We start from the raw sequence: 52661 nt of genomic DNA on the forward strand, positions 1-52661 counted from the left end.
ATTTTTTCCTGTGCCCCATCTGTCGTCGCACTATCCGCTCCCTTTTTCCTCGCCAATCCGAACCCAACCGCTATGCAGATTCCAAGCAGAAGGATAATGAATAATATAATAATGCATTTTTTCGTTTTCTTCATCATTACACTCCTCTTTTCCCTTTACTAAGTGAAGGCATTACCGCCTTCAAAAGCCAGTAATGCCTTCGCAATTTCGCAGAATTTCAAAAACCGAGGATTATGAATCCCAACCGTCTCCAGAGGATTCCCAATCCCCATCTCCACCTTCATCATAATCATCCGTACCCGAAGTAAGTATAATATCTTCTACCTCAAACCGAATTACTTCCATTTTCGGATCAGCATAAAACTCTTTCACTTTAGCCATTTTATCACTCCTTACTTATTTTACAATTGCCTGACAACTTGTAACATCGCTATAAACGGTATGCTCTTCTCCATTTTTATCAAGATAAATTAAAAATGCCTTTCCATACCAAGTGTCTGTTGCTGTGCATGTTCTGCTTGCTACATAAGTACCCTGCAGTCCTGTTGTCTTAGCTGTTGCTTTCATCGTCCTGCTTGCGCCAATCACAAACAGCTCTTTTTCATTGCTTTCAAAAGCACTCCAGCCTTTACTATCTGTAATAATCACACCATGGCTTACTACTTTATATCCCGCCGGAAGTGAACGCTTTGCTGTAAAGGACATTTTATTAGTATTTTTGTTATATGTAGATGTACATAAAAGCGTAACCTGTTCTTCTACTTCTGTTTCTGCCTCTGCATAAACCGGAATCAATGTTACATCTTCCATTACATAGAAACTATAGTTTGCTGCATAACAAACAATTTTATCCTTGTCCGTCTTCCAATATACAAATTTCTGACCTTCCGGTGCTTCCGGCGCTGTTACCTTCACAAGATCCAGAGCTTCATATCTTCCGATTTCTTCAATGGTACCAGCATTATTAATGCTGACTGTATATTTCTTAGCCTCAACTGTAATCGTAATCTTTGCAGTAATGTTGTTATCAGAATCAGCATTTTCTTTCACACTTGCAGTTATTACTGCCTCTCCAACACTATTAGCGGTAATTTTTCCATCCTGAGCAACGGATACAATAGAATCATCGCTTGAAGACCAGTTAACTGTCTTATCTGCCTTTTCACCGGCTTCAACTACAGCCGTAAGTACAGCGTCAGCTCCTTCTTCCAATGCCATCTCAGAACCTTCATTAATCGTAACCTTTGTCACAGTCAACTCTTCTGCTGTCGGAAGTGCATCAATCTGTGCTTTGACACTGGCAATATATTGATTAATTTCTTCTGCACTGCTCATGCCTTCAATTGCTTCATATGCATCACTGATTATAGCATCATACTCCTGCTGCTGTTCGGTTAGATATATAACATCAGCTTTATAACTTTCCAAGACAGTATAAGCATTTTCCATTGCCTCGTTAAACTCTTTCTCTGCCAGGGCTGCATCTGTTGGAATACCATCAATGACCTCTTTCGCATCTGTAAGAGCCTTAGTTACTTCTTCTGCTGTCGTTGCAGCCTGAATTGCCTTTGTCCCGCCTGCAATTGCTACTTGAAGTGTTGCTTTCTCATCCTCGCGATAATCATCTGCATTTGCATAGCTGTTCAATTCTTCAATCGCTGCTGCTTTAATTGACTCAAGTTCCGCTTCTTTAGTTACCAGCGCTTCTGTTGCCTGTCCAAGTGCCGCTACCGCTGCATCCACATTTTCCTGCGTTGCATCTGCATCTGCAAGTATAGCTTTTGCATCTGCAAGCGCCGCAGTATATACCGCCCAACTTGCTTCTGTGTACTTGTCCGCATCTGTATCTGCAATTGCGCTGTCAACTGCTGCCTGAAGGGCTGTCTTGTCAGCCTCCTCTTTACCTGCAAATTCATCCGCAACTTCCTCAGCTGTCAGAGCGTAATTGTAGATTTTAAAGTTATCCAAATATCCTTTAAAATACTCACCATCGCCCCAATCTGATCTACCAATCCAGAGTTTACTGTCCTCCTTTAATATGCCAGTCAAACTCTCTGTTTTATTAGGATACTCATTCACCAACACACTGTCAGCATAAATCCGTATTCCATCTTCCGCAAAAACGACATCAACATGATGCCATCCCGTTCCTCCATAAGCATTAGAAGCCACGTTCGGTCCCCGGAATGTATCTATCCAGCCATTTATAAAATCTTTTATTCCGACATATGATGTAGTGCCTTCTGATGTGGCGTAAAGCACCCAATTATGACCATCCGTCACATTATTTCTATCATAAGAGACTGTTAACTCCTCACAACCAGTCAAAAGGCTGCTGCCATCCTCTTTTTTAACGTCCAGATATACATTACCACTTCGCATATCTAAAACTGTTCCGCCATTCTCATCTGCAAACGCCACATCTCCAACTGGAGTTGCAACAGCGCCTGCACCTTTAAGACCCTCATCAGCATCATCAAAAGTAAAATCTGCAATTAATTGTCCCTTTTCCTGAAGAACATTTACAGCAATACTGTCACTTGCTACAACCCGACCTTCTCTTATCCAATTTGCGGTAATCGTCGCAGTTCCTTTGCTCTTACCTGTCACTATGCCATCTTCAACCGTTGCGATATCAGAATTATCAGATACCCAGTTCACTGTACAGTCAGAAAGTGCCGCCACATTAACCGTATCCAGTTCAATTGTTTTTCCAATTCTTATATACTGTGTCTCTGTTGTAATCGCACTGCCACCCTTATATAAAAGCTCAGCCTGCGTTGCATCTACCGCTACATCGTAAATCTTTACTTCATCAAATTGACAATTGGCATTAGTATCCCAAGCATTGATACCCAGACACATTGTACTATCCAAATTTGTAAAAGCGGTTTCACTTACCGTCTGTGTACAATCAAGCATTCCATTTCTGTAAATAGAAGCTGTATTTCCCTGAACAGATATGATATACTGCTGCCATTCATTATTTACTCTGGTATAGCCAACCATATTATTATTCTGATTGTTGATAGCGCTCCATATACCATTGCCTGCAAGAGAAATCCAGTTGTCATTATTTCCAGTAGCTCGTACTCCCCAGTTAATCAATGAATCTGCCCATCCCATATCTGCCTGTGGGTTAGCCCAAAAAGAAATCGTATAATCGGCAGTTCTTCCTTCGGATGGCAAATTCAAATCCAGTCCATAGCTTCCATCCAGATATACAGCCTGCCCTGCGCCATCTCTTCCAGTAACATATTGGATCTCTCCCGTATAATCAGAACTCAGATGATCCTGCTTCGCTGTTGCCTCTATTTCACTATCAGTTTCCTCAAGATTACCTTCGAAATCATATTGCCACTTCGGTATCAATTCATCGACTACCGTATTCGCCGCGTCCACTGTCTTTACCGCACCCGGAGCAACCATGCCGATCGCCATTGCTGCTGTCAGAAGCCCTGCGCAGCCTTTTTTCCACTTCCTCATAATAATCTCCTTTTCTACAATATTGTTTTGCTTTGCTACATAAATATCATTTTCTCTTCGCTACCCTCCTTTTCATATTTACGCAATAATACTCGTAGAGTAAGCAGCTCTACGAAACATTTGGTGGTTCAGCAAAAAATGTAATAATATTGGAATAAAAGAGACAGAAAAAAGAAGGGAAAATGAATTTGAAATATTTCATCTTCCCTTCCTTTAAGATTGTTAATTTGTTTTAATTCCATTTTCAAGAAGCAATTGAACGAGACGTTGATTTTCTTCCGATAATTGCTGTTTTTCAGAAGTTAATTGCTGCTTCTCGGCAGCTAATTTCTCTTTTTCCTCCAACGCTTCTTTCAGCATTCTCTCCCGGCCAGCTGTGCGGCGTCGGTAGTCTTCCCTTGCCTCACACTGCTGGCGGATCTTTTCGTCCTGTGTCAGGACATAAACGGAGTCAACAGCGTCCTGTAAATATTTATCCGATTTTGCAAGCATTTTTAATTCCTCCCATGTGGTAGCTTTGAAGAGGCTTGCCCAGTGATCGATTCCATACTGCATGTCCTCTTCCGTTGCCAGATTGATACAACTTAAGTCTAGCACAGAAAGACGCAGTTTGTCACTATAAATACGTCTGGTTTTTTCGTTCATTATCCGATAAGTAGCGTAGAATTCGGGAGAATCCTCAAAAAGTGTAAAATCCAGGATGCCGATATGGATTGCGGGTTTGACGGCAGTATAATCATCCCCGCTGTTTAGGTTATCAAAGGCACGGCAGAGGTAGCAAAGCGAACGCTCAGGCCAGTTTCCTTCGTTGGCGACCTGCATCTCAAGGTTGATGACAGTATTCCGGTTCAGTTCAATCCGAATATCCAAAATAAATTCCTTGTCGGTAATCGTTTTACCTAATTCGATGGGATTGGTGATAGTGACCGAATGGACATCGGAAATATTCAGATGCAGAAGGGAGCAAAGCAGTGATTTCAGAACCTGGTTGTTCCTTTGGAGCAGCGCACGGAACAGATAATCATTCGTCAGAGGAATGCCAATAGGTCCGCTTACTTCGTCCCAGTTAATTTCATCATGTAGCAGTAGTTGATAATTAGTATCAGGCATAGAGTCAGTCCTTTCTTTCATTTGTAAATATTTAAGAAATTAAGTAACTATATTTGGACAATGCGGCGAAACGCCTAAGACCAAATAGAAAATAAAGAATGCAACGAGAATAGATTACATATTTTGTTGCAAGTTAGATACATTGTATCAGCTGTTACCGTAAATGTAAATAGCAAAAACGAAAAAAGGAGGAGACATAAATAAACGCTGCTTTTTCTAAGAAATGATAGAAATATATCATAAATTGACTAATTTGTAGTAAATAATTGCTTTTTTTTGAGCATTTATTGACAAGCATTTTGTTTTAAACTTAAACTAATTGTTCTTGCAAAAAAAATCGTAGAGCTGCTTACTCTACGATTTTTTATTCGATGTTCCAACCCCTTTACACAATTTCATTCAGATAAATAGGTGAAAGCGGCACAATTTTCTCAAGTTCCCCCTTTAACCTTTCTGTCATGGATACTCCCTCTTCTGCGGCAATTTCTTCCACTGTCTTACTTCCGAATATCAGGCTGCCCAATGCCTCTACCGTCAATACGCCTTCGCTGTTTTCGGGTTTTCCCTCCATCAGCATGACTCCGGAAAATTCTGTGCCTGTCAGCAAGAAACATTTGTTATTTTCCTCTATAAGCGGGTCTGTCACGTGGAAACATGCCGCCATCAGGCAACGCAGCTCAAGAATCTGCAGCAACCGTTTTAAATACACAATCCGAACCATAATTTTAGGCTTTTCATTTTCCGCTTCTGTTACTATCGGACGCAGATCACATATCTTTCCATCTTCTTCTATAATTGCCAAGTTTCCGCCGTCACTTCTGTATTCTTTCAAAAGCCTTCTATAATATGCGGGCGTCCGCTCTGCATAGACCTTCGCGCGCCCCGCCAATGCATGTTCTGCAAATGCTGCAAGAGCCTCACAATCTTTTTCCTCCGCAAGCCTTATTCCATCGCCGCTGCATTCTGTTTTTGTCAAATACCTGTGCTCCTGTTCATACACCGTCCGAAATCCATAAGGTGTATAAATGCTTTCGCTTGCAGGCATCAAGAACGTAAAAGGTTCACCTTCTTTATACATAGAACGCAAGGATTCTTTCAGAAGCCCTGCCATATATCCTCTCTTCCGGTACTTTTCTCTGGTTGCAACTGCCACAATGTAGTGGGATGGTTCCTTTCTTCCATTTACCATCAATGTATAGGGATTGAGATGAAGCATTGCCTGGATACCTCCGTCCTCCTCCACAACAAATATCGTGTTATCCTTCGTCTTTTCAGAATAATAATAATCAATGAAAGACGAACTGTCTTCTGAAAATACCTCTTCATACAGAGAGCGAGTTTTCCCGTGTTCCATTTCCGCCAACTTTCTGATATGCATATTACTCTGCCTCCCCATCTGTATGCGGGCAGCCGCAGCAGCCTGCGCACTTGCTCTGCTCATCCACTCCGACTGCATAACTGTAATTTGCAATCGTCTCAAGGCATACCACCGCCTGAGCCGAAATCCCTTCTCCTGTCCCGGTAAATCCAAGCCCTTCCTCTGTCGTCGCCTTAATATTTATCTGATTCTTTTCGATATGAAGCGCCGTTGCCACATTTTCCCGCATTTTCTCAATATACGGCGCCATTTTCGGGCGCTGGGCAATAATCGTCGCATCTATATTTCCAATCACATATAACTCATTGTCAATCAATCTTCCTACATGTTCCAAAAGCTTCATACTGGAAATCCCTTTATACTGTGGATCCGTATCCGGAAAATGCTTCCCGATATCGCCAAGCGCCGCCGCCCCCAGCAGTGCATCCATAATTGCATGCAGCAGCACATCCGCATCGGAATGTCCCAGAAGTCCTTTCTCATAAGGAATTTTCACCCCACCCAAAATCAAATCTCTGTCTTCAGTCAATCTATGAACATCATATCCCATGCCAACACGCATCACCTGTCCTCCTTTTCCGCCTGGTTTTCTTTTATTATTATTTATTTAGTATAAGATATACAAAAAACAAACGCAACACCCAATCCTTTTTCACCGCACGTCTTGCCCTCCACAGCATATGCTAAAAGAAAAAAGGAAATATTTCATGTATAATAATCAAAATAATTGTAATAAACAAAAACATGTCCACGAATTAACAGGCAGCACCGGGATTTTTGAAGAATGTAATGACTGCCACAATCACAGATTCTGTACCGTAACCGGTGAAGCTATCTATATACCGGGGAAAAACGACCATTTTCACGAAGTAAAGTTCCGCACCGACTTCACAGATGAACACTTCCACGAATTTTGCGGAAAAACCTCCGGTGCAATTGATGTAGGCGGCGGCAAGCATGTGCATTTCATCAAAGACTGTACCGAGAAAGAAGATAATCACAAACACGAATTTCAGGCAGCAACATTGATTGACAGCCCGATTGATTTTAAATGCAAATAACGGAATCGTTAGATTTTTCGTTATACTAAAAATGAGAGACAGTTATCTGTCTCTCATTCTCAAGTAGCGGGAACTGGATTTGAACCAGCGACACCACGGGTATGAACCGTGTGCTCTAGCCAACTGAGCTATCCCGCCATATTCGGTTTTCCATCACATTCTGTAATTTGAAACCATTGTAACAGCAAATCTGTTACAAAATGGGACCTACAGGGCTCGAACCTGTGACCCTCTGCTTGTAAGGCAGATGCTCTCCCAGCTGAGCTAAGATCCCAGTCTTGTGGGTTGCTTTTCCGCAACCCACTCGTCTATCATACTACCAACCTGAACAAATGTCAATAGTTTTTTTGCTTTTTTTCACCACTTTTTTTCACGCTTATACAATTCCCTGTGCAGTCATTGCATCTACTACCTTCTCAAATCCTGCGATATTTGCGCCTACAACATAATTGCCTTCTGCGCCATATCTCTTAGCAGCGTCTGTCATATTGTGGCAGATATTTACCATGATATCCTTCAGCTTGCCATCCACTTCCTCGAATGTCCAGCTGAGACGTTCGCTATTCTGGGACATTTCCAAAGCAGATGTAGCAACACCGCCTGCATTCGCAGCTTTGCCAGGTGCAAATAATACACCGTTCTGCTGCAGGTATTCGGTAGCTTCCATGGTGGTAGGCATGTTAGCTCCTTCTGCAACAGCAATACATCCGTTAGCAACCAGCGCCTTTGCATCATCTAATAACAGTTCATTCTGTGTAGCACATGGAAGAGCAATGTCAACTTTTACAGACCAAACTCCTCTTCCTTCATGATATTCTGAATTCGGGCGATAATTCTTATACTCTGTCAGTCTTGCACGTTTTACTTCTTTGATTTCCTTTAACGCTGCAACATCAATTCCTTCCGGATCATATACCCAGCCGTTAGAATCGCTGACCGTCACAACCTTAGCTCCCATCTGCTGTGCTTTCTGTGTCGCATAAATCGCAACATTACCAGAACCGGATACTGCTACAGTCTTACCTGCAATATCAATTCCATTCAGCTTCAGCATTTCCTGTGTCAGATAAAGAAGACCGTAACCGGTAGCCTCTGTTCTTGCCAGAGATCCGCCATAGCTTAATCCCTTTCCGGTCAGCACGCCTTCATAGACTCCGCGGATTCTCTTATACTGTCCGAACATATAGCCGATCTCTCTTGCACCTGTTCCAATATCACCAGCCGGTACATCAGTATCCGCACCAATATATTTGCACAACTCTGTCATAAAGCTCTGGCAGAATGCCATAACCTCTCTGTCAGATTTACCCTTCGGGTCAAAGTCAGAACCACCCTTGCCGCCGCCGATTGGCAGACCTGTTAAGGAATTCTTGAAAATCTGTTCAAAACCGAGGAATTTAATAATACCAAGGTTTACAGATGGGTGAAGACGTAATCCTCCCTTGTATGGTCCGATTGCACTGTTAAACTGTACACGGTAACCGGTATTTACCTGTACCTGTCCTTTATCATCTACCCACGGTACACGGAACTTAATCTGTCTTTCCGGCTCAACCAGTCTCTCAAGCAATGCTTCTTTTCTGAATTTTTCTTCATTTGCTTCTACAACTACCCGCAGTGATTCCAGTACTTCCTTTACTGCCTGATGGAATTCCGGTTCTGCCGGATTCTTTTCAACAACCCTCTGAATGACCTCATCAACATATGACATAGTTTTTTCCTCCTTGATACAAAAAATTAAAAACAGAGCAGACTCTGGAGCCCACTCTGTTTTGACGCCTTTGTCCTTTACCATATTAAAGTAATATGGCATAAAACACAAGACATTTTTTTAATTTTTTGCAACTTTTTTTCGTTTTCCTGCATTCATATCTATTTTGTTCTATTTTCTTGACTTTTTTTATTTAAAATATGCAACGCCTGACTCAAATATTTTCATATCCTGTTCGCCATAAATGTTAATTGCCACAGAACGCCCTCTTCTCTCAGAATGCGCCATCTTACCAAGTACACGGCCATCCGGGCTTGTAATACCTTCGATTGCATAATAGGATCCGTTGACATTCCACTCTTCATCCATACTGATGTTTCCTTCCGGATCACAATATTGGGTAGCAACCTGTCCATTTGCAAACAATCTGCCAATCCACTCATTGCTCGCAACAAACCGCCCTTCTCCATGAGACGCCGGATTCGTATATACGCCGCCAAGCTCTGCCATCTGGAGCCATGGAGATTTATTTGTAACAACCTTTGTATATACCATCTTGGAAATATGGCGTCCGATGGTATTGTACGTCAATGTCGGCGAATCTGCTGTCTGTCCCGTGATTGCTCCATTCGGCACCAGCCCAAGCTTCACAAGCGCCTGGAATCCATTACAGATACCCAGTGCCAGTCCGTCGCGTTCATTCAAAAGCTTCTGTACCGCCTCCTTAATCTTTGCATTCTGGAAAGCAGTTGCAAAGAACTTAGCAGAACCGTCCGGCTCATCGCCAGCACTGAATCCGCCCGGGAACATAATAATCTGAGACTCGTTAATAGCCTTCTCAAATACACCGACAGAATCAACAATATCTGCTGCGTCCATATTCTTAAACACTTTCGTAATTACCTTCGCACCGGCGCGCTCAAATGCCTTCTTACTGTCATATTCGCAGTTTGTTCCCGGGAATACCGGAATAAAGACGGTCGGCTGTGCAATCTTATGGCTGCAGATATGAACCTTCTTTGCATGGAAGCATCCATCTTCTTCCAATCCGCCCTCTTCTGTCTCTTTTCCCGCAACAAAAAACGCTGTCGGTCCGTCCTGGGCACCGGAATTCGTCTTAAACACCTTCTCAAGAGTTTCTTTCCATGCATCCACCGCTTCATCAAGAGCAATCACTGTATTACCATATGCAAATACACCATTATCGGTCACTTCTCCGATTACCGTATAGGTGATACGAAGCTCGCCCACCTTATCCGCCGGGACTTCCGCAATCAAATCACCAAACGCCGGAGCAAACAACTCTCTCGGATCCATATTATGTTCAATCTTTACACCCATGCCATTTCCAAATGCCATCTTGCTTACAGCAGCAATCACGCCGTGGCGATCCGGTACATATGCTGATACGATCCTGCCGCTGTGAATATCATCTGAAAACTTGCCGTACTGCTCCATAACCTTCCCGTAATCCGGCAAATCATTCTCATCTGTATCAATTCTAAGCCATACCAGTTTATTCCCTGCTTTTTTAAGCTCCGGTGTAATAATATCTTTTTCTTTCGCCACATCAACGGCAAAGGATACCAAGGTAGGCGGAACGTCAATATCTTCAAAAGTTCCCGACATACTGTCCTTACCGCCAATAGACGGCAGACCAAATCCAAGCTGTGCACTGTAAGCTCCCAAAAGTGCAGTAACCGGATGGCTCCATCTGTGCGGGTCTTCTGTCATGCGCCGGAAATATTCCTGGAAGGTAAAGCGAATCTTCTTATAATCGCCGCCGGCAGCTACAATCTTTGCCACAGATTCTGTCACTGCATACACAGCTCCATGGTATGGACTCCAGCTTGACAAATACGGATCGAATCCGTAACTCATCATCGTCACCGTATCGCAATCCCCTGTAAGCACCGGAAGCTTCGCAACCATCGCCTGCGTCTCTGTCATCTGGTACTTTCCGCCATGCGGCATGAATACAGAACCTGCTCCGATGGAACCATCGAACATCTCAACAAGTCCTTTCTGCGAGCACACATTCAGATCACGCAGCGTATCCAGCCATTTCTCTTTTACGTCATCTACTTCCACTTTATCCGTCAGAATACTGTCAGCCTTATTCGGAATATCTACCGCAACGGCAGTTTCCTGATGGGCGCCATTGGTATCCAGAAATGCACGGGACAGATTCACGATTTCTTTGCCCCTCCAGGAAAGAACCAGCCTTGGACTTTCTGTTACAACCGCAACCTCTACCGCCTCCAGATTCTCTTCCTTGGCATATCCCATAAACTCTTCCACATCTTTGGGGTCAACAACAACTGCCATACGCTCCTGAGACTCAGAAATGGCAATCTCTGTTCCGTCAAGACCTGCATACTTCTTCGGCACCTTATCCAGATCAACTTTCAGCCCGGCTGCCAGCTCACCGATTGCAACGGACACGCCGCCTGCGCCGAAGTCATTACATTTCTTAATCAAACGGCTTACTTCTTCTCTGCGGAAAAGCCGTTGTATCTTACGCTCTGTAGGCGGATTTCCCTTCTGAACCTCTGCTCCGCAGGTCTCAATGGATTCTTCTGTATGCACCTTAGAAGAACCTGTAGCGCCGCCGCAGCCGTCACGCCCGGTACGTCCGCCAAGGAGAATAATAATATCCCCCGGATCAGACGTCTCACGGATAACCGCTCTTCTCGGGGCAGCACCCATAACCGCACCAATCTCCATACGTTTCGCAACATAATTGGGATGATAAATTTCCTTTACAGCCCCGGTTGCAAGCCCGATCTGATTTCCATAGGAGCTGTAGCCATGGGCAGCTTCCCGGACAAGCTTCTTCTGCGGAAGCTTTCCCTTCATCGTATCTTTTACTGACACGGTCGGGTCTGCAGCGCCGGTCACACGCATTGCCTGGTATACATAAGTACGTCCTGACAGCGGATCACGGATTGCGCCTCCAAGACAGGTAGCAGCGCCGCCGAAAGGTTCAATCTCCGTCGGGTGGTTATGCGTCTCATTTTTAAAGTTCACAAGCCACTCTTCTTCCACGCCATCCACCGTTACCGGTACGACAATACTGCAGGCATTGATTTCATCAGACTCTTCCTGGTCATCAAGCTTTCCTTCCTTTTTTAACTTTCTCATTGCCATCAAAGCCAGATCCATCAGGCAGACGAACTTATCCTCCCTGCCTTTAAAAATCTCACTGTGATCTGCCAGATACTGCTGATAGGTTCCTTCAATCACAGCTCTATAATCTCCCTCACCAAACGTCACTTCCTTAAGCTCCGTTGAAAAAGTGGTGTGGCGACAATGATCTGACCAGTAAGTATCCAATACCCGGATCTCTGTCATAGACGGATCTCTGTCTTCCTCTTCCTTAAAATACTTCTGAATATGAAGGAAGTCTTTAAATGTCATAGCAAGGCCAAGGGAATCATACAGTTCCTTCAGCACATCTTCAGCCATATCCTTAAATCCATCGAAAATCATAACATCCGCAGGCTCGTCAAATACCGTTACCAAAGTCTCCGGTTTCTCCATTCCTGTCTCACGGGAATCTACCGGATTAATGCAATGATTCTTAATCGCCTCAAATTCTTCATCCGTAATCTCTCCTTCCACAACGTAGGTTGTAGCTGTCTTGATTACCGGCTTTTCGTCCTCTTTAATAAACTGCACACACTGTACAGCCGAATCAGCACGCTGGTCAAACTGTCCCGGAAGAAATTCTACAGAAAACACCCTGTTTCCTTCCTCTATCGGGAACTCCTCTTTATATAATACATCAACAGGAGGCTCACTGAAAATTCCATTACATGCTTTCTCAAAAGTATCATCAGAAAGATTCTCCACATCATAACGAATCAAAATACGGACATTATCCAGTGTCTTAATTCCCAGATATCCTCTGATTTCATGCCTCAGATCCTTCGCCTGTACTGCAAACTCCGGTTTTTTCTCAACATATACTCGTTTTACACCGTTCATAAAACTTCCTCCACTTATTTTTTTAATCTTTATCTCATAATAGCACGCCCGTGCCATTAGTGAAAGCAATATCTTGCAATTCTTTTATGCGTTATGCCTATTTTTTGTCTTTTTCCCCCATAGGAAAAAGACGGCAGCCAGTAGGATAAGCCCTCCCACAAAACATGCTCCTATCCGCATAACCATATCATAAAAGAAGCCTTCCGGCAACATTCGGATCATATAATCCGTCTCCGGGTCAAACAGCCATAAATCATTTGTAAAAAAGATTTCATGGAAAATCGTAAAATACTTATTAAAATCTGATGCAAATAAAACTCCCATCACTACCGTCAGACCCCCGCAAATGCCCAGCGCCTGGAAATAGGCTCTTGGAAGCGCCTCTCCTAAATTCACTTTCCGAAATGCAAGAATCAGAAAAAGAAGTACAGAACCACCAAGCAGTATCCACCGCAATTTCAGACCGCCAAGGAACAGATTCTTCACATCTGCCATATGCAGCCTGTCCTGTTCATTAAAAAAATCCTGTTCTTTTCCTTCCACCGTTGTTATCACAGACAATTCTTCCCTCTGGCCAATCAGATATGCCATCATCTTGTCCGTAACATCCATCACGTCAGACATCTCCATCCCTAACGCTTCCGTCACTCCATATTTTTCATATTCTCTCTCATAGAATCTATATTCAGAATCTCCATAAATTGCCACCTGGAAACTGGTAAGCAAAAGTGCAATAATCAGAAAAATCATTGCTGCCGCCGCCATTACCTTTTCAAACTTCTTCATCCTACAACATTCACCTCTGCTAATATTTATCCGATTATTATTTTAACACAGGAGTTTGTGATAATCACTCTTTTTTATAAATAATACCTAAAGATTGCCTTCCCAAAATTCCCGGAGCATCGCTCCCACACTGGAAATCGTACATTGTCGGATGTCCTTCCACTCCCGCGGAAAGGTCTCCTGATACCCGGGTTCTCTGAATCTTTCATCTAAAAGCAGGATAATCCCTCTGTCTTCCTCAGTCCGGATTACCCGTCCCGCAGACTGCTGCACCTTGTTCATTCCCGGATATACATAAGCATAATCAAATCCTCTTACGCCCCTTGCGTCAAAATAATCCTTCAAAAGTTCCCTCTCCCTGCATACCTGGGGAAGACCGGTTCCCACAATTGCCGCACCAATCAGCTTATCCTCTGACAAGTCAATTCCTTCTGAAAAAATACCGCCCATTACGCAAAACCCCATCAGGCTCCCTTCCCTCGCTTCTTCAAAGCTCTCCAGAAAGATTTCTCTTGCTTCCTCTGACATATAAGGAGCCTGTATCAGGCAATCCACACACGCTCCCCTGTCTTCTACCATCTCTGCAAACACGGTATAGACCTCTTCCATGAATCTGTAAGAAGGAAAAAATGCCATATAATTTCCCTTCTTCGCCAAGGCCGCCGTAAGCAAGTATTCTGCATAGCGCCGATACATCTTTTCTCCCCGCAGTGTATATTTGGTGCTGACATCTGTCCCCAATACCAGGAGCCTGTTATCCGGTGGAAATACCGACTCCGCATATACGGCATAATCATCTTTCTCGGTACTGAGAAGTTGTTTATAATAATGAATCGGCAGCAAGGTGGCAGAAAAGAATATCGTACTGTTTCCTTTTTCCAGGTACTCTTTCAGGTTCACAGCCGGATTTACGCAAAACAGACGGATCTGAAATCTTCCGTCTTTTTCCAACTCACAATAAATAAGATAATTCTCATCCAAATGTTCGTATACACTCACAAAATTCCTTACCGTAAAGTACAGATTCAGCACTTCCTCTCTTACCGCCTCATCCTTGTACTCTTCCAGGAAGCGTTCCAGCTCTGCTATAACCTGCAAAAGCTTCAGATAAATATGTGTCGCGCTGTTTAGCACCTGAATCCCATCGCACTCCCGCTTAAGCTCCAGAAGCTGCTTATTACACTCGTCCAATCTTCCCGCAAGCCTGCCATCCATGTGCTTCACCAGCCTTCTCACATGCAGGACATCCTCTTTATACAGGCTTGCGCTATACATCTTGCGCCCGCGCTCCACCAGATTATGAGCCTCATCAATTAAAAACAAATACTCCCCTTTCACACCTTCTCCAAAAAAGCGCTTCAAATGGGCATTCGGATCGAATACATAATTATAATCACAGATAACAGCATCCACCCATTGCGCCGTATCAAGTCCCAATTCAAAAGGGCAGACTTTCCACTTCTCAGCCTGTGCCTCCAGCACAGGACGGCTGATTTTCTTCTGTGTTGTAATCAATTCAAACACCGCATCATTCACTCTGTCAAAATGTCCTTTTGCATAGGGGCAATAGTCCGGGTTACAATCTGTCTTTTCACAAAAACAGATTTTCTCCTTCGCCGTCAACGTAATGACTTTATACTCTAACCCTCTCTCGGCAAGAATCCCAAACGCCTGCTCTGCCACCGTCCTGGTTATTGTCTTAGCCGTAAGATAAAAGAGTTTCTCTCCCAATCCTTCTCCAACTGCTTTCACGGAAGGAAAGACGGCAGCCATCGTCTTCCCCACACCGGTCGGTGCCTGGATAAAGAGCTTTTTTCTTCGCATAATTGTACGATACACAGAAGCCGCCAGTTTCTTCTGACCTTCTCTGTATTCATAGGGAAACACAATCTTTTTTATAGAAACATCCCGAATCTTCTTCCATTCCGCCTGAAAATGCGCCCACTTCTCATATCTCGCCACCAATTCCAAAAACCATTCTTCCAGCTCGTGAGTCTGGTACTCTTCCCGGAAACGGCGCACTTCTTCTGTCTCCATATTACAGTACGTCATCTGCACTCCAATCTGTGCAAGCCCCTGCTTCTCAGCGTAAATGCAAGCGTAACACTTCGCCTGAGCCAAATGAACGGCTATCGGCTCCTTCAGGCTGTCAAGCTCCTTAAAAACCCCTTTAATCTCGTCAATCCAGACACCGTCCTCACCATCGATCACGCCGTCTGCCCGGCCTTCCACCTGTATATCGAACTCTTCAAAAGGAATCACCCGCTTCAATGTCACTTCCGCATGGTAGTCCGCCCCCATCTGCCTCTGAATCTTACGGTGCAGTTTCGCTCCAAGCTGCATGGCATCTTTATCCATCGTCGCTACCCGGTTGTCTATATCTCCGCTCCGCAATATAAATTCTACCAAATTGCGGACGGAAATCCTAATCAGCTGCTTCTCCATCTTCCTCCCTCCGTCAGGATGCATCAAATTCTGTCATATTCACTCTATACCAAAGTGGCAGATGCTGCCTCTGACACCTGGGATTCGATCTTTCTTCTATGGAAATCGTCCGGCAAAAGCCCTTCCAAAGCTCTGAAAAATGCCGCTCCGCCTCTGATATATTCCTCGTCTTCTCAAAATCTAACGTATCATCAGACGCCAGAACCCACCTTTTGCCTGCTTCATGAAGCGCTATCTCCCGGTGGTTTTTGTCATATATCATCCAATTCTCTGTAGGCAGCCGGTCCGAAAAATGAGGAGCAAGGCAGGTAAGAACCCGGTTCTTTGGCGTAATCTCTGCAAACAGGATTCCTCCCTCCAATTCCCGAAAGCGTAGAAATCCCTTTAACTGGTGTGCCTCTCCGTCCACGCTTCTGCTCATCTCAAATACCTTCTCCACCATTGGATGGCTCAGATGATCCATAATCTTCGTACTGTCGGGAATCCTTCTTGCTTCCAGCATCGCCCCTAATATAGCATTTCCTTTCTCTTCACGCTCCGAAAGAGCCGCATGATAGATATCCCAATAGGCTCTCTCTCCCAAATGCCGGAGAATCATCTTCTCCACAGCCAGTGCTTTTCTTTCGCTTTCTTCTATCTCGCAGTACTCGCAAAACAATTCCTGCTCTACCTTTCCACGAAAGACAATCCCGCAGGTATCCGAATCTCTTCCCGACTTCCATGCCTCATAGACTGCCGAGAAAATTCCGGTAACACTATCCGTGCAGATATACATCTTTCTCATGCAGCCCACCTCCAAACTTTACATCATCGAACAAAGATAACTGCCTGTATGTCATTCCCGCCACGCCTTGCGGCAGCCGTTCCTTTGTATTCAGAAGATTACGCGTAATATAATCTTCCTCCATCTTTACAGGATACAGCATTCTCCCATTACAGGTCAGAAAATACATGGCGCGCTTCAATACCACGCCCATCTTCTTAAGATCCGGAAAATCCAGCGTTCCCAGCCGTCTTGCCTTCACAATCCGCATAGCAGACTTATATCCCAGCCCCGGAACGCGAAGCAGCATCTCATAACTGGCACGGTTCACTTCCACCGGAAATACTTCAAGATTCCGAAGCGCCCAATTGCACTTGGGATCCAGCAAGATATTAAAATTAGGATTCTCTTCCGAAAGAAGCTCCTTCGCCTCAAAATGATAATAACGGAGCAGCCAGTCCGCCTGATAGAGCCTGTGCTCTCTGAGAAGCGGCGGTCCCTCGTCCGTCCTTGCCGGAAGATTCTTATCCTCATTCACATGGATAAAAGCAGAATAAAATACCCTCTTAAGTCCAAACTTCTGATAGAGCGCCTCCGCCACATTGATAATCTGATAATCTGTCTCTGGTGTAGCTCCAATAATCATCTGCGTACTCTGTCCTGCCGGAACAAATCTGGGTGCATTCCGGTACAGAGCTATCTCTTGCTTATTCTCTTCCATCCTATTCTGTACCAGACGCATCGGTTCCAGAATCGTCTTCCGGGTCTTGTGGGGCGCCAGAAGCTTAAGTCCCTCTGCCGTAGGAAGCTCTAAGTTCACGCTCATCCTGTCTGCCAGAAGCCCCAGCCTGTAAACCAGCTCTCTGCTGGCTCCCGGAATTGCCTTCACATGAATGTACCCCTGGAAATGATACTCTACACGTAATTTGTACAAGGCCGCATACAAAAGCTCCATCGTATAATCCGGGCTCTTCAGAACCCCTGAGCTAAGAAAAAGCCCCTCTATATAATTTCTGCGATAAAATTCCATGGTAAGATTACAGATCTCATCCGGCGTAAAGGATGCCCTTTTCACATCATTACTCCGGCGGTTAATACAATACTTACAGTCATAGACACATTCATTCGTAAACAGAATCTTAAGCAAAGAGATGCATCTTCCATCCGCCGAGAAACTGTGACAGATTCCCGACTGCTGACAGCTCCCGATACCGGTTCCGTCACTCTTACGTTCCGTACCGCTGGAAGTACAAGCCACATCATACTTCGCTGCATCTGTTAAAATATTCAGCTTTTCATAGACTGTCATTGATTCCTGTAATCTCATAAGGCACCTCCGTCGCATGAACATTTGTTCTTTTTTACATTATACAAACACATGTTCTTCCTGTCAATACCTTATCGGAACAAAGCGGACAAGTCCGCCTCGAACTCCCTCTATTCCTATATCATAAAAATACCGGCAGACCCACAGCCACGCTCCAGGAACTGAGCATCTATTTACAGGCTGCCGATCTGCATCTCTCCGCATCTTGCCTTCCGGCCATTCCTACCGGATTCTGGAAACAAGATGGGAAGCTCTGGCAACATCTTCCCGTTTCACATAAAAAATATATTCATATTCCATTGCAAGGTTCTCTCCGAAAGTCCCCGTATGTGCGCGCGATCCTGCCGCCATCGGCGACGGACTCTTACGGTTCACCACTCTTATCTTATAATCAATTCCATTTTCTGTAAGGATGTCCCGCATCTTAGCCTGAGACTGCATACTATATACAGTAATCAGTTCCTTACGGTTAAAAATTGTAATCATAATCTCACCTCCGTGCCGCCGCCTCATTTTCCGGGATACCGGATCAAAGCTTGTTCACCGCATCCCGTAGATATGGATTATCCAGCTCATAAGCCTTCTCCTCTTCTACAACTCCTGCAAGTTTCGGATCGATAGGCATCTTGCCAAGTACTGGGATATTCAATCTGGCAGCGATCTCATCGATGTGGCTTTCTCCAAATACGGAAATCTTCTTTCCACAATCCGGACATTCCAGATAACTGTAATTCTCCACAATACCAAGCACCGGAATGTTCATTTTTTCTGCCATGTTATATGCTTTCTCTACAATCATCTGCACCAAATCCTGCGGAGAAGTGACAATCACCACCCCATCCACCGGAAGAGACTGGAATACAGTAAGCGGTACATCTCCGGTTCCCGGAGGCATATCAACAAAAAGGTAGTCCAGTTCTCCCCACATAACATCTGTCCAGAACTGCTTCACAACCCCCGCTATAACCGGTCCTCTCCAGATGACCGGATCAGATTCATGCTCCAGCAGAAGATTGACAGACATAATCCTGGTTCCGTCTTTCGCCTCGCAGGGAAAGATACCTCCCTCGCTTCCTTTCGCACTCTCATGTAATCCATACATCTTTGGAATAGACGGTCCTGTAATATCCGCATCCAGAATCCCCACTGCTAATCCCTGCTCCCGCATCATCCGCGCAAACGACGCAGTCACCATAGATTTCCCTACGCCGCCTTTCCCGCTGACAACGGCAATCACCTTATTAATATGAGAAAATGGATTTGCCGGTTCCTTCATATCTTCCGGCTTACTCCCACATGAATCTGCATGCGCACATCCGGCGCAGTCAGATGGGGAACATCCCTGCTGCTGTTCTTCCATAATTATACAACCTCTTTTCCATCCTGATTAAAAAATGTTCTTCTTATTCAACAACTGCAATCAATTCTACTTCGCAAAGCACGTTCTTTGGCAATGTCTTGACTGCGACACAGCTTCTGGCCGGTTTGGAAGTAAAGTACTTCGCATACACTTCATTAAATGCCGCAAAATCCCCCATATCAGCCACAAAACAAGTGGTTTTCAGTACGTGTTCAAAATCTGTCCCTGCCGCCTTCAGGATCTCTCCTAAGTTCTTGCATACTTGCTCCGTCTGTCCCTCAATAGTATCTGCTTCAATGGCATCCGTTGCCGGATTAATGGCAATCTGTCCTGCTGAATATAAAATCCCATTGTGGATATACCCCTGTGAATATGGTCCCAATGCCTTTGGTGCTTTCTCTGTTGCTACTACCTTCATACTTCTATCTCTCCTTTGCCTTTTCTAATAATTTCTGTGCAACACACACATCAAAGAGTCCCATCCCTACCGATTTAAAATAGGTGGTTTTCTTTGTAATCTCTTCTTCATCCGCCCCGGAACTTAAAAACTGATCCATTAAAACGATCCGATCCTGTGTCAGCCTTCCCGCAGCAATCGGCTGACTCAAATCCCCGCTCTCCTCACATGCATAGGGAAGTTCTATGTACACATTATCAACCAGATCCCAGACAGCATCGGGGATCTCCCGCATCTGGGGAGTATAAGAACCGATAGCAATGATACATTTGCCCGTAAGAAGCTCTCTGTCATCAGGAAGTACCGGCTCTGCGGAAGGTGTTGCTGTGCAGATAATGTCACTTGCCTTCACAAGCTCCTCTATCTTCTTACATTGTACTACTTCCACCTTCGGGTCTGCAATCGCTTCTTTTAACCGCTTCAGATAATCGGTAAGATCTCTGTCACTGTGATTAAACACATACACGGTATGAATCTCTCTCGCCGCGCAGGCATAAACCGCCTGATAGAAGCCCTGTACCCCTGCTCCCACGATTCCAACCGTATGGCAGTCCTTCCGTGACAGGTGACGGATTCCCACACCGCCTACTGCTCCGGTTCTCCATGCTGTAACTGCCTGTCCGTCCAGAACCGCCACCGGAGCACCTGTAGCATAATCATTCAAAAGGACGACTCCATCAATAGATGGAAGCCCTAATTTAGAATTTTCAGGGAAAATGCTCAAAATCTTCGTTCCAATTATGTTTTTCGTGTAACACGGCATATACATCAGAGTCTTGTTCTCATGTTCCACCACCGGTCTTGGCGGCATAAAATATGCCCCGGCCCCGAAAATCCGATAGGCTTCTTCAATCACATCCATCATCTCGTCCGGCTCTGCCAAAGCCGCAATCTCTTCTTTACTTAAAACAATCATTCCGGACGCCTCCTTTTCCTCCTTATGCATGGTTCGCCGCCTTATAAATCTCATACATATCCTGTGCATTCATTTTCTTAAAAGAACCCAGGCGAACCGTATCTCCCTTCGTGGCGCTGTCAGCAAGCTCACGCAGTACGGAATCCGGCTGTACCCCTATCTTCATCTGTCCAAGGCAGACCGGCATTCCCAGGGACCTGAAGAACTCTTCTGTCCGGGCAATAGCCTGAAGCGCCGCCGCTTCTTTTTCTTCTTCTCGAATTCCCCATACTTTCTCTCCGTAACGGGCAAATCTCTCCACATCCAGCTTATAGACGTAGCGCGCCCAGCTTCCCCACACAGCGGAAAGGGTCGCCCCATGAGCTTCGTCAAATCTCGCGCCAAGCTCATGTCCCAACTTATGATTCAGGAAATCCTTCGGTCTGCCAAGTCCTGTAATTCCATTGTGGGATAAGCTTCCGCACCACATAATCTCACTCATGGCATCATAATCTGCAGGATTCTCATAAGCTTTCGGTCCATTGGCAATTACCGTCCTTAAAAGCCCTTCCGCAATCTCATCCGTCATCTGATTTCCCTGGGATATCGGCGTAAAATACCGCTCCAGCGTGTGCATCATAATATCCACAAGACCACATGCTACCTGATATTTTGGAAGAGTAGCCGCCAGCTCCGGATTCATAATTGCAAATTTGGGCCTGTTAAAATCTGTACTAATCCCCTGCTTCCTGCCCGTCTCCTCATTAGTAAGAACCGCAGAATCACTGGTCTCACTTCCTGCAGCCGCAATCGTAAGAACCACTCCTACCGGAAGGGACTTTGTCACCGGTTCTTTCTGCATCCAGAATACGTCCCAGATATCCTTGTCCGGATTCGCCGCGCCATGCGCGACTGCCTTTGCCGTGTCAATAACACTTCCTCCGCCCACTGCTAATATCATGTCAGCCTGAAATGCAATTGCCTTCTTAACGCCTTCCCGCGCAAGTGAAAGCCTGGGATTCGGCTTCACGCCCGCAAGCTCCGTATAGGAAACCTGCTGCCCTTCCAGTTCCTTCTTTATTGTATCAAGAAGACCGCTCCTTACCACACTGCCTCCGCCATATACCAGCAGCACACGGTTTCCGCCCCACTTCTTCACAAGCTTCCCGGCTTCCTTCTGTGTATCTCTTCCAAACACAATCTCTGTCGGAGAATACTGCGTAAAATTATACATAAAACAAACCTCCTTATATCCAACACTTATCAAGTATTGTAACATAAGGAGGTGTCAAATTCAATTATTCCTGCTCTTTATATTTGCTGACTGCAAGGCCTGCAGACAGGATTGCCGCAGCAAACAGAAGCTGTATCCCGATTCCCTGAAAAATGGTTGTCTTCTGGGCCACAGTAAATTCTGCATTACTTCCTATTATTTCATTTACTATTTCATACCAGTACACGGGAAGAAAATGTGCAAATGCCCGCACCCCTTTTCCCAGAACACTCATAGATACGAACACCCCACAGGTAAAACTCATCCCCAAGGAAATGACATTTACCACCCCGTTAATAACCTCTTCCTTCTCCACCAGCACGCCAATCAGGAAAGAAATCGCCAGAGACACCAGCGTAAGTACAAAAGAATTAAGCAGATAGTAAATCAGATTGCCATCCTGCAGAAATTCTTTTCCATAAAGGGCTAACGGCATACACATACAGATAATCCAGAGTACAGCGCCAATAACCAGATACGCTGCCACAAGCTGCACATTCTGGCTGCGAAGAGAGACCGCCGAACAGAGCATCCGCCTTCTCACGTCCTTCTTTCTGTAAGCGACCATAACAAAACCAATAATATAACACAATACAGAAAGAATCATGTAAGGAAGATACTGAAACAGAAACGCATGGGGCGCCATCTGACCGCCATGTCCGTTTTTATCAATCAAGGTTACGTCCGTACTGATTTCTCCGATCCGACCCACTTCAGCTATTGCTTCCTCTGTGGAAAATCCGGCTGCCTTCAACACTCTCACATCGTTTAAAAATGTATCAATCTGCTGATCCACATAAAAAGCAGTGGAAGCTCCCGGAATCTTCGTCGTCTTTAGCTTTTCTTCCCCCTCCAGGCATTTTTCTTCAAAATTTTCTGGAATTGTTACCACATAATAAATATTCCTGTAAAACAGATTTTCCTGGATGGTTTTCTTGTCATCCGCAATGTCTGTCAGATGATGCTTCCCACCCAGATAACTTGCAAGCCCTCTTGCAAGCTCTCCTCCATCCCGGTCAATCACAGCAATCTCAAGGCTTTCTTCTTCAAACTTTACCGTTCCTTCACCGCTGATCAGAACCTGTATCATAATACAAATTGTCATAAAAATAGCCAGATAGAGAAAGAACGTGAATATATTCCGTTTTACCAACGTCATAAATCCTTTAAATACTGTCATATCTTTCCCTCCTTGTCACCAGAAATGCAGTAAGTACAAAAATCACACTCATACATCCCAGAATTATAAGATTTCTCATCATCCGCCCGGTATCGCTGTACACCGCCATGCAATAATAAGAATCGCTCAGGACCGCCGCCGGATTGACACGGTTAAGAAGCGGACAATGCTGCTCAATGATATTTTTCATCTCTCCAAACATCAATCCCGCAAGAAAGCCCGGCAGCAAGGTAAACAGCACGCAAAAGCCCATCCGCATACTGAACGATACCCTGTTGATGCATCCAAGCAAAATCCCCATAGATACTCCGATCATGCTTCCCATCAGATTCACCAATATAATCGCCCCGGGATTTCCGCCCAGATCAATTCCCAGGACAAACCTCACGTATACTGTCAGAATCATAATATTTACAAAGTGAATGCCAAACATTACCAGGAAATTACTCACCAGCATTTTCATTTTATGAGTCGGCGTAATGCAATTCCTTGCCCCCAACGCTGACAGATTCGCCTGGATGTCACGGCATCCCTTCACTCCCAGGAACGCTCCCGATAGGCAGGCATAGGCAATCAACGCGAAGAAATAGCTGATGTTCGGGTTCAGCGTCCTTCCGCCCACGCTCACTTCTTCCGTCGTCTCCCGCCAGTCTTCCAGCTCTCCCATCGCATCCGCCAGGCCTTCCGGATGCTTCTCGCCGACTGCCAGAGCTATTTCCGTATTTTTCCGGTAAGTATCCAGAAGTGCTTTCAGAATACTCTGCTCAATCCCTGACTTCGCCACAATCAGTTCCGGTTCTTTTGCCACGGAAAATATCCCTTCCACCTCATCCGCCTTCAAAGCATCCAGTGCATCGTCCTTACTCATAGGCTCCAATGCAACAATATCTCCATCCAGTGCATCCAGATAAGCGAGAAATGCTTGTGCGCTGCCGGAAGTGTTCTCTTCCACCACCGCCACTGCAATCACATCCATATCTTCTCCCATATCACTGTTCCCAAAGGATATATAAAACAGTGTCCCCAGAATAATCGGGAAAGCAAGCGCCCAGAACATGGTCACATGTTCCCTGACGGTCTGCCTGAATTGATACTTTATCAAATGCAACATCTGTATCCCCTCCTAATCCCGCAGTTCTTTCCCGGTAATTTCCAGAAAAACATCGTTCAATGTCGGAAGCTCCGAGTACACTCTTCCAAATGCAATATCCTTTTCTTCCAGATAATGAAGGATTCTAAGCAGATTATGCTTTGCCCCGCTCAAACGGATCTTCAAAATCTGCTCTTCATAGAAAATGTCAAATACATGGGGAAGCTCTTTTATCTCCTGAAGTTCCTTGTCTCCCAGGGCGATTGCCTCGATTGTCACCGTCTCTCCGGTTTTAATCATGCCTTTCAGCTCTTCTTTTGTCCCCGTAGCAAGAACCCTTCCTTTATCCATGATTGAGATCCGGGTACAAATCTGTTCCACCTCTTCCATATAGTGAGAAGTATAGATAATGGTAGAACCCTGACGGTTCAGCTCCAGAATCCCTTCCAATATCTTATTCCTACTCTGTGGATCTACCGCAACCGTCGGCTCATCCATAATAATTAATTTCGGTTTGTGTACGATACCACAGGCTATATTCAACCGTCTCAGAAGCCCGCCCGACAATTTACCCGGACGCTTCTTTCTATAATCTTCCAGCCCCACAAATTGAATCGCCTCTTCTGTCAGTGCTTTTCTCTTCTTTTTATCCTTTATGTACAATCCACAAAAATAGTCAACATTTTCCCAGACAGACATCTGCTCAAAAACGGCAACATTTTGCATCACCACACCAATATTCTTCTTAATTTCATAACTGTCCGGGCGCATTTCTTCCCCCATAATCTGAATGCTTCCTTTATCATATTTCAAAAGAGCCAGCATACAGTTAATTGCCGTCGTCTTTCCGGAACCATTTGGCCCCAAAAGCCCATAAATCTCTCCTTCTTTTATCTCCAGATTCAGGTGATCCAGCGCCACCAGGTCGTCATATCTTTTCACCAGATTCGTAATTGTAACCATAAAATCCTCCTCTCTGACATTTGTCACTTGTAGTATAACCGTTCCCGCCTTATAATGATAGTGTCAGGTGTCAGCACTTCATATGACAATTGTCATATAAAAACCGGCGACGAGGGGGCCATATGAGCAGAATTCTCGACAGAATCATTTTACTTATATATTGTCTGGGCGCTGTATTACTGCAGGAAGCAGATACAGCCTTTCTTGCCGCCTTTCTTTCTGCCGTCATCTATTCCTTTCTGGGGTATTATTTCAGGCAGCGAAGCCTCCACATTATACTGGCTGCATTTTATATAAGCTTTGCTATCTTCTTCCCCACTTTTCTTCTGTTTTTTCCCGTCATCCTGTACGGATTTGCAGAAGACAAGTTATTCCTCTCTCTTATCTTAGTGGTGGAATTCTGCCTTTTTCATTTCCACCACGCTCCATGGCGTCTCCTGCCCTTCCTGATACTGGGAAGCGCAATTACACTCTGGCTGGATCACCAAACTTCTCTGTATGAGATGCTTGACGCAGAATTTAAAAAAATGCGGGACGACTCTGTAGAACGGAATCTCTTGTTGAAACAGAAGAACCAGTCACTGCTGGAAAAACAAAATTACGAAATCTACAATGCTGTTCTGAAGGAACGCAACCGAATTGCAAGAGAAATCCATGATAATACCGGACATATGCTTTCCCGCTCTATTCTGCTAACCGGAGCAGCGAAAGCAATCAATAAAGAAGAAGGCTTAACCCCTCTCCTCTCCCAACTGGAAGAGACTCTGAACACTGCCATGACCGATATAAGGAAAAGTGTTCACGATCTACACGATGAGTCTGTCAACCTGAAGGAAACTCTGGATAATCTTATAGAATCTTTTTCTTTCTGCCCCGCTGTAATGGAGTACGATATGGGTTTTCAAATACCGCAAGCTGTCAGATATGGTTTTATTGCTATTATAAGAGAAGCCCTGAACAATGTCATAAAGCACAGCAACGCCGACCGGGTACACATCCTCGTCCGTGAACATCCTGCACTCTATCAGCTTATCATTGAGGATAATGGTACGGATATCAAAACTTCTAAGCTGACAGACGGAACAGGGATGGGGCTGACTAATATAAAAGACCGTGTAGATTCTCTGGATGGGAATCTGCAGATTCAGATAGAAAACGGATTCCGCATCTTTATTACCATACCAAAAAAGGAGGCTCTCTAAAATGATAAATATATTGATTGTCGATGACGATATTCTAGTTGCCGGTGCTTTAAAAACCATCCTGGAAACGGATGGTTCTGTCTGTGTATGCGGAACCGGCACAGACGGGAAAGACGCCGTTTCCCTGTACCGAAAGCACAAACCGGACGTACTTCTTATGGACATTCGCATGAGGGAAATGAGCGGGCTGGAAGCATCCGAGCAAATTCTTTCTGAATTCCCGAATGCTAAGATTCTCCTCCTTACCACCTTCTCCGACGACGAATATATCGTGAAAGCATTAAAATTCGGCGTAAAGGGATATCTTCTCAAACAGGATTATACCAGCATTGTTCCTGCAATTAAAGCTGTCTGCACCGGACAGACCGTTTTCGGACTTGAGATTGTATCCCGCATTCCTGATCTTCTTCAAAAAAAGTCAAAATTTAATTATGACGACTACGAAATAAGCGAACGGGAATATAAGATCATAACCCTCGTCGCAGACGGATTAAGCAACCGTGAAATCGCAGAAAAATTATATCTGAGTGAAGGAACCGTGCGGAATTATCTGAGTAGTATCCTGGATAAGCTATGCCTGCGGGACCGGACGCAGCTTGCCATATTCTACTACCAACATCTGTAAACAAAGAAAAAGCCTCTGATGAATTAATCATCAAAGGCTTCTTTTACTTTATCCATAAATCCTTTTTTCTTAGGTTTTCCTTTGTCCTCACCCGACACCTGGTTCAGAGAATTTCCTGTCAGCTCATCGAATCTTCTCAGAGCTTCCTTCGCCTCTGCGCTCAGTCTCTCCGGTGTCTGAATTACCAGCGTCACATAATGATCGCCGCGCACCTGCGCATTCCGCACGGATGGCACGCCTTTTCCTTTCAGACGGACCTTGGTATCTGTCTTGGTTCCTGGTTTTATATTATACAATACTTCTCCGTCTACTGTCTTGATGCGGATGTCTCCGCCAAGCGCTGCCTGGGCAAAACTAATCGGCACGGTAGAGAAAATATGCATATCCTGCCGCTGGAAAATCGGATGTCTGGATACCGTCACCTCTACCAGCAAATCTCCTCTCGGTCCGCCATTGACACCCGGCTCACCTTTTTCACGGATTCTTACACTCTGCCCGTTATCGATACCAGCCGGAATAGATACGGATATCTTCTTCTTGCTTGCCGTGTAACCTGTTCCTCCACAATCCGGACATTTCTCACGAATCACCTTACCGGTTCCCCGGCAATCCGGACAAGTCTGGACATTCTGAACCGTTCCGAAGAAGGACTGCTGTGTATAGACAATCTGTCCTTTACCGCCACATTTTGAACAAGTCTCCGGCGATGTCCCCGGCTTCGCTCCAGTACCATTACATTTACTGCAAGGTTCCTTTAACACGACCTCCAGCTCTTTCTCGCACCCAAAAACCGCTTCTTCAAAGGTAATACGCACACCTTTGCGGATATTCGCACCCTTCATCGGTCCCTGGCTCGCACGTCCGCTTCTTCTGCCACCGCCAAACAAATCGCCAAAAATGTCGCCAAAGATATCACTGAAATCAGCTCCGTTGAAGTCAAATCCACCGAAACCTCCCGCTCCGCCTGCTCCACCTTCAAATGCAGCATGACCATACTGATCATACTGCCGGCGTTTCTCCGGATCACTTAAGACTGCATAAGCTTCGGATGCTTCTTTGAACTTTTTTTCAGCTTCAGCATCACCCGGATTCATATCCGGGTGATACTTTTTGGCTACTTTTCTATACGCTTTTTTAAGAGTCGCTTCGTCAGCATCTTTAGCGACGCCCAACACTTCATAGTAATCTCTCTTTGTCTCAGCCATGTTTATACTTCCTTATAATCTCCGTCTACTACATCATCGCCTGCGAATCCATCCGGCGCCGGACCTGCTCCTGCTCCCATGTCAGGGCCTGCTCCCTGTGTACCTGCGGCTCCTGCCGCTCCGGCCTGTTCATAAACCTTGGTAAACAGCTTCTGGGCGCTTGCCATCAGCTTCTCCTTGCCGGCTTTCATCTCTGCAACCTGCGCATCGGATATATCATCCATATTAATCTTTGCAAGCAGATCTTCCAGCTCTTTGCAGTCAGCCTCAACCGCTGCCTTATCTGCTGCATCCAGCTTATCTCCTACTTCTTCCATTGCCTTTCTGGTCTGGAATACCATAGCGTCTGCATCATTCTTTGCGTCAATACCTTCTTTACGCTTCTTATCCTGCGCCTCAAATGCCGCTGCTTCTTTTACAGCTTTATCAATGTCTTCGTCGGACATGTTAGAACCTGCCGTAATCGTAATATGCTGTTCTTTTCCGGTTCCAAGGTCTTTCGCAGAAACATTTACAATACCATTGGCATCAATATCGAAAGTAACTTCAATCTGCGGGATTCCACGCGGTGCCGGCGGAATTCCATCCAGTCTGAACTGTCCGAGAGACTTATTGTCTCTTGCAAACTGTCTCTCACCCTGTACGACGTTAATATCTACTGCTGTCTGGTTATCTGCTGCCGTAGAGAAAATCTGGCTCTTCTTTGTAGGAATCGTCGTATTTCTCTCAATCAGCCTTGTTGCAACACCACCCATTGTCTCGATGGAAAGAGAAAGCGGAGTTACATCCAGAAGAAGGATGTCGCCTGCGCCTGCATCTCCGGCTAATTTACCGCCCTGTACAGAAGCGCCGAGCGCTACACATTCATCCGGGTTCAAAGACTTGCTCGGCTCTTTTCCTGTAAGCTGTCTTACCTTATCCTGTACCGCCGGGATACGTGTAGAACCGCCTACCAAAAGTACCTGACCCAGCTCAGAAGCTGTAATTCCCGCATCAGATAATGCTCTTGTCACAGGCTCTGCTGTCTTCTCTACCAGGTCATGTGTCAGCTCATCAAACTTAGCTCTTGTAAGATTCATATCAAAATGCTTCGGACCCTCCGCTGTAGCTGTAATGAACGGCAGATTAATATTGGTTGTTGTAGCAGAAGATAATTCCTTCTTCGCCTTCTCTGCCGCTTCTTTCAATCTCTGGAGTGCCATTTTATCTACAGACAGATCTACGCCTTCCATCTTCTTAAACTCAGCCAGCATATAATCTGTAATCTTCTGGTCGAAGTCATCTCCGCCCAATCTGTTATTGCCCGCTGTGGAAAGTACTTCGATAACACCGTCGCCGATTTCAATGATAGATACATCAAATGTACCGCCGCCAAGGTCGTATACCATGATCTTCTGCTCTTTTTCATTATCCAGGCCATATGCAAGAGCCGCTGCCGTAGGCTCGTTGATAATACGCTTTACATCAAGGCCTGCAATCTTACCTGCGTCCTTGGTAGCCTGACGCTGTGCATCGTTAAAATAAGCCGGAACGGTAATGACTGCTTCCGTAACCTTCTCTCCAAGATATCCTTCTGCATCTGCTTTCAGTTTCTGCAGAATCATTGCGGAAATCTCCTGCGGAGAATATTTCTTACCATCAATTGTCACTTTATAATCTGAACCCATCTCTCTCTTAATAGAAGAGATTGTCTTCTCTGCGTTCGTTACTGCCTGACGCTTTGCCGGCTCGCCCACCAGACGCTCACCTGTCTTTGTAAATGCAACTACGGACGGTGTTGTTCTCGCGCCTTCTGTGTTTGCGATGACTACCGGCTGTCCGCCTTCCATAACGGCAACACAGCTATTTGTTGTACCTAAGTCAATACCAATTATTTTTCCCATGATTCTATTCCTCCTATAATGAATTTAAATTACCAATATTAATTCGCAACCTTGACCATACTGTGTCTCACTACGGAGTCACGATACATATATCCTTTTTGGAATTCTTCGGCTACGATATTTTCCCCGAAGCTCTCATCTTCCACATGCATAACTGCATTGTGGAAATCAGGATTAAATTCCTGACCGACAGCCTCTATGGGCTTTACGCCTGCCTCTTCCAGTGTCGTCATAAGCTGCTTATAAACCTTCTCCATTCCCTGAACGAATGGATTTTCTTTTTCTTCTCCGGCCACCGCTGCAAGCCCTCTCTCAAAATTGTCTACAACCGGAAGAATCTTTTCTATGATATCTTTCGCCCCTACTTCGTACATCTGGGACTTCTCCCTTTCTGTACGCTTGCGGAAGTTATCAAACTCTGCCATCTGACGGGTAAGTTTATCCGTCAGCTCTTCTATTTTCTCATCTTTCTTATCTTTTTTATTCTTTTTCCCGAAAAACTTGTTCTTTTTCTGTCCATCCTCTGACGGTTCTTCCTCAGAACCATCCTCAGGCTCCTGTCCGTCCTCCGGGACATCCTCTGCCGTCTCTGCGCCAGTCTCTTCCTCAGCCGGAGTCTTCTCAGCATTTTCCTGCTGCGCTGCTTTCTTCGCCTCTTCGACGGCTTCTTTCACCATCTCTTCCTGACTCTTCTCCTGATTCATTTCCTGATTTTTATCCAAGGGTCCTTCCACCTTTCTTACACTTTTTTATGGAAAATCGCATCCAGCTCATTCTGCAAATGCTTCAGCGATTTTAATACATGTTCATAATCCATCCGCTTCGGTCCGATAATACCAATTGTTCCCTTCATACCATCTCCCAATTCATAAGTTGCAGTTACAACGCTGCAGTCTTTCATGGTCTGAACCGGTGTCTCATCTCCGATATATACCTGAATTCCGGTATTCTCTTCCTGTGACAGTGTCTGTGTCACCAGTTCGGTAAGCTGCTGCTTCTCTTCAAATGCACTGATGATTTCCTGCGCACTCTGCTTATCCGAAAGTTCCGGATATTTGAAAATATTGGTCGCCCCGCTGGTGTAGATCTGCATATCCTCGTCGATCTGGATAGCATCAGCCACAGCATCCAACACATTACTAATTACCTTACTGTGAATCCCTGCCTGCTCCTTCAGCCTTGCAATCAGCCCCAGATTAATCTCTTCTATGGACATACCATTAAGTGTGGTATTCAGCAACATATTCAGCTTGAGAAGATTTTCACTGCTAAGCTCTTCGCCTACGGTAATGATTTTGTTCTTAATCACATTGCCTCCCAGCACGATCACTGCAATAATCTGCTCTTCATCAACCTGTGAAAGCTGAATAAACTTAATCTTATTAGCACTGTTCATGGGAGTCGAAATCATTGTAGCATAATTGGTGTTGTTCGCGAGAACCTTTGCTGCCTGCTTCAGAAGAAGTTCCATCTTATCTGCCTTCTCAAGCATCTGTTCCTGCATCTCATTGAGCTCCTGCTCCTTCTCCTCCATCAGCATATCTACATATAACCGGTAACCTTTGTCAGAAGGAATCCGCCCTGCGGATGTGTGAGGCTGTAGAATATAGCCAAGCTCTTCCAGATCCGCCATCTCATTTCTGATGGTAGCAGAACTCAGATTCAAATCCGTATATTTGGAAATGGTTCTTGAACCTACCGGCTCGCCTGTTTCCAAATATGTCTGGATGATTGCGTGTAATATTTTCATCTTTCTCTCACCCAGCTGGTCTTTCGCCTGCATCTCTTCGCCTCCTTCTTCTTTCTGTTAGCACTCATTTAATCCGAGTGCTAATCTTTACGACTATTAATTTAGCACTACTGCTTTCATTTGTCAACACTGTTTATATTTTTTTTATTTTGTTAATTGGGGACGTAGTAAAGCGACGCTTTACTACGTCCCCAATTAACATTTGTGGTGTACCCAACTGTCATTTCCCCTGTACCTATCTATCCACTATCCACTTTATTATAAACATCCGTACACAATTTTTCTGCTCTTCGTACACCTATTTTTAATTTCTCGCACAATCTTTTTATGTACTCTTTCCTGTTTTCCTTTTCTTCAAATACCTGATGCAATAACGTCAGCTTCTTTTCTTCATATAACTTTTCTGCAATATATAATGCAAGCTCCATATATTGCAATTTCACATCATCCGAATAATCTAAAAATAATTCTGTTTGCCGTATTCTATGAAAATCTTCAAACTCAGAATAATCACGAAAATGTTCTTTATATATACGAATTGCTTTTGAATCCAATATGCCTGTCGTTTCTGTCATATAATCTGCCATACTGCTATATTTATAGCGCACCGGATTTTTTACCATATTAGCTTTCACAGGATTCAGATGAATATATCTTAAACATGTCCAAAAATATCTGTCATTCTCAATACACTCACTCATGAAACGATTTTGAAAGACATGTCCATTTCGACGATGTTTATAATTATAATAGGATGCGTACTCTGCTAAAACCTTAGCCATGAACAAAGATAATACTTCGATTTCTGCCCGAATGATAAAATGGGCATGATTAGACATAATACAATATGAATATATTTCAACTTCCAGTTTCTCAAGATGTTTTAAAATAATCTTTTTTAAGTAAAGTTTTTCACGCTGCATATAAAATATTTTTTCTTTATTTATTCCTTTTACTACAACATGATAAATACCTGTTGCACTCTTTTTTCGTCTGCATGTTGCCATTTCAGCCCTCCTTCCGTCTAATCAGGTACAGGGCAAAATGCAGTTGGGTACACCACAAATGTTAATTGCAGACGTAGTAAAGCGACGCTTTACTACGTCTGCAATTAACTAGCTCAGTTCCACCTTTGCCGCTTCGTCCGGCTTGAACTCATTCTCCAGATCGTAAATATTATGCCCGGTAGACTCACCCAGCACACGCCCCTCCAGAGAATAACAGCGGATAAAGCGCTTTACGTCAATGCTTGACCAATGCTCTACATCCCAGCTCATATATCCGTCTTCGTCGGATTTTTTCTCTTTCAAGTACAGATCCACCTGGCGTCCATCCCGCATCAACTGAATCAATCCCCGTGTTCCGTCAACTTCTAATTCTACTTTTTTTACTGTGTCATATACTTTCATTTGCATTCCCTCCACTTATGCATTGAGATACTTTTACATCGGTATACGATGATATCACTTATAGAAATTATACATTTTGTTATCTAAAAACTCAATGCTGTTTGCGGATAAATTCCATCCATTCTTTGATTTCTTTTTCTTTGCCGTTATCCCCCGGTTCATAAAACCTGGCATCTTTAATTTCATCCGGCAGGTACTGCTGTTCTACATAGTGATGTGGATAATCGTGAGCATATTTGTAGCCGACCCCATGCCCCAGCTTCTGGGATCCGCCGTAATGTGCATCCTGCAAATGTGCCGGAACTGTTGTTTTATACTGCCTTACATTTTGGGTTGCCGCCGTGATTGCATTCACCGCCGAATTGCTCTTCGGAGCAGTCGCCACATACAGCACCGCCTGTGACAGGATAATCTGTGCCTCCGGCATTCCTACCCGCTCCACTGCCTGAGCCGCGGATACCGCTACCGTCAGCGCCATAGGATCTGCATTCCCCACGTCCTCTGACGCGCAGATCATAATTCTCCTGGCAATAAACTTAATATCTTCCCCGGCATAAAGCATTTTCGCCAGATAATAAACTGCAGCATCAGGGTCTGAACCACGCATACTTTTTATAAATGCAGAAATCGTATCGTAATGATTGTCCCCTGTCTTATCATAGCGGACCACCCGCTTCTGGATACATTCACCTGCCACATCCAGCGTCAGATGTATCTTTCCATCCTCACTCCGTTCTGTGGTAAGAATTCCCAATTCCACTGCATTTAACGCATTTCTCGCATCTCCGCCTGCAATATCTGCAAGAAATTCCAGGGCATCCTCGTCTATCTCTGCATGATAGCTCCCCATTCCCTTTTCTTTGTCATACACCGCCCGTTTCAACAATATTTTAATATCTTCTTTACTAAGAGGATACAATTCAAAAATGCTGGAACGGGAAAGTAACGCTCCATTTACCTCAAAATAAGGATTTTCCGTGGTCGCGCCAATCAGGATAATTGTCCCATCCTCTACAAAAGGAAGGAGATAGTCTTGCTGTCCTTTATTAAAACGATGAATCTCATCTATGAAAAGAATGGTTTTCTTCCGGTACATCCCCTGCAGTTCTTTCGCCTGCTTCACCACTTCTTCCATATCCTTCTTCCCTGCCACCGTCGCATTAATTTGGGTAAATTCTGCACTGGTGGTATTGGCAATTACCTTCGCCAGGGTGGTCTTGCCCGTTCCCGGCGGTCCGTAGAAGATAACGGAACTGATCTTATCTGCCTTAATTGCTCTGTACAGCAGCTTGTCCTTCCCGATAATATGCTGCTGCCCGACCACCTCTTCTAACGTCGTCGGCCTCAATCTGGATGCAAGCGGTGATTCCTTTTCCATATTTTGTTCCCTGACATAGTCAAATAAATCCATAGTTATCCCTCTGGTTCTTCTTTCTCTTTGTTTTCTCTAGTTTCCTGATTCATCCTGTAACCCCGCAAGATCTCTGATTACTTCCCCGGCAATCAAAAGCCCTGCCACCGGGGGCACGAAAGAAATGCTGCCGGGTATGCTTCTTCTGGCGCCGGAAGCTTCTCCCGTCTCCCGTCCGGAAGTATCCACAGGCTTTTCTCTGGAATACAAGACCTTCAGATGCCTGATTCCCCTTGCCCGCAGTTCTTTCCGCATCACCTTGCAGAGCGGACAAACCGAGGTTTTGCTGATATCTGTTATCTCAAATAATTCACCATGCAGCTTGTTGCCGGTTCCCATACTGCTGATTATAGGGATCTGGTATTCCGCAGCCTTCTGTACGAGAGCCAGTTTCGCCGTCACCGTATCGATGGCGTCCACTATATAGTCCACATGCTCTCTGAATAAACAGTCTATATTCTCCGGCATCACAAACATCTCATAGGTTCTTACCTCCGTATCCGGACAAATATCTTCAATTCTTTTTTTCATAACTTTCGTCTTGTATTCTCCAACCGTACTGTGATATGCAATAGATTGCCTATTAATATTTGTCAATGATACCGTATCATTGTCTACCAGAATCAACTTCCCCACACCGCACCTTGCAAGTGCTTCAATACAATGAGAGCCTACGCCCCCCACTCCCAGCACCATCACTGCCGAATCTTTCAGCTTCCCAAGCTTTTCTCTTCCCACTAATAATTCTGTCCTGGAAAATTCATGTATCATGTCTTTTTCTCCACTTCCATTCTTCTGTTATCATTGTCCCACCTTCTATACCCTGATTTTATCAGCAGGCATGGAACCATCAGTTCATAAGCAGCTCATCTACCGTGACGAATTCAAAGCCTCTTTCCGCCAAAATATCCACAATACGCAGCGCAGCTTCTACAGAACTTTTATAACAGTCATGCAATAGAATAATATCATTTTCTTCCGCTTCCGTCACTACCTTATTCACAATTTCATCTACGTTCTCTGTGGTCCAGTCCAACGGATCCACCGTCCACATAACCGGCATTACTTCAAGCTCCAGCTCTAAATCACGCTGCCACAGCCCAAAGGGCGGCCGCATATACTCCGTATGTTTCCCTGTAATTGAATAAATCTCCTGATCCGCATCCATAATTTCCTGATAGGCCGCTTCATTCGATACTTTGGTTATTTCAACATGATGATAAGTATGATTACCGATCAAATGTCCTTCTTCATCAAGCCGCTTTACCAGATCCGGATTTTTCTTTGCATTTTCTCCAATCAGGAAAAAAGTAGCCTTTACTCCCCGTTCTTTCAATCCATCCAAAAGTATAGGCGTCCAACTACTGCTTGGTCCGTCATCAAAGGTCAGCGCAATCTTGGGCGGCTCCGTCACCATGGACGAGCTGACGTAGGCCGCCGCCTCTGCAAATTCTTCTCCCCGGATGATATCCGGTTCCACCTTTCCGTCCACATCGTCTGCATTTTCCATAAGAAATCCTGTCTGCCCTCCTACAGCCAGCGAAACGATTAAAACCAATGAATATGCAAGAATTTTTTTCCAATATTTCTTCACGCCAACTCTCTCCTTTGCGCCGGATTCTTCTTCATATATATGAAAATGCCGAAAACAGTATGTTGCTCATTGCATTATAAATTGCCGGATGTTATAATAGGCGCTGCTACTTATATGGAAAACAAAGGAGGAAAATGTCATGAGTAGTCCAACAATTTCTAAAAATAAAATGGGAATTATGCCTGTTCCAAAATTGTTGATTTCTATGTCATTACCTATGATGATTTCTATGCTGGTACAAGCGCTCTACAATATCGTAGACAGTATGTTCGTCGCACAGCTCAGCGAGGACGCATTGACGGCCGTATCGCTTGCCTTTCCTGTGCAGAACCTTATGATTGCCGTTTCTGCAGGAACAGGTGTCGGTATCAATTCTTTACTTTCCCGATGTCTGGGCGAAAAAAAATTTGACGAAGCCAACGCTGCAGCCAGAAACGGAATTTTTCTTGCAATTTTAAGCGCTATTGTATTTGGAATCATCGGAGACGCGGGTGCCCGCCTGTTCTTTACCCTTCAAACAGACAATCCCGTCATTTCAGAATACGGAACCCAATATATGGTCGTCATCAGCACAATGTCCATCGGAGTTTTCATGCAGGTAACTTTTGAACGGCTGATGCAATCCACCGGAAAAACCATTTACAATATGATTACCCAGGGTACGGGAGCCATTCTTAATATTATCCTGGATCCCATTTTAATTTTCGGTCTTTTCGGTTTCCCAAGACTGGAAGTCAGGGGTGCGGCCATTGCCACAGTAATCGGGCAGATTGCAGCCTGTCTTATGTCATTTTTCTTTAATCTGAAGAAAAATAAAGAAATCAACATTAATATGCGCCATTTCCGTCCACAGAGAGAAACCATTGCCGCCATCTACAAAGTGGGCGTCCCTTCCATAATTATGCAGGCAATCAGTTCTGTTATGACATTTGGGATGAATAAAATCCTTCTGATGTTTTCTTCTACTGCTGCTGCTGTTTTCGGTGTATATTTCAAGCTGCAAAGCTTTGTATTCATGCCTGTGTTCGGGCTGAACAATGGAATGATTCCTATTATAGCTTACAACTACGGGGCACAGAACAAAAAACGGATCACCCGGACAATCAAACTCAGTATCATCATCGCCGTTTCTATCATGATAGTCGGATTGATTGTTTTTCAGGTTGCACCGGGATTTTTGCTGCGCAATCTTTTTGATGCATCAGACCGTATGTTGGAAATCGGCATTCCTGCACTGCGAATTATCTCTCTGAGCTTTGTTTTTGCCGGTTACTCGATTGTGGCAAGTTCCGTATTTCAAGCTCTGGGAAATGGAGTATACAGCCTGATTGTATCCGCTGCCAGACAACTATTTGTTATCCTGCCCCTGGCTTATATCTTCTCCATTACTTTTGGGCTTCATATGATATGGTGGGCAATCCCCATTGCCGAAATTGTATCGCTTATTCTTTGTACGGTGCTTCTTTTTCGGATTTACCGGTTAAAGATTAAGCCAATCAAAAATTAGCAGGTAATAAAAGAGGATGTCTCTTCGGTCATTTGATGACTTTCAGAGCATCCTCTTCTTTTTATGCCTTTATTTCTTCTTTCTTACACTGAAGCCAAATGTTCCCTTTTTCTTGCCCAGCCCAAAGTATTCTCCATGAGAATAGGCAAGAAGTCCCGTATCATTCAGTTCAAATTTGCCATTCGCCTTCATATACTTCTTATCCACGTGCACTGCCAGCACTTCTGCCAGGAACATATGATGACTGCCCAGCTCCTTTATCTCTGTCACCCGGCACTCTATATTGACCGGGCTCTCCTCTATCATCGGAGCATAAGACAGCTTCTCTGCTTTCACCGGCGTCAGTTTCATGGCCTTCCATTTGTCCACATCTTTTCCTGATTTCACACCACACCAGTCCGCCGCACGGGCAAGGGATTCTGTCGTCAGATTTACCACAAATTCTCCCGTCTCTTTTATCATATGATAACTGTAGCGTTCAGGCCTTACCGAAATATATAGCATCGCCGGGTTGGTACAGATGGTTCCTGTCCATGCAACCGTGATGATATTCGGCTCCCCCTTCTTATCTGCCGCACTTACCATGACCGCCGGAAGCGGATAGAGCATATTCCCCGGCTTCCACGTCTCTTTTTCCATTCTTTTCCTCCCGTAACTTACTGCTGCAGCGCTCCCACAAGCGCAGGAATCAGTTGTTTCTTTCTAGACACTACCCCTTTCAGAACCATATGTTCCGTATCCTCCGGCAGGTCAAAGGCGTCAATAATCGTCTCTCTTGCACCATGTCCCTGGCACAATAATTCTGAAGATTCGTCCAGGATATCCGTCAGCATCAAATAAATCATATCCAGGCCATGCTCCTTCATCGCTTTCTCCAGATATGGCTCCAGCTTCTTTCTTACTTCCTGAAGTTCTTCCTTACTCATAGAATTAATCTGACCTACCCCAAATATCTTGTCTCCCACGGTAAACTGTTTGAAATCCTGGAAACAGATTTCTTCTGCTGATTTTCCCTTCAGATTGCTTCCGGCATTAAACATCCCGGCAGCCATATCTTCCAGCTGAATATCCGCAATCTCAGCAAGCGCCTCCGCCGCCGCCTCGTCTACCGCCGTGCAGGTCGGGGAACGGAAAAGCAGCGTATCTGAAATAATGGCAGAACATAAAAGCCCCGCTATCGTCGGTGTAATCTCCACTCCCGCTTCCTGATACATCTGATAAATAATGGTCGCTGTACAGCCTACCGGCTGATTCCGGAAAAATACCGGTCCCATAGTTTCTATGCTTCCCAGCCTGTGATGATCAATAATTTCCATGATTTCCGCTTCTTCAATGCCATCCACTGCCTGCGATTTCTCATTATGATCCACCAGGATGACCCGTTTTTTACTCACGCTCATGAACCGCCGCCTGGATATAAATCCTTTAAAATTACCGTGGCGGTCCAGGATTGGGAAATCACGGAACTTCTTCTTCGTCATAATTTCCTTAATATCCTCCACATAATCATTCATGTGGAACGTCACCAATGGTTCTGTACTCATAAAATATCTGACCGGCACGCTCTGATTAATCAGACGCGCCGCTGTAAAAGTATCATACGGCGTCTTGATAATCACAATACTCTGTTCCTCCGCCTTCGTCAGCAGCTCCTCCGGCACTTCTGCATTCTGGCAAAGTACAATACAGCTTGCATCAATATCTACCGCACAAGCCTGCGATTCATACCTGTTGCCCAGAATTACCAGGTCATCCTTCCTTATAAACTCTTCCATCATCTCCGGACTGGAAGCTCCGATCGTGACCTTTCCCTTCACAAAATAGCCATGCTCATTCCCACAGACAAGGGTCCCGTCTAATGTCTCGACAATATTCTTATACTGAGTTCTTGCCTCAGCAAGGATTGTACTGTCATATACATCCATGTAAGACTTTGCAATATCTCCTGTCGATATGACTCCTACCAGTTCTCCTTCCTTGAGAACCGGAATCGTCTTCACTCCATCCTTCTTCATCAACTCCCAGGTATCCTTGATCGAAACATTCGGTTCTACACCTTTCGCCTTATGGATATCCATATCCTTTACCTGAAGCTTTACATTCGACAATAATCTGGGTGCCTCCACTTTAAACTTGCGCAGGACATACTGAGTCTCTTCATTAATCTGACCGGCACGCTTTGCAACATACTCACGCCCTGTGATTTCTTTTTTCAAATGGGCATATGCAATTGCCGAGCAGATAGAATCTGTATCCGGATTCTTATGCCCCACAACATATACTCTTCCTGATCTTCTTTCCATAGTTTCACATCCTTTTCTATGTCTCTACAGTAAGATTGCCATTTTTTTCGCCCTTCGTCAACCAGAAAATGCTTCTATTGCATTTTTTCTTTGAACAACACTGGTATTATATGCTATAATAAATGAAAGTGCGAATAAAATCATTGCGTATCCATATATCATGTATCCACTGACACGCACGTTTGAAAAATACGGAATGAGAAAGGACTATTATTATGAGCGAAGAATTATTACAAAATGAAGCAGCTACAGAAGAAACAACACCAGAAGAGACAAAGCCGGAAGAAGCAACACCGGAAGAAACTATGGCCGATCTGGAAGAGCATTTTGACGACGCCAACCCATGGAATCTTGTAAAGGATTATATGGAAAAAGGCACCATTCTCCCTGTTAAGGTTGAAGGAATTGTGAATGGCGGAGCCATTGCCATGGTAGAAGGGCTGCGTGGATTCATTCCCGCTTCCAAATTGTCCCTGTCTTACATCGAAGATCTGGAGACTTATCTTTTAAAAGATATCGAGGTCAGGGTCATTGACGTAAATCAGGCTGAAAACCGCCTTGTATTATCTGCCAGAGAAATTCTGAAAGAAAAGGCCAAAAAGGAAATGGAAGAAAAGATTGCCAACGTAAAGGTTGGAACTGTCATGGAAGGAAAGGTAGAAAGCCTTCAGAATTATGGCGCTTTCGTACGCCTGGAGGACGGTCTGTCCGGACTTGTCCACGTATCCCAGATCAGCCAGAAGCGCGTCAAATCTCCAAAGGATGTTTTGAACGTAGGCGATGAAGTAAAGGTAAAGGTTATCGGCATCAAAGACGGCAAGATCAGCCTCAGCATGAAGGCTCTGGAAGAAGTGGTAAGAGACGAACCAGAAGAAAAGGTTGTCATTCCCAAATCCGAAAGCATAGGAACCAGCCTGGGCGACTTATTCAAAAACATTAAATTATAATACGTAACAAAAGGCAGGCCATGCACTTTGGTCTGCCTTTTGTTATGATGGGAATTAGTTTTTATTTTTACAGCAGTTCTTATATTTCTTACCAGAACCACAAGGGCATAGATCATTGGGATATACTTTCCTGCTCTTTGCCTGACTAAAGGGAATAATTTCCCCGGAACCGGACTGCCCATGGGGCGCCGGGATCCCCGTGCTCTGCTTCCGCAGCTCATTCGGCGTAAATCCCCGATTTGTCAGCATTCTGGTATGATTCCACAAATCGTGAATGCGCTTTACCAATCCTTCCAACTGCCTGTCATTTTCAAGAACCATGCCGAATTCTTCCAGCGTATCAAAAACCTCCTGCATATCACAGCCGCTGCATATCTTTCTCTGGATAATCCCTATTACAAAATCTATCTCATCCACAAATACATTCATTTTACCTGTCAGATACTTTTTCAGCTCGCGCGCCTGCTTACAGACGGGGAAACTCCCTTTTGTTCCCAGGCAAATAATTTCTTCATAGCTTGGGATATAATATTCCTTATTTCCCTGAACCTGAAGCAGCCCCCGATCATCCGGATAAAACTCACATTGGTATACGTTATGATTCACAATGACAGATTCCGAAAACTCCGGCGGGATTTTCTCAATTTTTTCCCTCACTTCATCCACTGTCATCCGCACATCCGGATTTCTATTCACAAGCTGCATCAGAACTTCTTCCGGAACAATCCCATGCAGAATCCCGGACGCTCTGAGACAGTACAGCAGATAACTGCGTTTCTTCCTCTCATCTTCAAATCCCGCATCCTTAAAAGACCGATATATCTCCGCCACTTTCTTCGGCACTACCACTCTCCCATCCGTAACCATACCGACATAATTCGCTTCATACAGACTCATGAGATTGTTGCAATCCCGGGATTCATACAATCCATCTGCCCTGGCGGCCTTTTCAAATTCTTCTATTTCCGCATCTCCCAGACACAGAAAATACTGTTCCATAACCTCCGGTTTCAGCATATAAGCAACGATTCTTTCTATCAGCTTATTTTTATTGAGTCCGGAAATTCCCGTCAATCCTTTATCTCTGGCAATTTCTTTCAGATCTTCTTTCTCAAAATCTGAAAAAACCGCTTCCAGAGTCGTCCGCTCCTCTTCCGGCTGAAAAACAGAATATTTTAGCATATCCGCCATTTTTTGAAAAGACTCTTCCATTACATGCTTACCGGACTTTATAATCTGCGAGTTCTTATTCTTATCCTTCTTCGTAGCGCAAAGGCCCAACCTGCCATTGTATATATCCTCATAAAGCTCACTCTGCATCCGCTTCTCGCCTTTTCCCCATCGATAGAAATACCGTTCCTGCAGCCTGTGATTAACCGCTTCCATATCATACTCACACGGATATCCCTGCATCTCCAGCCAGGCAAGCCGTTCTTCGTATTCCGGATGATTCTCATCCTTTATAATATCCATGTAATCATAATAGCCATAGATACCGCCGCAGTCCTCCGGCGGGCAATTTCCCTTGTATTTTATAACACGGGGATACTCCTCGGAATAATCATCTATGATTTTCTCTACCGTTACCCGGTGCTGCCAGTCATCTCCCAGGTCATATGTATAAGTAAACCAATCGTTTTCTTCCAGATATTCCCTGATATATGTCGTACTTGCCTCAAGGTAATCATAAGGTCCATATCCTATATCCATAAACTCATCTGCATCCTCAATGATCCGAAGCTCCAGATGATAAAATTCAACTTCAAAGGAATGATAACCGCTCCATCCCATAACTTCGTTCAATATCATACTCAGCTGGGAGAAGGTAATCCCTGCCGGGACAATGACTCTTCGCCAGATGGGAGGCTTGGAATTCTTAATGACAATTTTCAACTGAAATGCCTTCATATTATAATCCTTTCGTATGGTCATTCGTGAATTTATCCACAATTCCCGCAGCACATTCTACGCAGCGGATGCAGCATGACAGGGGCTGCTGCCCCTTCTCCGTCAACAGATCCCGGCAATAGATGGAACCCATCTCGTCCCGGAATTTTGCAGCTGCCTCCCGGAACTTCCTGTAGGTATCTGCCTTGGTAAGTTTCGGATTCTCCATATCTCCCGCACTGTTCGCAAGGCTGATGGTAAGGAACATCCCTGTCACTGCCCCGCAGGTGTCCTTAAGCCCGCCCATGCCGGAGCCAAAACCTTCCGTCATCTTAAATACATCTTCTTCTCTCATCCCCAGCTCTTCGCAGTAGGCACACGCCACCGCCTGGCAGCAATTATACCCTTTCATAAACCGCTCTACAGCCATCTCTTTTTTCGCTTCCATAATTAATCCATACCTATACCTTTCTCCAAATCCCTGAGCCAGCTTGCCACACAGGCATCACTTGGCATTCTCCAATCTCCCCGGGGTGACAGAGCCACGGTACCTACCTTGGGTCCATCCGGCAGGCAGGAGCGTTTGAACTGCTGGCTAAAGAACCTCCAACAGAATGTGCGGAGCCATTTCTGAATGGTTTCCTCATCATATTCCCCGGCAAATGCAAGCTTCGCAAGGCGGTAGATTTTTGCCGGTTCATAGCCAAAGCGAAGCATATAATACAGATAAAAATCATGCAGCTCATAGGGACCCACCAAGTCTTCTGTCTTCTGGGCGATCTCTCCGTCTTTTGGCGGAAGAAGTTCCGGGCTTACCGGCGTATCCAGTACATCGTAAAGCACCGTCTTCAATTCTTCATCCTCTGCAGTATCGGCATAATACTGTACAAGATGGCGCACCAAAGTCTTAGGCACAGACGCATTCACCCCATACATGGACATATGATCTCCATTGTAAGTAGCCCATCCCAGCGCTAACTCGGACATATCGCCCGTGCCGATAACCAGTCCGCCTTCCTGATTGGAAATGTCCATCAAAACCTGAGTGCGCTCACGTGCCTGTGAATTCTCATACGTAACACTGTGGTCTTCCGGGTCATGGCAAATATCTTTAAAATGCTGCGTTACCGCCTCTGCAATCGGCACTTCCCGCAGAGAAGCCCCCAGCTTTACTGCCATCTTACATGCATTTCTGTAGGTTCTGTCTGTCGTCCCGAAGCACGGCATTGTCACTGCAATTATCTGCTTCCTGTCCATTTCCAGATAATCAAATGCTTTCGCCGTAACCAAAAGAGCCAATGTAGAATCTAATCCGCCCGAAATTCCTACTACCGCACTCTTAGCATGGGTGTGGGCAAGACGTTTCTTCAGCCCCATCGCCTGGATCGTCAGAATCTCCTCACAGCGTTTCGCCCGCTCTGCTTCTGCCCCCGGCACGAAAGGACGGGAGTCAAACTTCCTGGTAAGCCGGGTCTGTGTCATCTCTATCTCAAAGGGTACACGGAACAGCCGCCGCTCTCCCGCCGTCTGGAAGGTGGTATTCTTCCTCCGCTCACTCAGCAGGCGCTTCACATCAATTTCGGTATAAATAACGCCATTCTGAAACCGCTTGCTGGCAGCAAGGACGGTTCCATTTTCCGCAATTATATTGTGTCCGCCAAATACCAGATCTGTGGTGGATTCACCTTCTCCCGCATTTGCATAGACATATCCGGCAATTAGCCGCGCCGACTGCCCTTCGATCAGGCTCCGGCGGTAAGCCGCCTTGCCGATGGTCTCATCACTGGCAGAACAATTGACGATAATCGTTGCCCCCTCTCTTGCCGCCTCAATACTGGGCGGTATCGGAGACCAGACATCCTCACAGATTTCTGCCGACACCACCAACTGTTCCATACAGGAAGCCGTAAATAGAATCTGCGGGCCAAACGGAACCTTTTCTCCATCAAAGAAAATTTCTCTGGCAGTTTCCGGGCCTTCCCGAAACTGTCTCATTTCATAAAACTCCCCATAATTCGGGAGAAATGTCTTCGTCGTCAATCCCAGAATCCTGCCATGATTCAGCGCCGCCGCCACATTATAAAGCTCCCCGTCCACAGAGATGGGCGCTCCTACAAAAATCAGTGCGTCCTTATCCGCCGTATGCGCCGCAATCTTGCGGAGCGCTTCTCTTGCATGGTCAAGCAGCACCTCCTGGGTAAATAAGTCGCTGCAGGTATAACCGGTAATACAAAGCTCCGGGAACACGATAATCTTGGCTCCTTCCCCTGCCGCCTCATCCATCATCCGGCAAATCTGCTCTGTATTGTAATCCACATCCGCCACCCGGATATCCGGTGTTGCAGCCGCCACCTTCACAAATCCCTGTCTCATACTGTCCTCCTACGCATCCCTTTTTTGTTATCTGCTTCTCTTTATAATTTCCTTTAATTCCTCAATCGTATACGTATACGCTGTATTGCAGAAGTGACATTTCACCTCAATATCCTCTCCCTCATCAATCATTTCCTGGATATCCTTTCTTCCAATGCTCACAACTGCCTGCTCCACTCTTTCTTTCGAGCAATTACAATAAAATCTGGAAGGCATTGTATCCGTAATCTCCAATCCCAAATTCCCGAGAAGCTCTTCTAATAGCTGCTCCGGCGTATAGCCCTTATCCAAAAGCTCTGTGACAGAAGTTACTTTCTTTAGATTTTCCTCCAGTTTGTCAATGGTTTTCTCTTCTGCAAATGGCATGAGCTGGATAATAAATCCTCCTGCACGCCGGACTGTATTGTCTTTTTCCATCAGCACGCCCAATCCTACGGAAGAAGGCACCTGCTCAGAATTTGCAAAATAATAGGTCAGATCCTCCGCAATCTCACTGGTTACAAGGATGGTCTGCCCGACATAAGGTTCCTTCAGCCCCATATCCTTAATGACATTCAGAAGACCGATTCCTACCGCCCCTCCCACGTCCAGTTTCCCATTCTTCGGCGGAAGCATAACCTCCGGATTGAGCACATACCCTTTCACATCGCCATGTGCATCTGCCGTAACCGTAATTCCTCCCAAAGGGCCATCTCCGCGAATCTGCAGGGTCAGCATGTCTGTATCGTTTTTCATCATGCTTCCCATCATCGTTCCCGCCGTCAGAAGCCGCCCGAGGGCTGCCGTTGCCACAGGGCTTGTCCCATGATGTTCCCTGGCAGTCTCAACCACGTCTCTTGTTGTCGCCGCAAATGCACGGATCTGATTATCCGCCGCCGTTGCCCTTACGATATAATCTGTCATCTCCTTTGATTCCTTTCTTCTTCCTTTTTCTCTTTTAATAGTATATCTTTTTCAGCTTAAAATAGCAATTATTTTCCCTGCTCTCTTGCTACCACGCAGATTCTCTCACTTTTTTCGTGAGGCGGATCCATGGTATAGGCGTCATAGGCAGTTACATACTCAAGCCCCGCCCACGCAATCAAGTCCTTCATCACATCTAAGGTATAGGCTCTCTGAAGATGAAGCTCCTGATATTTCCGATACAGCTCTTTTTCTTCTTTGATAAAAAGCGTCAATTCATATTCATTCATCTGCTGGTCTTCATAATAATAGTTTTCCCAGATAAAACTGCAATCGTCCCTATCCTCTGCTATCGTCTGGTTCCCCAGAACTTCCCGGTATTTATACTCTGTATTAAAATCAAAAATAAAGATTCCTTTCGGATCCAGATAGTTATTTACCAGACGAAATACCTGCTCAAGTTCCTTCTCGTCCGTAATATAATTGACTGAATCGCAGGCGCTGATTACTCCGCGGACGGTTCCATATAACTCAAACTCCCGCATATCCTGCATTAAATAAAGAATATCCCAGCCGCTTTTCTCCTTCTTTTCCATGGCAATCTCCAGCATTTCCCCGGAATTATCCACTCCAATCATATCATATCCCTTCGCCGCCATCTTCTCCGTCATACTGCCTGTGCCGCAGCCCAGATCCAGAACAAGGCCATCTTCAATTCCGTATTCTCTTAAAATTGCTGCCAAATATTCCGCCCACTCTTCATAAGGGACATTATCCATAAATGTATCATAAACTTCTGCAAAACTGCTATAAGCATCCACCCTGTATTCACCTCTCATCATCCAGCATTTCTGGTTCTTTATGGGTCATTGTATCCCTCTGATTCCCCTCTGTCAATACCTGCGGCAAAGAGCCGGAAAACAATTAGGTACAGGACAAATCGCGGTTAGGTACAGGGTAAATGTTAATTGCAGACGTAGTAAAGCGTCGCTTTACTACGTCTGCAATTAATTAAATTCCTTCTGTTTCGATGATGAATTTTGTGCTTCCGTCCATTCCCTCTTTGATTCCGGCAAAGGATTTATACGTTCTTCCCAGGTCTGACATTGCCTGGATTCTCTCTATTACCGTGTTAATATCTCCCTCAAAGATTTCCACTAATTTGTCAATTCCTGTCTCTTTAAATTCTTTCATACCATCGGCAAGTTCCTGATTGCCATCTGCCAGTGATGCAGCTCCGTCCTGTAAGGTTTCGGCTCCTGTTTTTAATGCATCTGCCCCTTCGTCTACTGCCGTTGCTCCGGCTGCCGCCGCATTAGCTCCCGCGGCGAGCTGACCGACTCCGGCGGCAAGCTGAGTGCCTCCGTCTTGCAGCTCTTTTGTTCCGTTAAGCAGAAGACTGCTATTTGCATTCAACTGCGCTGCTCCGGCTGCCAGGCTGTCTGCCCCGTCCGAAACCTGCGCGGCGCCGGAAGCCAATGCTCCGCTTCCGTCAGACAATGCTCCGATTCCTGCCTGAAGTCCCTGGGCACCTTCTGTGAGCGTCCCCATTCCTGCCGCAAGATTGTCTGCACCGCCCTGCATCTGCTGCAAGACATATTGTGCCGTCCCGATTGCCTGAGCAAGTTCCGTGGTTCCTGTTACCGTCGTATTCTCCGCTGCACCGGCAAGGGATGTACTGACAGCATTTCCAACAGACTGGGAAACTGCCGCTGCTGCAGTTTCCGCCTCTTCCTGAGACAGTCCGTTTGCCGTCAGCGTGTCAACCACAGAAGCATAAGCCGCCTCCGCCGCATCAGACGCCACGCCGTCCAACGGAATCTGTACGCCAATTCCCTGCGCCGCTTGTGCCGCTCCCGTAAGAGCCTGTGATAAAGAATCCATTCCTCCTCTGATGCCTGTAATTCCTTCATTCACGCTGCCACAGCCCGCCACGACTTTATCCGCACCGTCTTTCGCGCTTGCAAGTCCTGCCTGGGCGGTAAGCACACCTTCTTCCAGCGCTTCTGCTCCCACGGCGAGCTGTCCGCTGCCTGCCGCAAGATCACTGACGCCTCCTGCATAGGCATTTACGCCATCTGCAAGTTTATTCACACCGGCAGTCAAATCCCCGGATTTGTTGTATAAAAGATTCACGCCGTCCGCCAATTCATTTACCCCATCTGCAAGTGAGCCGCTGCCGCCTGCCAGCGTTCCTGCACCGGCCGAAAGTTCTGCTGAGCCATCGGAAAGCTGCTTAGCTCCGTCTGCCGCCTGCGCCGAACCATCCACCAACTGTTCAGATGCATTTGCCAGCTCATCAATCGAATCCCCAAAACTATCAAAATCATCTACGTCTTCCAGTCCAAATTGTTCCAACATTGTAGACGACGCTACCGTAATCGTAGGTTCGACGGATACATTTTTAACGTCAGCCGTAATGGTAATACTTTCCGGCAGGTCAATATCCAGCTCTTCCAAATCCAGATTATCTTTTAAACCGGGAAATCCAAGTCCTACTACAATATCCTTATCCGCATCGGAAATGATTTTTCCACTGTCAATGGTCACATTTTTATATTCATCGGTAGGAAGCATCATTGTCGTAACCATGGTAAACGGCAGATACATCTCTTCTTCCTTTCCGTCCACCATCACTTTTTCCTTTGTTTTATTAACATATTCAATATGAATCTCCGCTTTTCCGCTTTTTCCACTAAATTCTTCAGCACTTACTTCCTTCCCGTCTAATTTGTAAGAAACCTTCACCTCCACAGGAAGCTCTTTCTCCGTCGTTCCCTGATAATAAATATCATTTCCCTTTGCATTCCAGCTAATCGTATCTCCACTGCCTGTGGTAAATGTTTCCTCGCCCTTTATATTCTTAATTTCCTCCAGTCCGGACAAATCTTCCAATTCTCCGGTTCCTGTATTTTTCAGCCACTCTGTTACGGTGGTATTTGTTGCTTTGCCGGAAGGATCCGCTTTTACATACACAGATTCTTCCTTATACATGTCTGTTGTACCGGATTCGTCCGCCGCTTTTACCTGTGAGAGATGGCGCTGGTAACCGTAGGTTCCTGTCATACCCATTGTCAGAATAAATGCCATAGTCCCTGCTGCAATTCTTTTCTTTACATTTTTCTTCATAAAAAACTACCTCCTGTTTTACTCTGCCTGTTTTGGCAGGAAATCTTTACTGGTTTTCACGATTACTTTATCAAATACCATGAACATGGACGGGAGTACAAGTACAACCACGGCCATACTGATAATTGCTCCCCTTGCCATCAAGATACAAAGCGAACTAATCATATCAATATTCGAGTACAGCCCTACGCCGATAGTTGCGGCAAAAAAGCTGAATGCGCTAACCAGGATAGACTGCGCCGACGCGCGGTGAGCAATCGTAATCGCATCATATTTACCAGCTCCCCGGCTTCGCTCTCTTTTGTATCTTGTAGTCATCAAAATCGCATAGTCTACCGTAGATCCAAGCTGAATGGTCCCAATTACAATGGATGCCACGAAGGGCAATGTAGTTCCCGTATAGTACGGAATTCCCATATTAACAAAGATTGCAAATTCAATCACGCCTACCAAAATCACCGGAAGAGATATGGATTTAAATAAAATCATAATAATGATAAATATAATTCCAATAGACACAGCGCTTACTGTTTTAAAATCTTTGTCTGTAATCTCAATCAGATCATTGGTAAGCGGACCCTCTCCTATCAACATTCCGCCCTCGTCATACTGGTTTACGATTTTATTGATTTCTTTGATCTGCCTGTTTACCTCATCTGTTGCCACTTTATATTCCGAATTCACCATAACCATCTGATACTTTCCATTCTTCAGCATACTCGTAACTGATTCCGGGAGCATATCTGACGGCACGCCCGGACCTACCAGTTTATCCAGACCCAGCGCCCATTTTACACCATCTACTGTTTCCACTTTTTTCAGCATTTTGCTTACATCTGCAGCCGGGACAGAACTATCCAGAAGAAGAATATGGGTCGTATTCATATCATAGTCTTCTTTTAACTTCTCATTAGCAATTACACTAGGCAGATCCTTCGGCAATGTTTCATCCAGGTTATAATATACGCCCGTATGATTATTTCCATAAATTGCCGGAACCAGAAGAACCAGGAACACCGCCACATAAACAATATAGTGCTTCGTCACTTTCTCAGACAGCTTTCCGATATCCGGCAAAAGTGGTTTGTGCTTCGTTTTTTCTATCCATTTATCACAGCAAAGAATCATGGATGGCAGAATCGTTACACAAGCAATTACCCCAAAAATAACTCCCTTTACCATTACCACGCCAATGTCCATTCCCAAAGTAAATGTCATAAAGCAAAGAGCTATAAATCCGGCAATTGTAGTGACAGAGCTTCCAATTACAGAAGAAAATGTCTGGGATATGGCATGTGCCATCGCCCGTTCCTTATCACCGCCATACCTCACCTGCTGCTCTTCATAGCTGTGCATCAGGAAAATGGAATAATCCAGCGTAACCCCAAGCTGCAGGACTGCCGCCAGCGCTTTGGTAATATAAGAAATTTCCCCCAAAAAATAATTACTTCCCAGATTGTAAAGAATCGCCATTCCAATGCTCAGCAAAAAGAGAACCGGCACAAAAAAGGAGTCCATGGTAAGTCCCAATACGATAATCGCCAGCGCCACTGCAATCAGCACGTAAAGAGGCGTCTCTTTTTCTGCCAGATTCTTGGTATCCGTTACAATAGCTGACATCCCGCTTAAAAAGCACTGCTTTCCTGCCAGAGAGCGGATTTCCTCAATTGCATCCATGGTTCCGTCTGCCGAAGTTCCTTCGTCAAAGAAAATCGCCATCATCGTACCCGTATCCGAATTAAACACATTATAAATGTCATCCGGAAGCATACTCTCAGGAATGGATATGTCTGCTACCGAATCATACCACAGCACATTTGTCACATGTTCCACATCCTCAATCTTTTCCTTCAGCCTGACAACATCTTTATCTTCCATGCCATCTACGATAAACATGGAAAATGCTCCCACTCCAAAGTCCTCCACCATAATCTCCTGCCCCTGCATGGTCTCAATATCTTCCGGCAGATACGTAAGCACATCATAGTTGACTTTCGTATTGGCATATCCGAACACAGCGGGAACCAATAACAAAATACTGGCTATCAGGATAGGAATTCTGTACTTTACTACTTTCTTTCCAAATTTAACCATAACTTCAGCTCCTTTTTCTTTTTATGACCGTTAGTCATTTATTGCATTAAGCACTATACTATAAAAATGACTTTTAGTCAATATATTTTTGACTTTTAGTCATTTTTTCTCATATCACTTGCAATTGGGAGTTTTTTCTGGTTATAATATATCTAAGGAGTGCTGATACGATGGGAAAAATAGAAGAAAAGAAAAAGAGAAAAAAAGAAACGCTTTTTAATACTGCGTACGAATTGTTTACCACAAAAGGAATCCTTGGCACCACCGTTTCCGACATTGTAGAGAAAGCGGGAGTTGCGAAGGGAACCTTCTATCTTTATTTCAAAGACAAGTATGATATTAAAAATAAATTAATTGCACATAAGACCCACGAACTATTTGATTCCGCCAATACTGATTTGGAAAAAGCCGGAATCCACGGTTTAGAAGAAGAATTAATCTACATTATCGACCATGTAATCAATACTTTAATGAAAGACCAGCCCCTGCTGAACTTTATTTCTAAAAATCTGGTAATGGGAGCGCTGAAATCTGCATTGCTGACAGGTGAAAGCACAGACAGGGATATTTATGAAAAATTCCTTGACCTGGTAGAGAAAGACGAATATTCCTACGAAGATGTGGACGTTATGCTTTTTACAATCGTAGAGCTCGCCGGCTCCACTGCTTACAATTCTGTCATCTATCAGGAACCCTTGCCGATCGAAGAATACAAACCATTTCTATACCGGACAGTGCGCCTGATTATCGAAAGCCACCGGACAGAGAAAAAAATTACAAAAGAACAGGAATAACAAAAGAGGCTGCGCAAATTGCGCCAGCCTCTTTTGTCAACTATTTATCTGTTAGAATATGAGATAACAACTTTATTTATCGAATGTCTCCATGAATCTCTGGATAATAATCGAGCATTCTGCACGGCTTGTGCCGCCCTGTGGGTCAAGACGATAAGAACCATCTTCATTTTCTTTTCCTTCAATGATTCCATTTTCTACTGCCCACTTCATAGCAGTTTCTGCGAATTCGCTTACCTGTCCTGCATCAGAAAAGCTGCTGAGGTCTGCCGTCTTTGAGATATCATATTTCTTATAATCCGCATAACGGTACATCATAACTACCATCTGCTCACGGGTAATCGGATCGTTCGTTCCAAAGTATCCGGAA

Annotated in this window: 44 protein-coding genes and 2 tRNA genes; 6 read left to right on the plus strand and 40 right to left on the minus strand. The window is 44.9% G+C overall.

Annotated features, from left to right (window positions below):
• Window positions 1–231 precede the first annotated feature (231 nt).
• The 5 genes from OCV99_RS08095 to ispF all read right to left on the minus strand — a co-directional run bounded on the left by OCV99_RS08095 (window position 232) and on the right by ispF (window position 6536).
• Window positions 232–381: a hypothetical protein gene (locus tag OCV99_RS08095; RefSeq protein WP_227192371.1), complete on the minus strand. Its 150-nt coding sequence runs from the start codon at window positions 379–381 to the stop codon at window positions 232–234.
• 15 nt (window positions 382–396) lie between these two features.
• Window positions 397–3486, minus strand: coding sequence for a LamG-like jellyroll fold domain-containing protein (locus OCV99_RS08100; protein WP_158369585.1), 3090 nt, complete (start codon window positions 3484–3486; stop codon window positions 397–399).
• Window positions 3487–3708: 222 nt separating this feature from the next.
• Window positions 3709–4596, minus strand: coding sequence for an Rpn family recombination-promoting nuclease/putative transposase (locus OCV99_RS08105; protein ID WP_262575212.1), 888 nt, complete (start codon window positions 4594–4596; stop codon window positions 3709–3711).
• Between the two features lie 385 nt (window positions 4597–4981).
• Window positions 4982–5974, minus strand: a complete 993-nt coding sequence (locus tag OCV99_RS08110) for a GNAT family N-acetyltransferase (RefSeq protein ID WP_158369587.1) — start codon at window positions 5972–5974, stop codon at window positions 4982–4984.
• 1 nt (window position 5975) lies between these two features.
• Complete coding sequence (gene ispF, locus OCV99_RS08115) at window positions 5976–6536, minus strand: 2-C-methyl-D-erythritol 2,4-cyclodiphosphate synthase (protein ID WP_158369588.1); 561 nt, start codon at window positions 6534–6536, stop codon at window positions 5976–5978.
• 145 nt (window positions 6537–6681) lie between these two features.
• Between ispF and OCV99_RS08120 the strand changes: the two genes are divergently transcribed.
• Window positions 6682–7035: a YmaF family protein gene (locus OCV99_RS08120; RefSeq protein ID WP_158369589.1), complete on the plus strand. Its 354-nt coding sequence runs from the start codon at window positions 6682–6684 to the stop codon at window positions 7033–7035.
• Window positions 7036–7099: 64 nt separating this feature from the next.
• Here the strand turns inward: OCV99_RS08120 and OCV99_RS08125 are convergent.
• The 16 genes from OCV99_RS08125 to OCV99_RS08200 all read right to left on the minus strand — a co-directional run bounded on the left by OCV99_RS08125 (window position 7100) and on the right by OCV99_RS08200 (window position 25275).
• Window positions 7100–7173: transfer RNA gene (locus tag OCV99_RS08125), tRNA-Met, on the minus strand.
• A 63-nt stretch (window positions 7174–7236) separates the two neighbouring features.
• Window positions 7237–7309: transfer RNA gene (locus OCV99_RS08130), tRNA-Val, on the minus strand.
• A gap of 102 nt (window positions 7310–7411) precedes the next feature.
• Window positions 7412–8746, minus strand: coding sequence for an NADP-specific glutamate dehydrogenase (gene gdhA / locus OCV99_RS08135; protein ID WP_158369590.1), 1335 nt, complete (start codon window positions 8744–8746; stop codon window positions 7412–7414).
• Between the two features lie 189 nt (window positions 8747–8935).
• Window positions 8936–12736, minus strand: coding sequence for a phosphoribosylformylglycinamidine synthase (locus OCV99_RS08140; protein WP_158369591.1), 3801 nt, complete (start codon window positions 12734–12736; stop codon window positions 8936–8938).
• Window positions 12737–12820: 84 nt separating this feature from the next.
• The gene (locus OCV99_RS08145; RefSeq protein ID WP_158369592.1) at window positions 12821–13522 is read right to left on the minus strand and encodes a TIGR01906 family membrane protein; all 702 of its coding nucleotides are present in this window, start codon (window positions 13520–13522) and stop codon (window positions 12821–12823) included.
• Window positions 13523–13609: 87 nt separating this feature from the next.
• Window positions 13610–15967 carry an ATP-dependent DNA helicase gene (locus OCV99_RS08150; protein WP_158369594.1) on the minus strand — a complete coding sequence of 786 codons (2358 nt, stop codon included), beginning with the start codon at window positions 15965–15967 and terminating at the stop codon, window positions 13610–13612.
• Window positions 15968–15980: 13 nt separating this feature from the next.
• Window positions 15981–16751 (minus strand): TIGR03915 family putative DNA repair protein, encoded by a 771-nt coding sequence (locus OCV99_RS08155; protein WP_158369596.1) that lies wholly within the window; start codon window positions 16749–16751, stop codon window positions 15981–15983.
• Window positions 16723–18057, minus strand: a complete 1335-nt coding sequence (locus tag OCV99_RS08160) for a putative DNA modification/repair radical SAM protein (protein WP_158369598.1) — start codon at window positions 18055–18057, stop codon at window positions 16723–16725. The genes OCV99_RS08155 and OCV99_RS08160 overlap by 29 nt, the downstream gene beginning before the upstream one ends.
• Before the next feature lie 222 nt (window positions 18058–18279).
• Window positions 18280–18543, minus strand: a complete 264-nt coding sequence (locus tag OCV99_RS08165; protein ID WP_158369600.1) for a hypothetical protein — start codon at window positions 18541–18543, stop codon at window positions 18280–18282.
• Between the two features lie 43 nt (window positions 18544–18586).
• Window positions 18587–19417: an Mrp/NBP35 family ATP-binding protein gene (locus OCV99_RS08170; protein ID WP_158369602.1), complete on the minus strand. Its 831-nt coding sequence runs from the start codon at window positions 19415–19417 to the stop codon at window positions 18587–18589.
• 43 nt (window positions 19418–19460) lie between these two features.
• Window positions 19461–19835: a RidA family protein gene (locus OCV99_RS08175; RefSeq protein WP_158369604.1), complete on the minus strand. Its 375-nt coding sequence runs from the start codon at window positions 19833–19835 to the stop codon at window positions 19461–19463.
• Window positions 19836–19839: 4 nt separating this feature from the next.
• Window positions 19840–20790, minus strand: coding sequence for an ornithine cyclodeaminase family protein (locus tag OCV99_RS08180; protein ID WP_158369606.1), 951 nt, complete (start codon window positions 20788–20790; stop codon window positions 19840–19842).
• Window positions 20791–20812: 22 nt separating this feature from the next.
• Window positions 20813–22003 carry an iron-containing alcohol dehydrogenase gene (locus tag OCV99_RS08185; RefSeq protein ID WP_158369608.1) on the minus strand — a complete coding sequence of 397 codons (1191 nt, stop codon included), beginning with the start codon at window positions 22001–22003 and terminating at the stop codon, window positions 20813–20815.
• Window positions 22004–22067: 64 nt separating this feature from the next.
• Window positions 22068–23222 carry an ABC transporter permease gene (locus tag OCV99_RS08190; RefSeq protein ID WP_158369610.1) on the minus strand — a complete coding sequence of 385 codons (1155 nt, stop codon included), beginning with the start codon at window positions 23220–23222 and terminating at the stop codon, window positions 22068–22070.
• Window positions 23209–24333, minus strand: a complete 1125-nt coding sequence (locus OCV99_RS08195) for an ABC transporter permease (protein WP_158369612.1) — start codon at window positions 24331–24333, stop codon at window positions 23209–23211. Before OCV99_RS08195 ends, OCV99_RS08190 begins: the two co-directional genes overlap by 14 nt.
• A 12-nt stretch (window positions 24334–24345) precedes the next feature.
• Window positions 24346–25275, minus strand: a complete 930-nt coding sequence (locus OCV99_RS08200; RefSeq protein ID WP_158369614.1) for an ABC transporter ATP-binding protein — start codon at window positions 25273–25275, stop codon at window positions 24346–24348.
• Between the two features lie 122 nt (window positions 25276–25397).
• Between OCV99_RS08200 and OCV99_RS08205 the strand changes: the two genes are divergently transcribed.
• Together OCV99_RS08205 and OCV99_RS08210 are read left to right on the plus strand one after the other, a co-directional pair.
• Entirely contained in the window at window positions 25398–26477 is a 1080-nt protein-coding gene (locus OCV99_RS08205) for a sensor histidine kinase (RefSeq protein ID WP_158369616.1), read from the plus strand.
• Window positions 26478–26481: 4 nt separating this feature from the next.
• Window positions 26482–27102, plus strand: a complete 621-nt coding sequence (locus OCV99_RS08210) for a response regulator (RefSeq protein ID WP_158369661.1) — start codon at window positions 26482–26484, stop codon at window positions 27100–27102.
• 23 nt (window positions 27103–27125) lie between these two features.
• Here OCV99_RS08210 and dnaJ read toward each other — a convergent pair whose 3' ends face one another.
• The 9 genes from dnaJ to OCV99_RS08255 all read right to left on the minus strand — a co-directional run bounded on the left by dnaJ (window position 27126) and on the right by OCV99_RS08255 (window position 36354).
• Window positions 27126–28307, minus strand: coding sequence for a molecular chaperone DnaJ (dnaJ, locus tag OCV99_RS08215; protein WP_158369618.1), 1182 nt, complete (start codon window positions 28305–28307; stop codon window positions 27126–27128).
• 2 nt (window positions 28308–28309) lie between these two features.
• Window positions 28310–30190 carry a molecular chaperone DnaK gene (gene dnaK, locus OCV99_RS08220; RefSeq protein WP_158369620.1) on the minus strand — a complete coding sequence of 627 codons (1881 nt, stop codon included), beginning with the start codon at window positions 30188–30190 and terminating at the stop codon, window positions 28310–28312.
• 38 nt (window positions 30191–30228) lie between these two features.
• Window positions 30229–30894 (minus strand): nucleotide exchange factor GrpE, encoded by a 666-nt coding sequence (gene grpE, locus OCV99_RS08225; RefSeq protein ID WP_158369663.1) that lies wholly within the window; start codon window positions 30892–30894, stop codon window positions 30229–30231.
• Between the two features lie 35 nt (window positions 30895–30929).
• A complete protein-coding gene (gene hrcA / locus OCV99_RS08230) occupies window positions 30930–31973 on the minus strand; it encodes a heat-inducible transcriptional repressor HrcA (protein WP_158369622.1) in 1044 nt (347 codons plus the stop codon).
• A 206-nt stretch (window positions 31974–32179) separates the two neighbouring features.
• A complete protein-coding gene (locus OCV99_RS08235; RefSeq protein WP_158369624.1) occupies window positions 32180–32947 on the minus strand; it encodes a transposase in 768 nt (255 codons plus the stop codon).
• A gap of 108 nt (window positions 32948–33055) precedes the next feature.
• A complete protein-coding gene (locus tag OCV99_RS08240) occupies window positions 33056–33349 on the minus strand; it encodes a hypothetical protein (RefSeq protein ID WP_158369626.1) in 294 nt (97 codons plus the stop codon).
• 91 nt (window positions 33350–33440) lie between these two features.
• Entirely contained in the window at window positions 33441–34760 is a 1320-nt protein-coding gene (locus OCV99_RS08245; protein WP_158369628.1) for a replication-associated recombination protein A, read from the minus strand.
• A 36-nt stretch (window positions 34761–34796) separates the two neighbouring features.
• Window positions 34797–35531: a tRNA threonylcarbamoyladenosine dehydratase gene (locus OCV99_RS08250; protein WP_158369630.1), complete on the minus strand. Its 735-nt coding sequence runs from the start codon at window positions 35529–35531 to the stop codon at window positions 34797–34799.
• Between the two features lie 79 nt (window positions 35532–35610).
• The gene (locus OCV99_RS08255; protein ID WP_227192390.1) at window positions 35611–36354 is read right to left on the minus strand and encodes a polysaccharide deacetylase family protein; all 744 of its coding nucleotides are present in this window, start codon (window positions 36352–36354) and stop codon (window positions 35611–35613) included.
• A gap of 139 nt (window positions 36355–36493) precedes the next feature.
• Here OCV99_RS08255 and OCV99_RS08260 point away from each other — a divergent pair, with 139 nt between their 5' ends.
• On the plus strand, window positions 36494–37861 hold the full coding sequence (locus OCV99_RS08260) for an MATE family efflux transporter (protein WP_158369632.1): 1368 nt from the start codon (window positions 36494–36496) through the stop codon (window positions 37859–37861).
• A gap of 69 nt (window positions 37862–37930) precedes the next feature.
• On the opposite strand, the gene OCV99_RS08265 is transcribed toward OCV99_RS08260, so the two are convergent.
• Window positions 37931–38500: a flavin reductase family protein gene (locus tag OCV99_RS08265; RefSeq protein ID WP_158369634.1), complete on the minus strand. Its 570-nt coding sequence runs from the start codon at window positions 38498–38500 to the stop codon at window positions 37931–37933.
• A gap of 17 nt (window positions 38501–38517) precedes the next feature.
• Window positions 38518–40164: a putative manganese-dependent inorganic diphosphatase gene (locus tag OCV99_RS08270; protein ID WP_158369636.1), complete on the minus strand. Its 1647-nt coding sequence runs from the start codon at window positions 40162–40164 to the stop codon at window positions 38518–38520.
• Between the two features lie 215 nt (window positions 40165–40379).
• Between OCV99_RS08270 and OCV99_RS08275 the strand changes: the two genes are divergently transcribed.
• Window positions 40380–41111: a S1 RNA-binding domain-containing protein gene (locus OCV99_RS08275; protein ID WP_158369638.1), complete on the plus strand. Its 732-nt coding sequence runs from the start codon at window positions 40380–40382 to the stop codon at window positions 41109–41111.
• 54 nt (window positions 41112–41165) lie between these two features.
• On the opposite strand, the gene OCV99_RS08280 is transcribed toward OCV99_RS08275, so the two are convergent.
• The 7 genes from OCV99_RS08280 to OCV99_RS08310 form a co-directional block, all read right to left on the minus strand.
• Entirely contained in the window at window positions 41166–43043 is a 1878-nt protein-coding gene (locus OCV99_RS08280; RefSeq protein ID WP_158369667.1) for a plasmid pRiA4b ORF-3 family protein, read from the minus strand.
• The gene (locus OCV99_RS08285; protein WP_158369640.1) at window positions 43021–43446 is read right to left on the minus strand and encodes a C-GCAxxG-C-C family protein; all 426 of its coding nucleotides are present in this window, start codon (window positions 43444–43446) and stop codon (window positions 43021–43023) included. Before OCV99_RS08285 ends, OCV99_RS08280 begins: the two co-directional genes overlap by 23 nt.
• A gap of 2 nt (window positions 43447–43448) precedes the next feature.
• A complete protein-coding gene (locus OCV99_RS08290) occupies window positions 43449–45371 on the minus strand; it encodes an NAD(+) synthase (protein WP_158369642.1) in 1923 nt (640 codons plus the stop codon).
• A gap of 27 nt (window positions 45372–45398) precedes the next feature.
• Window positions 45399–46274 carry an Hsp33 family molecular chaperone HslO gene (gene hslO, locus OCV99_RS08295; protein WP_158369644.1) on the minus strand — a complete coding sequence of 292 codons (876 nt, stop codon included), beginning with the start codon at window positions 46272–46274 and terminating at the stop codon, window positions 45399–45401.
• A 68-nt stretch (window positions 46275–46342) separates the two neighbouring features.
• On the minus strand, window positions 46343–47095 hold the full coding sequence (locus OCV99_RS08300) for a class I SAM-dependent DNA methyltransferase (protein ID WP_158369669.1): 753 nt from the start codon (window positions 47093–47095) through the stop codon (window positions 46343–46345).
• Window positions 47096–47285: 190 nt separating this feature from the next.
• Complete coding sequence (locus OCV99_RS08305; protein WP_158369646.1) at window positions 47286–49403, minus strand: YhgE/Pip domain-containing protein; 2118 nt, start codon at window positions 49401–49403, stop codon at window positions 47286–47288.
• An 18-nt stretch (window positions 49404–49421) separates the two neighbouring features.
• A complete protein-coding gene (locus tag OCV99_RS08310; protein WP_158369648.1) occupies window positions 49422–51497 on the minus strand; it encodes an efflux RND transporter permease subunit in 2076 nt (691 codons plus the stop codon).
• Between the two features lie 170 nt (window positions 51498–51667).
• Here OCV99_RS08310 and OCV99_RS08315 point away from each other — a divergent pair, with 170 nt between their 5' ends.
• Window positions 51668–52291, plus strand: coding sequence for a TetR/AcrR family transcriptional regulator (locus OCV99_RS08315; RefSeq protein WP_158369651.1), 624 nt, complete (start codon window positions 51668–51670; stop codon window positions 52289–52291).
• A gap of 72 nt (window positions 52292–52363) precedes the next feature.
• Here the strand turns inward: OCV99_RS08315 and OCV99_RS08320 are convergent.
• A partial coding sequence (locus tag OCV99_RS08320; protein ID WP_158369653.1) for an S-layer homology domain-containing protein occupies window positions 52364–52661 on the minus strand: 298 nt, incomplete at its 5' end.

This window comes from Dorea acetigenes (genome assembly GCF_025567385.1).
Classification (GTDB): Bacteria; Bacillota; Clostridia; order Lachnospirales; family Lachnospiraceae; genus Claveliimonas; species Claveliimonas acetigenes.

Coding starts and splice junctions, on each gene's coding strand:
- OCV99_RS08200 (WP_158369614.1), bottom strand. CDS start 25,275: ATGGTTACAATTACGAATCTGGTGAAAAGATATGACGACCTGGTGGCG.
- dnaK (WP_158369620.1), bottom strand. CDS start 30,190: ATGGGAAAAATAATTGGTATTGACTTAGGTACAACAAATAGCTGTGTT.
- OCV99_RS08275 (WP_158369638.1), top strand. CDS start 40,380: ATGAGCGAAGAATTATTACAAAATGAAGCAGCTACAGAAGAAACAACA.
- OCV99_RS08110 (WP_158369587.1), bottom strand. CDS start 5,974: ATGCATATCAGAAAGTTGGCGGAAATGGAACACGGGAAAACTCGCTCT.
- OCV99_RS08260 (WP_158369632.1), top strand. CDS start 36,494: ATGAGTAGTCCAACAATTTCTAAAAATAAAATGGGAATTATGCCTGTT.
- OCV99_RS08095 (WP_227192371.1), bottom strand. CDS start 381: ATGGCTAAAGTGAAAGAGTTTTATGCTGATCCGAAAATGGAAGTAATT.
- OCV99_RS08290 (WP_158369642.1), bottom strand. CDS start 45,371: ATGAGACAGGGATTTGTGAAGGTGGCGGCTGCAACACCGGATATCCGG.
- OCV99_RS08160 (WP_158369598.1), bottom strand. CDS start 18,057: ATGAGATTACAGGAATCAATGACAGTCTATGAAAAGCTGAATATTTTA.
- OCV99_RS08265 (WP_158369634.1), bottom strand. CDS start 38,500: ATGGAAAAAGAGACGTGGAAGCCGGGGAATATGCTCTATCCGCTTCCG.
- OCV99_RS08175 (WP_158369604.1), bottom strand. CDS start 19,835: ATGAAGGTAGTAGCAACAGAGAAAGCACCAAAGGCATTGGGACCATAT.
- OCV99_RS08165 (WP_158369600.1), bottom strand. CDS start 18,543: ATGATTACAATTTTTAACCGTAAGGAACTGATTACTGTATATAGTATG.
- OCV99_RS08145 (WP_158369592.1), bottom strand. CDS start 13,522: ATGAAGAAGTTTGAAAAGGTAATGGCGGCGGCAGCAATGATTTTTCTG.
- OCV99_RS08180 (WP_158369606.1), bottom strand. CDS start 20,790: ATGATTGTTTTAAGTAAAGAAGAGATTGCGGCTTTGGCAGAGCCGGAC.
- OCV99_RS08245 (WP_158369628.1), bottom strand. CDS start 34,760: ATGGATTTATTTGACTATGTCAGGGAACAAAATATGGAAAAGGAATCA.
- OCV99_RS08315 (WP_158369651.1), top strand. CDS start 51,668: ATGGGAAAAATAGAAGAAAAGAAAAAGAGAAAAAAAGAAACGCTTTTT.
- OCV99_RS08170 (WP_158369602.1), bottom strand. CDS start 19,417: ATGGAAGAACAGCAGCAGGGATGTTCCCCATCTGACTGCGCCGGATGT.
- OCV99_RS08270 (WP_158369636.1), bottom strand. CDS start 40,164: ATGGAAAGAAGATCAGGAAGAGTATATGTTGTGGGGCATAAGAATCCG.
- ispF (WP_158369588.1), bottom strand. CDS start 6,536: ATGCGTGTTGGCATGGGATATGATGTTCATAGATTGACTGAAGACAGA.
- OCV99_RS08190 (WP_158369610.1), bottom strand. CDS start 23,222: ATGACAGTATTTAAAGGATTTATGACGTTGGTAAAACGGAATATATTC.
- gdhA (WP_158369590.1), bottom strand. CDS start 8,746: ATGTCATATGTTGATGAGGTCATTCAGAGGGTTGTTGAAAAGAATCCG.
- OCV99_RS08285 (WP_158369640.1), bottom strand. CDS start 43,446: ATGGAAGCGAAAAAAGAGATGGCTGTAGAGCGGTTTATGAAAGGGTAT.
- OCV99_RS08280 (WP_158369667.1), bottom strand. CDS start 43,043: ATGACCATACGAAAGGATTATAATATGAAGGCATTTCAGTTGAAAATT.
- OCV99_RS08195 (WP_158369612.1), bottom strand. CDS start 24,333: ATGTTGCATTTGATAAAGTATCAATTCAGGCAGACCGTCAGGGAACAT.
- OCV99_RS08155 (WP_158369596.1), bottom strand. CDS start 16,751: ATGAGAAAGATGTATATCTGCACGGATAGTGTTACCGGAATTTTCTCG.
- OCV99_RS08250 (WP_158369630.1), bottom strand. CDS start 35,531: ATGATACATGAATTTTCCAGGACAGAATTATTAGTGGGAAGAGAAAAG.
- hslO (WP_158369644.1), bottom strand. CDS start 46,274: ATGACAGATTATATCGTAAGGGCAACGGCGGCGGATAATCAGATCCGT.
- OCV99_RS08105 (WP_262575212.1), bottom strand. CDS start 4,596: ATGCCTGATACTAATTATCAACTACTGCTACATGATGAAATTAACTGG.
- grpE (WP_158369663.1), bottom strand. CDS start 30,894: ATGAATCAGGAGAAGAGTCAGGAAGAGATGGTGAAAGAAGCCGTCGAA.
- OCV99_RS08120 (WP_158369589.1), top strand. CDS start 6,682: ATGTATAATAATCAAAATAATTGTAATAAACAAAAACATGTCCACGAA.
- OCV99_RS08235 (WP_158369624.1), bottom strand. CDS start 32,947: ATGGCAACATGCAGACGAAAAAAGAGTGCAACAGGTATTTATCATGTT.
- OCV99_RS08240 (WP_158369626.1), bottom strand. CDS start 33,349: ATGAAAGTATATGACACAGTAAAAAAAGTAGAATTAGAAGTTGACGGA.
- OCV99_RS08185 (WP_158369608.1), bottom strand. CDS start 22,003: ATGTATAATTTTACGCAGTATTCTCCGACAGAGATTGTGTTTGGAAGA.
- OCV99_RS08310 (WP_158369648.1), bottom strand. CDS start 51,497: ATGGTTAAATTTGGAAAGAAAGTAGTAAAGTACAGAATTCCTATCCTG.
- OCV99_RS08305 (WP_158369646.1), bottom strand. CDS start 49,403: ATGAAGAAAAATGTAAAGAAAAGAATTGCAGCAGGGACTATGGCATTT.
- OCV99_RS08140 (WP_158369591.1), bottom strand. CDS start 12,736: ATGAACGGTGTAAAACGAGTATATGTTGAGAAAAAACCGGAGTTTGCA.
- OCV99_RS08150 (WP_158369594.1), bottom strand. CDS start 15,967: ATGGAGAAGCAGCTGATTAGGATTTCCGTCCGCAATTTGGTAGAATTT.
- dnaJ (WP_158369618.1), bottom strand. CDS start 28,307: ATGGCTGAGACAAAGAGAGATTACTATGAAGTGTTGGGCGTCGCTAAA.
- OCV99_RS08205 (WP_158369616.1), top strand. CDS start 25,398: ATGAGCAGAATTCTCGACAGAATCATTTTACTTATATATTGTCTGGGC.
- OCV99_RS08100 (WP_158369585.1), bottom strand. CDS start 3,486: ATGAGGAAGTGGAAAAAAGGCTGCGCAGGGCTTCTGACAGCAGCAATG.
- hrcA (WP_158369622.1), bottom strand. CDS start 31,973: ATGCAGGCGAAAGACCAGCTGGGTGAGAGAAAGATGAAAATATTACAC.